Source organism: Streptomyces sp. NPDC006624 (assembly GCF_040611555.1).
In the GTDB taxonomy this organism is placed as follows: domain Bacteria; phylum Actinomycetota; class Actinomycetes; order Streptomycetales; family Streptomycetaceae; genus Streptomyces.
Map to the genome: position 1 here is coordinate 270,722 of NZ_JBEXOM010000006.1, position 55,195 is coordinate 325,916.

The window sequence follows — 55,195 nt, forward strand, 5'->3', positions numbered from 1 at the left end:
GCCACCGGCCTGGGCCTGCGCCGGCTCGCCCCGACCGTGCTGGCCGCGCAGGCCGATCCGGCCGGGCTGCTGGAGGGGCTGCGGGCGATGGGGTTCGCGCCGGCCGCCGAGTCCGCCGAGGGCGATGTGCTGATCACCCGCGCCCTGGCCCACCGCACGCCGCCCCGCAGCGCCCCCGAGCCGGTGCCGGAGGGTCCGCCGGTGCCCGACGACACCCTCCTGGCCGCCGCGCTGCGCGCCATCCGGGCCGGCGACCTCGCCTCCACGGCCCCGCGCAAGCCCGGGACGGTCCCGGCGGGCAACGGCGAGCTGCCCCGCACCGGTTCGGCCGAGACCCTCGCCACCGTGCAGGCCGCCGTGCTGACCGGCGAGGCCCTGTGGATCGGCTATGTCAACGCCGAGGGCGCCGCCAGCCAGCGGGTCATCGCCCCGATCCGGGTCGAGGGCGGCTTCGTCACGGCGTACGACCACACCGCGGACGAGGTCCGCACGTATCCGCTGCACCGGATCACCGGGGTGGCGGAACTGGCCGACGACGCGGGCTGACGAGCGACGGCGACGGCCAGGATCTCACCCGTTCGGGTGCACGCCAGGGTTCATGCACGCCACGCCGGGGATGTCCCACCCTCGGGCGACCTTGCCGGGCGTGCCGCATCACGCCGTGCGGCCGGGGGCAGCCACCGGGTGTCCTGTGAGCCTCTCGGAAAGGAAACCCCAGCATGCGCGCTGTCCGTCGAGCCGCCGCCGTCCTGGCCGCCGCCGCCCTGATGACGTTCGGGGGCCTGGCCACTCCGGCCGCCGCGGTGAGCATCGATGTCGCCGGCCTCGTCCTGGAGACACCGCAGATCTGACCGTCCGCCGCGCACCCGCCGGGCCGGTCCCGGCGTCCGCGGGCCGGCCCTCGGCGGGCGCGTCCGTCGTCTCCCGGAAAGGCTCTGTCGTCGTCATGCGTGAGAAGCTGCCCGCCGTCGCCCTCGCCGCCGTCGCCCTCGTGGGCGTGCTCGCGCCCTCCGCCGCAGCGGCCGGGGCGCTGCCCCTGCCGCTGCCGGCCGCGGGGGTCGAGCCGCTGGTCACCGATGGAGTCACCATCGAGGGCCCGTTGATCCAGAACGTCAGTCTGCCCGCGCTGCGGTAGCGCGCCGCGTGCGGTAGCTCTCGCCGTCCAGCCGCACGATCTCGGCGTGGTGGGCGAGGCGGTCCGTCAGCGCCGGGGCGCACGTGCCGAAGACCTCGTTCCAGCGGCCGAGGGGGCGGTCGCTGGTGACGATCAGCGAGGCGCGTTCGTAGCGGCGGGCGACCAGTTGGAAGAGGAGCCCGGCGGTGTCCGGGTCGAAGGGTGTGTAGCCGACCTCGTCGACGATCAAGAGGGGGTGTTCGTCGAGAGCGGCCAGCTCCGCGTCGAGCCGCCCGGCGGCCCGGGCGTCGGTCAGCCGGGCGGCCCACGCGGCGGCGGTCGCGAACAGCACCCGGTGCCCGGCCTGGCAGGCCCGCACGCCCAGGGCGACGGCCAGGTGGGTCTTGCCGGTGCCGGGCGGGCCGACGAACACCACGTTGCGCCGCCCGGTGACGAACTCGGCCTTGCCGAGCCGGGCCACGGTCTCCCGGTCGAACTCCCGGGGATACCGCTGGTCGAAGTCCTCCAGCAGCTTCCGGGCGGGGAAGCCCGCGGCGCGGATCCGTCCCTCCGCCTCGTCGTCCGGCCCGGGCCCCGGGGCCACGACCGGGGCAGCCGCCGCGGTGTCGGGGCGGGGCTGGGGGGTGTGCCCGGGGCGGGGATCGGGGAGATGTCCCTGCCGGACTTCGGAAGCGGGCCCATGCCAGGGCTCGGACGCGTGCCCGGGCCGGGACTCGGGGGTGTGCCGGGGCTCGGGGACATGTCCGTCCCGGGGCTCGGGGAGATGTCCGTGCCGGAACTCGGCGGCTTGCACCGTCCGGGGCTCGGAAGCGGGCCCGGGCCGAAACTCGGACGGATGCCCGGACCGAGACTCGGACGGATGCCCGGACCGGGACTCGAACCCGGGCCCGGGCCCGTGCTGGGCGTGTTCCGCGGAGGGACGGCCGACGCCGTGCCCCCGGTCGCCGTGTGCGGCCATCGGGCCCGACATGTACGCGAGGATCGCCGCCGAGACGATGAACGCCATGTGGATCACCGTCCCCCACAGCAGCGCGTGCCGCGAGGTGTGGTGGACATCCACGAACATCTGCAGCAGGTGCACCGAGGAGATGCCCACGATCGCCGTGGCGAGCTTGACCTTCAGCACGTTGGAGTTGACGTGCGAGAGCCATTCCGGCTGGTCACGGTGGCCCTGGAGGCCGATGCGGGAGACGAACGTCTCGTAGCCGCCGACGATCACCATGATCAGCAGGTTGGCGATCATGACGACGTCGACCAGCTTGAGCACGGCGAGCATGACGAAGGTCTCGGTGGCGTGCCCGCTCACGCACATGACGATTAACGTCCACAGCTCCTTGAAGAACTTGTAGACGTAGACGCCCTGGGCGGCCACGAGCCCGAAGTACAGCGGGGCCTGGAGCCAGCGCGTGGCGAACAGGGCGTATCCGAGCGTGGTGGTCGGGGGGTTCTGCACCCGCGCCATTCTTCGGGGCCGCCCTGGAAAAACTGAATTCACACCACACGTTGGGATGAAAAGGCATTCAGTACGACCGGAAGCGTTCCAGGGACGCGTGCATCACACCACCGCACACCGACGATCAGGCACACTGGACGTTTGGCCGAGCCGTCGAGCTGTCCGAGCCGTCCGAGCCCTCCGGCCGCAGAAAGGGTGCCGCGCGTGAATGGTCCGCTGATCGTCCAGTCCGACAAGACCCTGCTCCTGGAAGTCGACCACGAGCAGGCCGGCGACTGCCGTCGGGCCATCGCGCCGTTCGCCGAGCTGGAGCGGGCCCCGGAGCACATCCACACCTACCGCGTGACCCCGCTGGGCCTGTGGAACGCCCGCGCGGCCGGGCACGACGCCGAGCAGGTCGTCGACGCGCTGGTGCAGTACAGCCGCTACCCGGTGCCGCACGCGCTGCTCGTCGACATCGCCGAGACGATGGACCGCTACGGCCGCCTCACCCTCTCCAAGCACCCGGCGCACGGCCTGGTGCTGACCACCACCGACCGCCCGGTGCTGGAGGAGGTCCTGAAGTCGAAGCGGATCGCGCCCCTGGTCGGCGCCCGCATCGACCCGGACACGGTCGCCGTGCACCCCTCCGAGCGCGGGCAGATCAAGCAGACGCTGCTGAAGCTGGGCTGGCCGGCCGAGGACCTCGCCGGGTACGTCGACGGCGAGGCGCACCCGATCGAGCTGGCCGAGGACGGCTGGGCGCTCAGGCCGTACCAGAAGCAGGCGGTGGAGAACTTCTGGCACGGCGGGTCGGGCGTCGTCGTGCTGCCCTGCGGCGCGGGGAAGACGCTGGTGGGTGCCGGGTCGATGGCCCAGGCGCAGTCGACGACCCTGATCCTCGTCACGAACACGGTCTCGGCCCGGCAGTGGAAGCACGAGCTGGTGAAGCGGACCTCGCTGACCGAGGACGAGATCGGCGAGTACAGCGGGACGAAGAAGGAGATCCGGCCCGTCACGATCGCCACGTACCAGGTGCTGACGACCAAGCGGAAGGGCGTCTACCCGCACCTGGAGCTGTTCGACTCGCGGGACTGGGGGCTGATCGTCTACGACGAGGTGCACCTGCTGCCCGCGCCGGTCTTCAAGTTCACGGCGGATCTGCAGGCGCGCCGCCGACTCGGCCTCACCGCCACCCTGGTCCGTGAGGACGGCCGGGAGTCGGACGTGTTCTCCCTGATCGGGCCCAAGCGGTTCGACGCGCCGTGGAAGGAGATCGAGGCGCAGGGCTACATCGCGCCCGCCGACTGCGTCGAGGTCCGGGTGAATCTGACGGACTCCGAGCGGCTCGCGTACGCCACGGCCGAGACGGAGGAGAAGTACCGATTCTGCGCGACGACCGCGACCAAGCGGAAGGTCACCGAGGCGATCGTGCGCCGCTTCGCCGGTCAGCAGATCCTCGTCATCGGCCAGTACATCGACCAGCTCGACGAGCTGGGTGAGCACCTGGACGCGCCCGTGATCAAGGGCGAGACGTCGAACGCGCAGCGGGAGAAGCTCTTCGACGCCTTCCGCGAGGGCGAGATCAGCGTGCTGGTGGTGTCCAAGGTCGCGAACTTCTCGATCGACCTGCCGGAGGCCACGGTCGCGATCCAGGTCTCGGGCACCTTCGGCTCCCGCCAGGAGGAGGCCCAGCGGCTCGGCCGGGTGCTGCGGCCCAAGTCGGACGGTCACCAGGCGCACTTCTACTCCGTGGTCGCCCGGGACACCATCGACCAGGACTTCGCGGCCCACCGCCAGCGCTTCCTGGCCGAGCAGGGCTACGCGTACCGGATCATGGACGCGGACGAGCTGCTCGCGGAGAGCTGAGCGGGGCCGGCCGGGTCACTTGCGGCGGACCACGCCGACTTCCTCTCCGTACTGACCGAGGACGACCACGTCGAAGGCGGCGCCCAGGAAGACCTTGACGGCGCGCAGGGCATCGCCGAGGCGGTGGCGGTGGCTGCCGGACACGGCGGTGGCGCCGGGCGGACGGCCCGGTGCCGGGGCGGGGTGGAGGGTTGCTGCGCTCATGTCTCCATGGTGCGTTTCGCCCCGTAAGACCCGCGTCGGTCTCGGGGCCGAACCTCGCGAGGGCACGCGTACGTCCCCGGGCGGACGGGTGCCCCTCAGGGAGGAGGGCGCCGTCCCCTAGGGGACGGCGAAAACCGTTCGCGCCCACCGCCCCCGCTCACCTAAGATCTCCGCTCTTGCCCGCCTCCCTCGGGGAGCGCCGCCGGCCGGACGGAAACCGGCCGGCATCTCACCGCCGACTCTTCAGCAGGTCCCCCCGGAGGCACCCCCTTGTCCACGCCCGTCGACGACCCGCTCGCGCGCGAGCGCTCCCACCTCGCCGCGTCCCGCTCCGCCCTGCGCGCCATGCGCGAGGACGTCGAGGCCCTCGACATCACCGACGTCACCGCGAACTGGGTCAACGCCGCAGCCCTCGCCCACCAGATCGACGAACGCATCAAGGCCCTGGCCGACCTCAGCGACACCCCGCTGTTCTTCGGCAGGCTCGACTACCTGCACGCGCCGGGGAGCGAACGGGCCGAGGGGGCCGAGGGCGAGCGCCCGCAGCCGGAGGCTGCTTATCAGACACTGCACATCGGCCGGCGGCACGTGCACGACCACGACGGCGACCCCATGGTCATCGACTGGCGCGCCCCGGTCTCGCAGCCGTTCTACCGGGCCTCCAAGAAGGACCCGATGGACATCGCGCTGCGCCGCCGCTTCGGCTACACGGGCGGCGACCTCACCGCGTACGAGGACGAGCACCTCTCCGACCCGGCCGAGGCGGCCCGCACCAGCAAGCTGCTCCAGCAGGAGATCGAGCGGCCGCGCGTCGGCCCGATGCGGGACATCGTCGCGACGATCCAGCCGGAACAGGACGAGATCGTGCGCTCCGGCCTCGCGGGCACGGTGTGCGTGCAGGGCGGGCCGGGCACCGGCAAGACCGCCGTCGGCCTGCACCGGGTCGCCTACCTGCTCTACGCCCACCGCGAGCGGCTGGCCCGCACCGGCACGCTGGTCATCGGCCCGAACCGCTCCTTCCTCCACTACATCGAGCAAGTGCTGCCCGCCCTGGGCGAGTTGACCGTCCAGCAGGCCACCGTCGAGGACCTGGTCGCGCACGTGGAGATCAGGGGCACGGACGACGCCGCCGCCGCGGTCGTCAAGGGCGACGCCCGTATGGCACGGGTGCTGCGCCGGGCCCTCTACTCCCACGTCACGATGCCCGCCGAGCCGGTCGTGGTGGTGCGCGGGTCCCGCCGCTGGCGCGTCCCGGCGTACGAACTGCAGGACATCGTGCAGGAGTTGCTCGACCGCGACATCCGCTACGGCGCCGCCCGTGAGGCCCTGCCGCAGCGCATCGCGCACGCCGTGCTGGTGCAGATGGAACGCTCGGGTGAGGCGCCCGACGACCGGGTGCAGGACGCGGTGGCCCGCAACAGCGCGGTCAAGGCGGCGGTCAAGGCGATCTGGCCGCCCGTCGACCCGGCGAAACTCGTGCTGCGCCTGCTGTCGGACCCCGGCTTCCTCGCGGCGCACGCGGAGGGGATCCTCGACGCGGACGAGCGGAAGGCGATCCTCTGGGCGAAGCCGGCGCGCGGCGTGCGGTCGGCCGGGTGGTCGCCCGCCGACGCGGTGCTGATCGACGAGGCCACCGACCTGATCCAGCGCACGCACTCCCTCGGGCACGTCGTCCTCGACGAGGCGCAGGACCTCTCCCCCATGCAGTACCGCGCGGTCGGCCGCCGCTGCACGACCGGCAGCGCGACGGTCCTTGGCGACCTCGCGCAGGGCACCACCCCGTGGGCCACGCGCAGCTGGGAGGAGGCCCTGACCCACCTCGGCAAGCCGGAGGCGGTGATCGAGGAGCTGACGGCCGGTTTCCGCGTCCCGACGGACGTCATCACCTACGCCTCCCGGCTGCTCCCGCACATCGCCCCGGGCCTCACCCCGGTGGTGTCGATCCGCGACAACCCGGGCCGCTTCGAGGTGCGCCCGGTCACCGGCACCGCCGAGGTGGTCGAGGCCTGCCGCGCGTCCCTCCGGCACGAGGGGTCGACGGCCCTGATCGCGGCGGACGCCCGCGTCCCGCACCTGGCCGAGTCCCTGACGGAGGCGGGGATCGCCTACCTGTCCCCCGGCGAGGAGACCACCCACGACACCCGCCTCACCCTGGTCCCGGCATCCCTCGCGAAGGGCCTGGAGTACGACTACGTGGTCCTGGACGAGCCCCGGGCGGTGGTCGACGCCGAACCGGACGAACGAACAGGCCTGCGCCGCCTGTACGTGGCACTGACGCGAGCGGTGTCGGGCCTGACGGTGACACACGCGGCACCGCTGCCGCCGCAACTGGCCGCCTAGCCGCGGGCGATCGTGCCGCTGGGGCGGCACACGTGGGCGCGGCGGCACCTCGTCGCGCCGGGTTGCGCACCCGCCCGCCCCCAGCCCTCACGCCGAGCGCCCCTCAAGCCCCGTCCACCACACCCCGCCACTGCGCCACCGCCTCCGCCGACACCGGCTCGTTCCAACCCCCTGGACGCGCCGCGCCGCCGATGTGGAAGCCGTCGACTCCGGCCTTCAGCAACACCGGTACGTGGTCGAGGCGCAGCCCGCCGCCCACCAGCAACTGCTGCTCGTAGCCCGGTTCCCCGGCACGCCCGGCCTCGGCGAGGAGCACGGGCAGGCCCTCGTCGACACCGCCCGCCGCCCCGGCCGTCAGGTAGGTGTCAAGGCCCGGCAGGCCGTCCAGCTGCTTGCGCAGGGCGTCCCGGTCGGCGGCGCGGTCGATGGCGCGGTGGAAGGTCCAGGGGCAGCCGTCCAGCACACCGGCGATCCGCTCCACCGCCGCCAGATCCACGGACCCGCCCGCGTCGAGGAACCCGAGCACGAACTCCTCGGCCCCGGCCTCCCGCAGCTCGGCGGCCACCCGGACCAGCCGCTCGACGTCCCCGGCGGCGAAGCCGTCCGCGAGCCGCAGCATCACCCGCAGCGAGATGTCGACCGCGCCGCGGATCCCGGCGACGGTGGCGGCCGGCGGGGTGAGCCCGTCGGCCGCCATGTCGGTGACCAGCTCGAGGCGGTCCGCGCCTCCGGCCTGGGCGGCGACCGCGTCCTCGACGCCGAGGGCGATCACCTCCAGGACTGCACGCTTGCTCATGGGGCCCCTTCGTCGGCAGGTGTCGGCGTACGGCAACAGGTCTAGTCCAATCAAGACTACGCTGCCCACTCCGGCCGCCTCCCACGCCCCGGGGAGCACGCTCAGCCGAAGATGTTCAGCTCCTTCGCCTCCACCCCGGCCAGCTCGAACGCGGGCACCCCGTCGACCGGCCGTCCCGCGTACAGCCGTACGAGGGTGGGCCCGTCCCCGATGAAACGGCCCGGGGGCCGCTCGCCGCCGCTCTCCCCCAGCCGCAGCGGCTCGTCCAGGTCGTCGAGGTCGGCGTGCAGCGGCACGTGCCCGCGCTCGCGGGTGACGCGGGCGAGCAGCGCCAGCGCGTCCGGCAGCCCGGCCCCGCCGTACGCCCCCGGCTCCCCGAGGGCCTCACGCACGTCCCCGGCGTGCACCCACTCGCCCAGGGCGAGCATGTCCAGCCTGCCGTCCGCCGCGGCGATCACCGGGCCGGCCTCGGTCATGCCGCGCTCCAGCTCGTCGACGATCCGCGCGTCGTCCCAGCCGCCCCGTTCGGCGATGTCCCGGTCGTTGGACTCGGGCGAGAACACGCCCGTCTCGAACCGGCCCTCCACCACCCGCGTCAGCGCGGCGGAGGAGTGCGCCAGCACGTCCCGCACCGTCCAGCCCGGGCACGCGGCGACGGGCCGCGCGAAGTCCTCCCCGGCCCGGCCCCGCAGCAGCGGGATCAACACGTCTCGCTCGACGGCGAGCAGCCGCCCGGGCTGCTCGGGGTCCCGTACGTCGTGCACATCAGCAGGAGTCGTCATGCCCCCACGCTAGGTGCCACCACCGGGCCGGCGGGAGAATGACCCCATGGCCGATCCCCAAGCCCTGCGCGCCCGCTTCGTCCGCACCCTCCAGGCAGCCCGGGGCACCGCCGACGGTCCCGACCCGGGGCCGTACGCCGACCACCTGCTCACCCGCTGGCAGGAGCCCCACCGCCGCTACCACACGGTCGAGCACCTCGCGGCGGTCCTCCGCCACGTCGACGCCCTGCAGGACCACGCGCACGACCCGGACGTGGTCCGGCTGGCCGCCTGGTTCCACGACGCGGTGTACCTGCCCGAGCGCTCCGAGAACGAGGAGCGGTCCGCCCGGCTCGCCGAGCGCGCCCTGCCGGAAGCCGGTGTTCCGGACGCGAGGACGGCCGAGGTGGCCCGCCTGGTGCGCCTCACCGTCACGCACGACCCGGCCGGCGACGACCCCGACGGCCAGGTCCTGTGCGACGCCGACCTGGCGGTCCTCGCCTCGCCCCCGTCCGCGTACGCCGCCTACACCGCCGCCGTGCGCGAGGAGTACCACTTCGTCCCCAACGCGGCCTTCCGCGAGGGCCGTGCCGCGGTCCTGCGGCAACTGCTGGAGCTGCCCCGGCTGTTCAGGACGCCGTACGGGGCGGAGCACTGGGAGGCGACCGCCCGCTACAACCTGCGGTCGGAACTGGAGCTGCTCGAGGTTTCGGCCTCGGACCCGCCCTCCGCACCCTAAGGTTGGGCTCACCGCGTCACAGGGAGGGGAGCACGGATGGACGACGCCACCGAGCCCGGGGCCCTCGAACCGAGCCTGCCGTTCTGGGTCACCGTCACCGAGGAAGGGGACGACGACTCCATGGGCCTGTTCGGCCGCGGCAACGGCGAACCGGTTCTGCGGTCCGTCCCGCTCGGCCCTCTGCGCAAGAACCTCGCGCAGACCGTCGACGCCCTCCAGCAGCTGTTCGAGGACGCCGCGGCCCGGGGCGGCACGCTGCCGCTCGCCGAGGCCCAGCTGTCCTTCCAGGTCACCGCGAGCGGCGGCGTCCAGCTGGTCGGCAGCGGCCAGATGCAGGGCACACGCGGCCTGACCCTAATCTTCAGACGGCCCCCGGAGCAGCCCTGATGCATGTGTTCGTCCCGGGACGCAACGCCATTCGTGTGGACTAAAGTTGGCGCACGAACGGCCGAGACGCGGGGGGACGGCATGAGCGGCAGCGCGGCAATCCGGAGCAGGACGGCGGCTACGGCCGCGGGGGCCCGGCCGGCCCGCCCCGCCTGACCCGCCGCGCATGCCCCAGCACAGGGCCCTGCTCATCGGAGCGAGCGAGTACGACGACCCGCGCATCCAGGACCTGCCCTTCGTCCGCGACGACCTGCAGCGGGTCCGGGACGCGCTGGTGCGGCGCGGGTTCCTGTCCGCGGACATCGTCGAGAGCAAGCGCGGCATCACACCGAACACCGTCAACGGCCGGATCCGTGCCTTCCTCCGTGACGCCGGTCAGGGCGACACGCTGCTGGTCCTGCTCAGCGGGCACGGCCAGCATTTCGAGGGCAGGGACTTCCTGATCCCGGAGGACGCCACCTTCGACGTCGGGGTCTTCGCCGACAGCTGTATCGCGATCGGTTGGGAGCGGGAGCTGGAGGACTCCCCCGCGGCCCATGTCGTCTTCCTGGTGGACGCCTGCCGCGAGGGCATCGACCGGGACACCATGGCGGCCCCGCCCGGCGTGCAGCCCTGGCCCGGGCGCAAGGTAGCCGCCGCGCTGCGCCGCAAGGTGGCGTACGTGTACGCCTGCACGGCGCCCCAACTCGCCTTGTTCGTCAGCGAGAAGGAGGCGGTTCGGCCCGGTTGCGACGCCGGTACGCAGCCGGGTGAGTCGTTCAGCCTGTTCTCCCGCGCCGTCGCGGACACCATCGCGGCAGACCCGCACGCCCTGCGCCTGCGCGAGTTCGCGGTGCGTGTCCAGTCCCGGGTGGAGGAACTGCACCGCGCCTACGGCAAGGCGCGCCCGCCACAGCAGGTCACCGTCGTCACGGAGACCGCGGCCGCCCCGGACGGTGAGGACTTCCCGCTGCTGCCCGGCCCCGACCGCCGCGCCGAGACCCACCCGTGGATCCGCTCGACGGAACGGCACCCCATCTGGCAGCGCACCCCGGACGGACCCGCCCGCGGCCTCCTCCAAGAGACCTGTACCGCTCTGGCGGCCCGCCTGGCCGCGGCGTACGAGAGCACGGCGCACGCCCTGCGCGACGACCCCTGGCACGACGCCGAACTGGCCCAGCGCACTCACGTCAGACTGGGCTTTCTCACCCGGCTGCTCGCCGACGGCGTGCACCTGTCCCCGTCCGAGGCGGCACTGGCGGTCCTGCTGCCCATGGTCGAGCAGGCCTTCTGGGCTCAGGAGGCCGCACAGCGTGCCGGCGTCCTGAGCACGGACCTGTGCGCCGACGGCCCCGACCACCGCCGCTTCCGCAAATTCAGCCAGGGCTTTCCCCGTCTGAAGCGCCGACTGCTCACCCTGCGCGACAAGACGGCGGCGCGCGGTTCCGTGGAGCGGATCCACTGGTGGCTGTTCCACCGCTGGCTGATCCAGCAGCCGGAGCTCTACGCGGCGGAGGCGCTCAAGTCCCTGCTCGGCGAAGTGGCGAGCGGCTCCGAGCAGCCGCCGTGGGTGGCCGACGCGCTCTCCGCGGACCGTCTGATGCGGCTGCTGAAGGAACACCGCACGGCCCCCTTCTCGGTACGCCGCACCGCCGCCCACGCACCCGGCGCCGCGCCTCCCGAGGACCACGACGTCATCGCCGCGGCCACCGGCGACGAGCACGAGGTGCGCACGCCGCTGGTCTCGGCGCTGCTCAAGGCGGCCCACGCCATGGCCGTGGACCCGGTCGACCTCCCCGACATCGTCGTGGAGCACCTGGGCATCTACGACAGCGTGGACCTGGGAGAGCTCAGAGTCACCGTCCGGAACTCCGACTGGCGCCACTCCGGTGTGGGCCGCTCCCTGAACGCGGTGTGCACCCACCCAGCCGTGCAGATCGCCCTGCGGGACCATGCCGGCCGCGTCGACACGCTCCTCCGCGAGATCAACCGGCGCGGCGACCCGGCCCTGGCACCGCTCCGGACGCTGCCGCCGTACGCGGACGGCAGCCGGGTGCGCCTCGACGGCAACACCCCCGGCCAGCTCTCCGACGGCATCCGGTTCCAGCTCGCCGAGGACCGCGTCCAGGAACTCCTCATGGGCGAACAGCTCTACGGCGACCAGGAGCTGGCCGTCCGCGAGCTGTACCAGAACGCCCTGGACGCCCTGCGCTACCGGGACTGCCGCACGCAGTACCTGCGGCGCACGGGCCGGCCGACGGCCCCCTGGGAGGGACGGATCGAGTTCGTCCAGGGCGTCGGCCCGGACGGGCGCCCCTATCTGGACTGCCGCGACAACGGCATCGGCATGGGCATCACCGAACTCGGCAGCGTCTTCTCCCAGGGCGGCACGCGTTTCGTCGACCTGCCCGAGTACATCGAGGAACAGGTCACCTGGAGCGAACTTCCGGAGCCCAGGCTCAGGCTGTACCCGAACTCCCGTTTCGGCATCGGCGTGCTGAGCTACTTCATGCTCGCCGACGAGATCGTCGTCCGCACGTGCCGGATGGGGCGGGAGGGCCGCCCCGGGCGCTTGCTCCAGGTGACGATCGCGGGGCCGGGGAACCTGTTCCGGGTGGAGGACCTGGGCGAGGGAACCGAGCCGGGCACGACGATCCGGCTGCTGCTCTCCCGCCGGGGCAGACACGTCTCGTGCGTGGACGCGCTGCAGCGGTTGCTGTGGGTGGCGCCCTATCGGACGTCGGCGGTGCACGGGTCCCGGGAGCACGAGTGGGCGCCCGGGGAGCTGTCGCGGGTCGCTTTGGCCATCGACACATCGAAACGTCAGCCGGACACCGGGGACGCGCAGCACGTCTGCCTGGCGTCGGCCTCACCGGACCTGTGGTGGATCGACCGAACGGGCGTCGCCCTGTCGGACGGCCTCCTGACGGAATCCGACCCGGGCTTCCAGGCGGTGCACCAGTTCCCCTACGGCGTCGTCGTGAACCTGCACGGCGAGCACGCACCCGTCCTCACCGTGGACCGGAAGCAGGTGCGTTCCCTCGACCGTCAGCACGTGCGCGACGTCATCACCGCCGCCGTGCCCAGCCTGACGCGGCCGGGTCTTCCCCTGCCCACCGTCGGCTGGCTGGCCCAGGTCAGTGCGTCCGCGACGTGGTTCGGTGATCTGGTGACGGAGCATGCCGGGCGTGCCGGTCTGAAGTGGCAGGCCCCCGGGGTCTCGATGCCTTTCCGCACGGTCGGCTGGTTCCCCCCGGACACCGATCTCCTTCCACTGGTCACCGGCGCCTACCCGCCCACCCCGCGGCGGCACCACTTCGTCCGCTTCTTCGCCAACATGCCTCCGGGCGTGCTGCGCTGGCGGCTGCGGGCGCTTTACCGCGTCGCCACCGGAGAGCCGGTGCCGGACACCGGGCCGCCCTGCCCGTCCGACGACCTGTGCGCACGGCCGTCGGACCTGCTGCTGCTGAGCAGGAGGCGATACCGGAACTGGGACACCCCGCGCCGCCAATGGCGGAGGTCGCCGCCGGGGCACGCTCTGGCGGTCCTCGGCAGTCTCTTCGGCTGGCGCGATCCGGCGATTCCGCTCAGCGTCGCCGATGTCCTCACACTGACCGAAAGGTCGGGGCGGCGGCCCGCGGAGGTCGCCGAGCGGCTCACCGCCCTCGGCTACCAGGTCGAGCCCTTGGGGGGCTGCGCCGCCGCCGGACCCGAGGACCTTCCCCTGCTGAGGCTGACGGGAAGCCGGGGCTGGCTGGCTCCCGGCTCGGCCCTGTCGGGACCGCAGATCTGCGTCAGCGCGGTGCACGGCGACTGCTCCACGTCCCGAGCCGCGCAACGACTGAGGGAACTGGGCTTCCCGGTGCCGGACGAGTACCCGGTCAGGGAGCGCTGGACCGAGGAGGAGCGGGGCATCCTCCGGTCCCTGGGGGTGGGGCACGCCGCACCGCTGTCCCTGGAGGAGGCCCAGCACGTCACACACGCCCAGTTGGTGTCGGTGGCGAACAGCACGGACACGACCGTGGCCGGCGTCAGGAAGCTCCTGTCCGAGCTGGGGTTCCACCTGCCCGCCGGCGCCGCGGCCGGTCCAGGACCGACCGAGGACGACCGGCCGCTCCTGCTCCACAGGGGGCAGCGTCCGTGGGTGGACCAGGAAGTCCCGCTCCTCTACATGACCGCCGTGGCACGCCACCTGCACAGGCCCGTACGGGCCGTCGCGGCGCGGCTGGGCGAACTCGGGTTCGCGGTGGCCGCCGTCCCCGAAGAGGAGGACCGGCTGCCCTCACGGGAGCAGGTCGCTCTCGTCAACCCCCATGTCAGACTGGACGCGGCACGCCCTCTGCCTGTGCGTCAGGTGGCCCGGAGCGCAGAGCACGTCGGAATGCCGCTGCACCAGGCCATAGCGCACTACTCGGCGTGCGGCTTCCGCTGCTCGGTCACGGCGGAGGCGGTCTCCCGTCTCGGGGACTTCACCAGCGCGATGTTCACCAGCGGCCCGTTCCACGACCCGAGCCAGTTCGGCCCGGTCACTCCCGCCGTCGCTCACGCGATGGGGAGCCACACCCTCGCCACCCTCACCGCCTTCGGCTACGACGTCGTGCCCCCTTCCGAAGCCTGGTTGCGGGAGCGTCATCTGGAGCAGAACCTGCTGCTGTCCCTGACGACCGACGAAGGCTCGGCCGCCGTCCCTCAGCCGGACGACCCACCGCTTTCCCTGGTCACTCTGGCTGTGGTGGCCATGTCGGCCGCCACCACGCTGCGCAGCGCCGCCCTCAGAGCCACCCGGCTCGGCATGCGCCACGAGATCGAGGACTGGTTCCCCGCACGGGAAAACCCGTCGCCCCGGCCGGGCGGCCCCTCATAGCCTGCCCACCATGTGGACAACGGGTGCGGAGCAGGTGGAGCGGGCCGTCGCCGAGTGCGTCGGGGTGCTGGGGGCGGTGACCGGCCGGGACTGGGAAGGGGTGCGGGCCGGGCGGCTGGAGTGGAGCTGCCGGGAGACGGCGGTGCACATCGCCGACGATCTGATCGCCTATGCGGGGCAGTTGGCGGGGCGGGAGACCGAGGGGTACACCCCGTTCGAGATCTCGCTGGAGGAGGGGGCCGGCAACGCGGACGCGCTGCGGGTGATCAGCACGACGGGCGCGCTGCTCGCCGCCGCGGTGCGGACCACGCCGCGCGAGGTGCGGGCCTTCCACCCGTACCCGTTCCGCAGCGCGAACCGGGAGGGGTTCGCCGCGATGGGCGTGGCCGAGCTGCTGCTGCACACGCACGACATCGCCGAGGGCCTCGGCGTGCGGTACGAGGCGGACGCCGAGCTGTGCGGCTTCGTGCTCACCCGGATCTTCCCGCACGTCCAGCCGGGGCCGACGCCGTGGCGGACCCTGCTGTGGGCCACCGGGCGCGGTGAGCTGCCCGGGCGTGCCCCCGTCACCGCGTGGCGGTGGAGCAACAACCTGGTGATCGGGACCGAACGGCTCACTCTCCAGGGCGTCACCCCAGCGGCGGCCACCGACCTCTCCACGGTCGGCGACGGCGGCTTCGAGTGGATCGAGGGCGGGCCGATCGAGGGCACCCGGGTCGGCGCCGGACTCGTGTACAAGCAGTACGAGGACGGCGTCCACCGGCCGGAGTGGGGCATGTACGTGCTGGTCCGCCGGGAGGACGGCCGCGCGGTCGGGGCCATGGGCTTCCACGGCGTCCCGGACGAGTCGGGCCGGGTGGAGGTCGGCTACGACCTCGTCGAGGGCGCCCGCGGCCACGGGTACGCCACGGAGGCGCTGCGCGCGCTGTCCGGCTGGGCGCTGGACCGCGACGAGGTGCGGACCGTCGTCGCCCACGTCGAGCGGGGCAACCGGCCGTCGCACAACGTCCTCACCCGCGCCGGTTTCCGGGTCGCCGGCGAGGATCCCGAGCAGACGGCCTACGAACTGCGGCCGTCCCGCGCCTGATCCGCCCGGTGCCCGCCCTTGCGCCGGCGCAGCCCCGCCCCGTACAGCAGCCGCACCACCTCGCGGCTGCTGACCTCCACCGCCCCGGCCCGCACCACGTCCTCGTAGCGCTGGGCGGGGATGTCGTAGTGGTCGCGTTCGAAGGCGCGGCGGGGCACGCCGAGGCGCTCGGCGAACCGGTGCAGCTCGTCGTAGGAGACGTCGCTGATCAGGTGGGACCACATACGGCCGTGGCCGGGCCAGGCGGGCGGGTCGATGTAGATCACGAGGAGGCCGGACCGCCCAGGGCCTCGCTCAGCGACCCGACCGCAGCGACCTTCACGCCCGCCTCGCTGCACACCCAGTGCGGGTCGGGGCCCAACTCCGGTTCCACGTCCAGCGCGTGCGGTTCGCCGGTGCCGCACACCGGGCACAGCGGCCAGCGTCCGTACCGCTCCAGCAGCGCGTCCTGGACGTCCTGCGCGACGAGCCCGGCCACATAGGGCGCGCCCTCCGGCCACTGCTCGACCCACCACCGCCGCTGGGTCACGGACTCCTCGACGAGATCCACGACGTCCGCGTCCGCGACACGTCCGGCGACGAGGTCGGCCAGCACGAGGGCGCGCGCGGCGTGCAGCGTCTGCTCCAGAGGGCTGATGGGGTCCATGCCCCCATTGTGCGCACTCTTGACCGCGACGCCGAGCCGAAAATATCTTTCAGAGGTGACCCGCAGAGTGAAGGAAATTTTCGCCAGCGATCGCGGCGGCCCGGCCGGAACCGTCGGCACCCCGCCCGCCCCCGCCGCCCTCGCGGCCAAGGTCCGCACGCTCGCCCCGTCGATGACCCGCTCGATGCAGCGCGTCGCCGAGGCGGTGGCGGGCGACCCCGCCGGCTGCGCGGCCCTCACGGTCACCGGCCTCGCCGAGCTGACGGGCACCAGCGAGGCGACCGTCGTACGCACCGCGCGGCTGCTGGGCTATCCGGGTTACCGGGACCTGCGCCTGGCCCTCGCCGGCCTCGCCGCGCAGCAGCAGTCCGGCCGGGCCCCGGCCATCACGACGGACATCGCGGTGGACGACCCGATCGCCGACGTGGTCGCCAAGCTGGCCTACGACGAGCAGCAGACCCTCGCCGACACCGCCGCCGGCCTGGACACGGTCCAGCTGGGCGCGGCCGTCACCGCCCTGACCACCGCCCGCCGCACCGACGTGTACGGGGTCGGGGCGTCGGGGCTGGTCGCGCAGGACCTCACGCAGAAGCTGCTGCGCATAGGGATGGTGGCGCACGCGCACAGCGACCCGCACCTGGCCGTCACCAACGCCGTGCAACTGCGCGCGGGCGACGTCGCGATCGCCATCACGCACTCGGGGTCGACGGGGGACGTGATCGAGCCGCTGCGGGTCGCCTTCGAGCGCGGCGCGACGACGGTGGCGATCACCGGCCGCCCGGACGGGCCGGTCACGCAGTACGCCGACCACGTGCTGACCACCTCCACCGCACGCGAGAGCGAGCTGCGCCCCGCGGCCATGTCGTCCCGGACCGGTCAGCTCCTCGTGGTGGACTGCCTGTTCGTGGGCGTGGCCCAGCGGACGTACGAGTCGGCGGCGCCGGCGCTCTCGGCGTCGTACGAGGCGCTGGCCCACCGGCACCGCCCCTGAGCCGGCCGCCCGTCCAGCACCGGAAAGACACGGAAAGAGCCGTCCATGCCCTCCCCCTCCCAGCCCCGTGACCTGCGCACCGAGTTGGAGTCCCTGACGACCGAGGCCTTCCGGCCGGAGCTCGCCGACATCGACCGGCTGCCCACCCTCGACCTCGCGCGGCTGATGAACGGCGAGGACGCCACCGTCGCGGGGGCGGTCGCGGACCGCCTGCCGGAGATCGCCGCCGCCATCGACGCGGTCGCGGAGCGGATGACCCGGGGCGGCCGGCTGGTGTACGCGGGCGCGGGCACGGCCGGGCGGCTGGGCGTGCTGGACGCCTCGGAGTGCCCGCCCACCTTCAACACCGACCCCTCCCGGGTGGTCGGCCTGATCGCGGGCGGCCCGGCGGCCGTGGTCACCTCCGTCGAGGGCGCGGAGGACTCCCGCGAGCTGGCCCGGACCGACCTGGAGCCGCTCGCCCTGACTCCCGACGACACGGTGGCCGGGATCTCCGCGTCGGGCCGCACGCCGTACGCCATCGGCGCCGTCGAGTACGCCCGGACCCGCGGCTGCCTCACCCTCGGCCTCGCCTGCAACGCGGGCAGCCCGCTGGCGGCCGCCGCCGAGCACGGCATCGAGATCGTCGTCGGCCCCGAACTCCTCACCGGCTCCACGCGCCTGAAGGCCGGCACGGCCCAGAAGCTCGTCCTCAACATGATCTCGACGATCACGATGATCCGGCTCGGCAAGACCTACGGGAACCTGATGGTCGACGTCCGCGCCTCGAACGACAAGCTCCGCGCCCGCTCCCACCGCATCGTCGCCCTCGCCACCGGCGCGGGCGACGAGGAGATCGAGCGCGCCCTCACCGCCACCGACGGCGAGGTGAAGAACGCCATCCTCACGCTCCTGACCGGTGTGGACGGCCCGACGGCGGCGCGTCTGCTGGAGGAGTCGGGCGGGCACCTGCGGGCGGCCCTGGAGGCGCGCCGGTAGGCCGGCCCCGGTACTACGCCGGCTCCGGCACCCGCGCGACCACCACGGCCCCGGCCCGCTCCCCGTCCGCCCCCGCCCTCGCACCCGCGTCCGTGTTCCGCTCGGCCTGTTCCGCCGCCGCCTTCTCCGCGAGGGCGTTGACCGCCGCGTTGAACCGCTCCATGGACGTGGGGCGGTCCGGGCCGAGGACGTACTCCTTGAGGACGCGGCGCTCGGGTGCCATCCGGTCGCGCCCGGGCCGCCGGACGAACGCGGGAGCACGGGCGTGCAGCACCTCGTCCGCGGCGTACGTCACGGCCGAGGCCACGGCGAAACCCCACAGCGACGGCAGCAGCGCGAAGACGGGCAGCGCGGCGAACAGGAACACGAGAAAGAGGTGGGAGAGGACGTGTCGTCCACATGGCGTGCGGTGGGGCGTACGCCGCTGTACGCGCGATACGCCTGTTCGACGACAGAGGTGGGCGAATGGTTGTACACCCGGCGATCACCCTTGCTTCACCGTGGCATCGCCTCCCGGTTGACCTGCCGCACGCGGGCCCGCAACGTCTCCCCCACGGGCAACGCGCGCAGCACGTCGGTCAGATGCTCCGCCGTGCGTACGTTGCACCGCCCCAGGTCGACCAGGGCGAACGGCTCGCTGCCCGCGGCCGTGACCGGGTCGACGCACAGGGACGGCAGCACGACCCCGACCCGCCCGAGGGCTTCCCGCAGCGACTCCACGATCTCTTCGGTCGAGCGCACTCTTGCACACCTCCACGCTGGGTTGCCGATTCGCCACACAGCGTGGCCGATCGATGCCTAACCTGGCCATACACGGCGTTCCAACAACCCCACCTGTGCGACAGGGAGTTGCCCATGCCCGGACCCAGGGACCTCGACCCGTCCTCCTCCCCGCGAGCCCTCCTGGGCGCCGAACTCCGCCACGCCCGCGAGAAGGCCGGCCTCAGCCAGGAGGAACTGGGCCTGCGGCTGTTCGTGAGCGGCTCGTTCATCGGCCAACTGGAGGCCGGGACACGGCGGATGCAGCGGGAGTACGCGCGACTGCTGGACGAGGCACTGGGGACGGGGGACTTCTTCCAGCGGCACTGCGGGGCGGCGGCGAAGTCGAAGTATCCGGAGCACTTCGCGGAGGCGGCGGAGGCGGAGGCCCAGGCGACGGAGATCAGGCAGTACGCGCCGCTGCTGATCTCAGGGCTGCTGCAGACGCCCGCCTACGCACGGGCCGTGTTCCGTGCGTACCGGCCCACGGCACCGGCCGAGGTGATCGAGGAACTGGTGGCGGCTCGGATGGACAGGACGGCCCTCCTCGACGATCCAACAAGCCCTTTGTTGTGGACGGTGCTCGACGAGGCCGCGCTGCGCCGGCAGACCGGCGGCCGCGAGGTGATGGCGGAGGCGCTGCGCCACGTCGCCGGCCTGGCCCGCCGCAACCGGGTCCTCGTGCAGGTGCTGCCGTTCGGAGCAGGCGCACACGCTTCGATGGAGGGCTCCATGAAGCTGATGGACTTCGAGGACGCCCCTCCGCTGCTGTACTTCGAGGGAGTCGGCACAGGACGACTGGAGGACGACCCGGCCACCGTCCGGTACCAACGGCGCACCTTCCAACTCCTCACGGCATGCGCCCTCTCTCCCGCGGAGTCCCTGGTCCTCATCGAGGGCATCGCGCAGGATTACGCCCATGAGGAGCATCACTGAGGTCACCTGGCACAAATCCAGCTACAGCGGCGGCAGCGGCGGCGACTGCCTGGAGATAGCCGACAACCACGCCCCATTCGTCCCCGTCCGCGACTCCAAGAACCCCCACGGCCCGAAGCTCGTGTTCCGGGCCACCGCCTGGGCCGCGTTCGTCGCGAACCTCAAGGCCGAGACGGCCTGAGCTTCGGGACCCGGCTTTCGAGCCCTCTTTTCCAGGAACGCAAGGACTCCCCCGACTGACGACAATGGACCCATGAACCACGCCCAGCTGACCGCCCTCGGCCGTGCCCTCCGTCTGCTCGGTGAGCACGGGGAAGCCCTCTCCGCCGACACCCCGGACGCCAAGCTGCACGAGGTGAAGGCGGATCTGCGGCGAGCCCTGGACCTGCTGGAGGAGAGCGTCTCGAACGCCGCGCCCAGCACCCGGTGCCCCGAGCATCCGAACGGCCCGGTCGACGAGGGCGCCCCCGACCTGTGCCTGCTGTGCGAGACCCGGCGCCGGTCGGCCCGCCGGGACGAGTTCAACGGGCCCGCGCCGCACCAGCCGCAGACCGAGCCCGTCCAGTCACGCTACGGCGTGCGCGGCGACCGCCCCCAGCCCCAGCAGCGCTGGCTGCCGGAGCTGTGGAACGGCCAGACCTGGCAGCTGTGCGGCACCCCGCGCCGGGACCGCCGCGAGGCCGAGCTGTACATCGCCGCCCAGCGCCGGGCGCCCCGGGCCGCCATGGCGTACCGGCTGGTGCACGAGTTCACGGACTACGAGGTGCTGCGGGTGTGGGGCACGCCGGTGCGGGTCGACATCGAGCCCATGGGGAACCTGTAGGCGCCTACAGCAGCGGCAGCGGCGGGAAGTCGTGGCCCTCCCACAGGAGCCGCGAGGCCTCCTCCGGGTAGGCCGTGACCACGGGCTCCGCGTCCAGCACCTGCACCAGCCGCTCCTCGGGGTCGTAGGCCGGCCAGCCCGGGTCGCCCGTGCGTGCGAACGCCGTCCAGGAGGAGCGGAAGCGGGACGACAGCGCCAGCGCCTCGCCGGACGGCTCCGCGCCCGCGAACAGCAGGGCGCCCAGGTCCGCCCCGAACGTGCCGAAGAGCAGCGGGATGTCCAGGCCGTGGCAGGCGCCGAGCGCGCCGCCGCTGCCCGGGGCCGGCCAGGTCAGCTCGTAGAAGTGGACCCGTCCGCCACCCGCGTGCTGCGCCTCGGCCAGGCGCAGGGAGGGCATGGCGAACAGCCAGTCCGACTGGACACGCTCGTACAGCTCGGACGGGGAGGCGCCGGGGAAGGCCGTGCGGTAGGCCTGTGCGCCGTCGGGGCCGGGGGCGAAGACGCGCAGGGCCGAGGCCGCCCCCTCCTCGGTGATCCGGCCCAGCTCCCCGGCCATGGCGACGAAGAGGCGGTACTCGTCGCGGTTGTGGCCGACCAGCAGGTCGATGTCCCGGGCCGCACCGGCGCGCAGCGCCTGCCACGGCGTGCTGGTCAGGACCTCGCCGTCGACGACCGGGGCGAAGGGCGTGACCGTGGGCGCCGCCTGGCCCCAGCGGTCGAGGTACCGGGGCATCTTCGGGCCGAGTGCCTCGCCCGCCGCCGTCAGCCGGCGCGGGTCCACCGTCGACAGGTCGGCGACCGTGGGCCGCAGCCCCACCTCGGCGGCCAGGGCGCCGCCGATGTCCCTTGCCAGTGCGTCGGAGAAGTACGGGCCCGGAACGCTCTGGGCGATCGCCCGGCGGAACAGCCCGGCCGCGCGCTCCATGACGAGCAGCGAGGAGACCGATCCGGCGCCCGCCGACTCGCCGAAGACGGTGACCTGCCCGGGGTCGCCGCCGAACGCCTCGATGTTGTCCTGGACCCACTCCAGCGCGGCCACCTGGTCGAGCAGGCCGCGGTTGGCGGGCGCGCCCTCGACGTGGGCGAACCCCTCCATGCCGACGCGGTAGTTGAGGGTCACGACCACGAGGTCGCCGTCGGCGGCGATGCGCCGGGCGTCGTAGCCGGGGCTGCCGGCGTGGCCGATCCGGTAGGCGCCGCCGTAGATCCACACCATCACCGGGCGGCGGGCGGCCGGGTCGGGGTCGGGGGTCCAGACGTTGACGGTGAGCCAGTCGTCGCCCTCGGGCACGTCGATCAGGCCCGGGCCGGCCATCAGGCCGAGGTCCTGCGGGGGCGGCGGGCCGAAGGCGTACGCCTCCCGTATGCCGTCCCAGGCCCGGGCGGGGCGCGGTGCCCCGAAGCGGGCCTCGCCCACCGGGGGCGCGGCGAAGGGGATGCCGCGGAAGACGGCGAGCCCCTCCTCACGGCGCCCGCGCACCGCACCGGCGGTGGTGCGCACCACCGGCCCGGGCTGCTCGGAGGGGCCGCCCGCCGGAGGGCGGGACTCGGTCGTCGTCATCTGGGTCTCCTCACGAAGTGCCGTCCAACAAGCGCTTGTTCAGTCTCGTCGACCGACGCGAGCGGATCCAGGCACTTCGGGGCGGGCCCCGGTCAGCTGAGCGTCTTCAGCGACGCCGGGTCGTAGGGCGCCAGTTCGTCGAAGCGGCCGGCGAGGACCTTCTCGGCCCACTGCGGGTCCTGCAGCAGGGCGCGGCCGACGGCGACCATGTCGAACTCGTCGCGCTCGAAGCGGTCCAGCAGGTTGCCGAGGTCGCCCAGCTCGGCGCCCTGGCCCTGGAAGGCCTTGATGAAGTCGCCGTTCAGGCCGACGGAGCCGACGGTGATGGCGGGCTTGCCGGTGAGCTTCTTGGTCCAGCCGGCCAGGTTCAGGTCGGAGTCGTCGAACTCCGGCACCCAGTAGCGGCGGGTGGAGGCGTGGAAGGCGTCGACGCCGGCGGCCGCGAGCGGGGTGAGGATGGCCTCCAGCTCCTCGGGCGTCTCGGCGAGGCGGGCGTCGTAGGCCTCCTGCTTCCACTGCGAGTAGCGGAAGATGACGGGGAAGCCGGGGGAGACGGCGGCGCGGACGGCCGCGACGATCTCCGCCGAGAACCGGGCGCGGGCGACCCGGTCGCCGCCGTAGGCGTCGGTGCGGCGGTTGGTGCCCTCCCACAGGAACTGGTCGAGCAGGTAGCCGTGGGCGCCGTGGATCTCCACGCCGTCGAAGCCGATGCGCTCGGCGGCGGCAGCGGCCTCGGCGAACGCGCCGATCACGGCGTCGACGTCGGCCTGCGTCATGGCCTTGCCGGTGGGCTCGTCGGCGCCGATGCGCAGCCCGGAGGGGCCGACGGCCGGGGCGCCGGCGACGGGCGGCCGGCCCGGCTTGCGGACCATGCCGATGTGCCACAGCTGCGGCACGATGGTGCCGCCCGCGGCGTGCACCGCCTCGGCTACCTTCGCCCAGCCCGCGAGCTGCTCCTCGCCGTGGAACCGCGGCACGCGGTCGCTCTCGCCGGCCGACTCGTGGCCGACGTAGGTGCCCTCGGTGACGATCAGCCCGATTCCGGCGGCGGCGCGGCGCGCGTAGTAGGAGGCGACGTCCTCGCCGGGGATGCCGCCCGGGGAGAACATGCGCGTCATCGGCGCCATCGCGATCCGGTTGGGGACGGTCAGACCGCCCAGTGAGACGGGCCGGGACAGGATTTCGGCGGCGCGGGAGGCGGCGACGGTCACGGAGGGGCTCCTTCGGATACCGGACAGTATGTGCATACGCATGCGATGCACGAGTCAACCATCCGGCCCGGTGCCGCCATCCCGCCGCGCCCTGTGATCCCGGACACGCCCGAGGGCGGCACCCCCTGTCGGAACAGGGAGTGCCGCCCTCGGCAAGGACGTTGATCAACCGTCAGGTCGATCAGAAGTCCATGTCACCGCCCGGCATGCCGCCACCGGCGGGCGCGGCGGCCTTCTCCGGCTTGTCGGCGATGACGGCCTCGGTGGTGAGGAACAGCGCGGCGATGGAGGCGGCGTTCTGCAGCGCGGAACGGGTCACCTTCGCCGGGTCGATGATGCCCTCGGCGATCATGTCGACGTACTCACCGGTCGCGGCGTTCAGGCCGTGGCCGACCTGGAGGTTGCGGACCTTCTCCACGACGACGCCGCCCTCGAGACCACCGTTGACGGCGATCTGCTTCAGCGGGGCCTCCAGCGCGAGCTTCACGGCGTTGGCGCCGGTCGCCTCGTCACCCTCGAGCTCCAGCTTCTCGAAGACCTGGGAGGCCTGCAGCAGGGCCACGCCACCACCGGCGACGATGCCCTCCTCGACGGCCGCCTTGGCGTTGCGCACGGCGTCCTCGATGCGGTGCTTGCGCTCCTTGAGCTCCACCTCGGTGGCGGCACCGGCCTTGATGACCGCGACGCCGCCGGCGAGCTTCGCCAGGCGCTCCTGCAGCTTCTCGCGGTCGTAGTCCGAGTCGCTGTTCTCGATCTCGGCGCGGATCTGGTTGACCCGGCCCTGGACCTGGTCGGCGGAGCCGGCACCGTCGACGATCGTGGTCTCGTCCTTGGTGATGACGACCTTGCGGGCGCGGCCCAGCAGGTCCAGCGTGGCGTTCTCCAGCTTGAGGCCGACCTCCTCGGAGATCACCTCGCCGCCGGTGAGGATGCCGATGTCCTGCAGCATCGCCTTGCGGCGGTCACCGAAGCCCGGGGCCTTGACGGCGACCGACTTGAAGGTGCCGCGGATCTTGTTGACGACCAGGGTCGACAGGGCCTCGCCCTCGACGTCCTCGGCGATGATCAGCAGCGGCTTGCCCGACTGCATGACCTTCTCCAGGAGCGGGAGCAGGTCCTTGACGTTCGAGATCTTGGAGTTCGCGATCAGGATGTACGGGTCGTCGAGGACGGCCTCCATACGCTCCATGTCGGTGGCGAAGTACGCCGAGATGTAGCCCTTGTCGAAGCGCATACCCTCGGTGAGCTCCAGCTCCAGACCGAAGGTCTGGGACTCCTCGACGGTGATGACGCCTTCCTTGCCGACCTTGTCCATGGCCTCGGCGATGAGCTCGCCGATCTGGGTGTCGGCGGCGGAGATGGAGGCCGTGGAGGCGATCTGCTCCTTGGTCTCGACGTCCTTCGCCTGCTCCAGCAGGGCGGCGGAGACGGCCTCGACGGCGCGCTCGATACCGCGCTTGAGGGCCATCGGGTTGGCGCCGGCGGCGACGTTGCGCAGACCCTCGCGCACCAGGGCCTGGGCGAGGACGGTCGCGGTGGTCGTACCGTCACCGGCGACGTCGTCCGTCTTCTTGGCGACTTCCTTGACCAGCTCGGCGCCGATCTTCTCGTACGGGTCCTCGAGCTCGATCTCCTTGGCGATGGACACGCCGTCGTTGGTGATCGTGGGCGCGCCCCACTTCTTCTCGAGGACGACGTTGCGGCCCTTGGGGCCGAGCGTCACCTTGACGGCGTCCGCGAGCTGGTTCATGCCGCGCTCGAGGCCGCGCCGCGCCTCCTCGTCGAACGCGATGATCTTGGCCATGTGAAGTGGTCCCTCCAGGACTGGGGGTGATTACTTCGGACCGCGCCCGCGCCCGCGACGGACGGCCCCCGACCCGGTGGTTCCTTGCCCCACCCGGCCCGTGGCCTCACCGACCCGGTCCTTACGTTGTCACTCTCACCTTCAGAGTGCTAACGCAATGATTAGCACTCGGGCATGGCGAGTGCAAGCGCCTCCCGGGGATCGGGCGGGGCGTCAGCCACCCGCGAACACCCCCCGGAACCTCCTTCGAACAGGCCGAAGGGCCCGCACCCCGGGGGGTGCGGGCCCTTCAGAGAAGACCGGTCGCTGGTGCGTTGGTCGTGGTGCGCGTTCAGGCAGTGACGCGAACCATGTCGGCCTGCGGGCCCTTCTGGCCCTGCGAGATTTCGAACTCGACCCGCTGGCCCTCTTCCAGGGTGCGGTAGCCGTCCATCTGGATCGCGCTGTAGTGGACGAAAACATCCGCACCACCGTCGACCGCGATGAAGCCGTACCCCTTCTCCGCGTTGAACCACTTGACGGTGCCCTGAGCCATGCCTAACTCCCCTATTACTGGCCCTTGCACAGATCCACACTTCGCGGATCCGGGTCAGACCTCACCCCCCACGGTTGGGGGCGTGCGCCGGAACGCGTCGACCGCGGCTGAATGTATCTGTCCAACTGCCGTCTGCAACAGGTCAATCGGACGAGAATTCTGGACGTGAGGGGTCCGGAATGTGGGGAGAATTCGCCTGAATTCGGGTCAAGTCGGGCCACACAAAGGGAACAAAAGCCGCGAAAGACGCGCACACTTTGGCTACATCTTGTCGGGCAGGCGGCAGGAATTCAGGGTTCCGATCAATGGATCAGGACCGTGTTCCCCAACTCTACCGCGCTCAATCACGCAGAATTGCCCCCTCCGCTTCTCTCACGGAGGGGGCAATTCGATGCACTCTCGGTGACCGGAGTTACTGAAGGTAACAATCAGCCCGGCCGGCCGGTTCAGCCGCCGGCGACGGCCGGGATGATCGACACTCCGGCGCCGTCCGGCGTGGCCGTCTCCAGCCCCTGCTCGAAGCGCACGTCGTCGTCGTTCACGTAGACGTTGACGAACCGGCGCAGCTTCCCCTGGTCGTCCAGCACCCGGGCGGCGATCCCGGTGTGGTTCTTCTCCAGGTCGGCGATGACCTCGCCCAGGGTCGCCCCGTCGGCGGCGACCTCGGCCTGCCCGCCGGTGTAGGTGCGCAGGATGGTGGGGATGCGAACGGTGACGCTCATCGGACATGTCCTCCGGTTCTTCTTGAGCAACGGCTGGGGCGCGCCCTCAGGGGCGCGGGGGCTGTGTCGACATGCGGCTCCGGCGCGTGGGCGCGACCAGCCCCGACCGGCCCGCAGCGAACAACGAATCAGACGAGTCCGGCGTCCCGGAACGACTCCAGGCTGGGCCGAATGGTCGCGGTGAGACCGGTCCCGGCCACCGCGTCCAGCGTCTTCAGACCGTCCCCGGTGTTCAGCACCACGGTCGTCTTCGACGGATCCAGCACTCCGTCGTCGATGAGCTTCCTCGTCACGCCCACCGTCACGCCACCGGCGGTCTCCGCGAAGATCCCCTCGGTCCGGGCGAGGACCTTGATCGCGTCGACGACCTGCTCGTCCGTCACGTCCTCCACCGCACCGCCCGTGCGCCGCGCGATGTCGAGCACGTACGGCCCGTCCGCCGGGTTGCCGATCGCCAGGGACTTGGCGATGGTGTCCGGCTTCTGGGGGCGCACGACGTCGTGACCGGCCTTGAACGCCGTGGACACCGGCGAGCAGCCCTCGGCCTGCGCGCCGAAGATCTTGTACGGCTTGTCCTCGACCAGGCCGAGCTTGATCAGCTCCTGCAGGCCCTTGTCGATCTTCGTGAGCTGGGAGCCGGAGGCGATCGGCACCACGAGCTGGTCGGGCAGCCGCCAGCCGAGCTGCTCGCAGATCTCGTACGCCAGCGTCTTGGAGCCCTCCGCGTAGTACGGCCGCAGGTTGACGTTGACGAAGCCCCAGCCCTCGCCGGCCGGGTCGCCGATCAGCTCGGAGCAGAAGCGGTTCACGTCGTCGTAGTTGCCCTCGATGCCGACGAGCTCGCCGCCGTAGACCGCGGCCATGACGACCTTGCCCTGCTCCAGGTCGTGCGGGATGAACACGCACGAGCGGAAACCGGCCCGGGCCGCCGCGGCGCCCACCGCGCCGGCGAGGTTGCCGGTGGAGGAGCAGGAGAGGGTGGTGAAGCCGAAGGCGCGCGCCGCCTCCAGGGCCTGTGCGACGACGCGGTCCTTGAAGGAGTGCGTCGGGTTGCCGGAGTCGTCCTTGACGAAGAGCTTCCCGGCGTCGACGCCCAGCTCGCGCGCGAGGTTGTCGGCCTGGACGAGCTTGGTCCAGCCCGGGTTGATGTTCGGCTTGTCCGCCACGTCGGCCGGGACCGGCAGCAGCGGGGCGTAGCGCCAGATGTTCGCGGGGCCCGCCTCGATCTTCTTCCGCAGCTCCTCGGCGTCGTAGGCCGAGAAGTCGTAGGCGATCTCCAGCGGGCCGAAACACTCCTCGCAGGCGAAGACCGGGCCGAGGGGCACGCGGTGACCGCACTCGCGGCAGCTCAGGGCGGCGGCCGGGCCGAGGTCTACGGTGGAGTTCGTGGTGCTTGCAACAGTCTGCACAGCCATGTGAGGCGAGGCCCTTTCTCCTCATCTTCCTCACGACGCATCTCGCCGTGAGACGGATTTGGCACCTTCCCTAGCCGGGAGCCTCGCGGAGGTGGTCGCCAGTGACCTACGAGAACCGGCTGGAGGGTTGCCGGGGCTTCATCGGGCCGTATCCCTCTGCCCCTCTGGATGAGCTGTATGTGGTTGTTAACAACGGTTGACGCCTGACATGCGATGGTCATCCGCGTTGTTCAAGACTGTAACCGACGACCAGGACAGTTGAGATAGTCGTCCGAACCGCGAGATGGCTCACAGTCCGTCCCGCCGAGAGAACGCTAAGGAGCCGCCACGGTGCTGGAAGAAGTCGAGCGCTGGCTGGGCACCCGTTCCTGGTCCGCGACCGAGCGCCCGCTCCACCGGATCCTGGCCGCCAAGCAGCGCACCGGCCAGACGGTCAGCGTGGTGCTGCCCGCGCTCAACGAGGAGGAGACGGTCGGCGACATCGCCGCCGTGATCCGCCACGACCTGATGCTGCAGGTCCCGCTGGTCGACGAGCTGGTCGTCGTGGACTCGGGATCGACCGACCGCACCTCCGAGGTGGCCGCCGCGGCGGGCGCGACGGTGGTGCACCGGGACGCGATACTCCCGCGCCTGCCGGCCGTGCCCGGCAAGGGCGAGGTGCTGTGGCGCTCGCTGCTCGCCACACGCGGGGACATCGTCTGCTTCGTCGACGCCGACCTGCGGGACTTCTCGTCCGACTTCGTCTCCGGGATCGTGGGCCCGCTGCTCACCGAGCCGGACGTGGCCCTGGTGAAGGGCATGTACGACCGCCCGCTCGGGGGCGCCGCCGGGCAGGGCGGCCGGGTCACCGAGCTGATGGCGCGCCCGCTGCTCAACATGCACTGGCCGCGGCTGGCCGGCTTCGTGCAGCCGCTCGGCGGCGAGTACGCGGCCCGCCGCTCGCTGCTGGAGCAGCTCCCGTTCCCCGTCGGGTACGGCGTCGAGCTGGGGATGCTGGTGGACGCCCTGCACCTGGTGGGCCTTGACGCCCTCGCCCAGGTGGACATCGGGGTGCGCAAGCACCGGCACCAGGACGGGCAGGCGCTGGGCCGGATGGCCGCCGAGATCTACCGCACGGCGCAGCTGCGGCTGGCCCGCGGGCATCTGATCCGGCCGTCCCTGACGCAGTTCGAGCGGGGCGGCGACGGCTTCGAACCGCGGACGTACTCGGTCGACACCGAGGAGCGTCCGCCGATGGTGGAGATCGCCGAGTACCAGGAGCGGCGGGCGGCGTGACCCGGGTGGTTTTCGGCCGGATGCCGCAGGTCCGTACGTTTGAGCGTTTACAGGCCGGGCTAGGTTGAGGGCTATGGCTTCGACGTACGGTGCTGCACGGGTGCTGGTGGCCTCCAACCGGGGTCCGGTCTCCTACACGGTCGGTGAGGACGGTTCGCTGGACGCCAAGCGGGGCGGCGGCGGGCTGGTCTCGGGGCTGTCCGCGATCGGCTCGGACGCGGACGCGCTGTGGGTCTGCTCGGCGCTGTCCGAGGGCGACCGGGAGGCGGTGAGGCGGGGCGTCGGCGAGGACGGCGTGCGGATGCTGGACATCCCGGCCGACGTGCACGCCGACGCCTACAACGGCATCGCGAACTCGGTGCTGTGGTTCGTCCACCACATGCTGTACCAGACGCCCCTGGAGCCGGTCTTCGACGCGGAGTTCCGGCGCCAGTGGGCGTCCTACGAGCGGTACAACCGGGCGTTCGCCGAGGCGCTGGCCGAGGAGGCGGCGCAGGGCGCGGCGGTCGTGGTGCAGGACTACCACCTGACGCTGGTGCCGGGCATGCTCCGCGAGCTGCGCCCTGACCTGCACATCGGTCATTTCTCGCACACGCCCTGGGCGCCGCCCGAGTACTTCCGGATGCTGCCGGACGACGTGGCCGGGCAGGTGCTGCGCGGCATGCTCGGCGCGGACCGGCTGGGCTTCCTCACGCAGCGCTGGGCGGACGCGTTCACGGAGTGCGCCGAGCGGTTCGCGGGCGGGCTGGGCGGCACGCGGATCGGCGTGCACGGGCTGGGCGCCGACGCGGACTTCCTGCGCCGGCGGGCGCACGAGAGCGACGTCGAGGAGCGGATGGCCGCGCTCCGGGAGGAGATCGGCGAGGGCCGGCGCACCATCGTCCGGGTCGACCGCACGGAGCTGTCGAAGAACATCGTGCGCGGACTGCTGGCCTACCGGCGGCTGCTGGAGACCCACGCCGAGTGGCGCGAGCACGTGGTGCACGTCGCCTTCGCCTACCCCTCGCGGCAGGACCTCGCGGTGTACCGGGACTACACCGCGGAGGTGCAGCGGCTCGCGGACGAGATCAACGCCGAGTACGGCACGCCGGGCTGGACGCCGGTCGTGCTGCACGTCAAGGACGACTTCGCCCGCTCGCTGGCCGCCTACCGGCTGGCCGACGTGGCGCTCGTCAACCCCATCCGCGACGGCATGAACCTGGTCGCCAAGGAGGTCCCGGTGGTCTCCGACGCGGGCTGCGCGCTGGTGCTGTCGCGGGAGGCCGGGGCGCACGAGGAGCTCGGCGAGGACGCGATCACGGTCAACCCGTACGACATCACGGGCACGGCGGCGGCCCTGCACGAGGCCCTGTCGATGCGCCCGGAGGAGCGCGCCGACCGCGGCAAGCGCCTGGCGGCCGCGGCGACGGCCCTGCCGCCGGCCCGGTGGTTCCTGGACCAGCTCGACGCGCTGAGGGGCTGAGCGGCGGATGAGCGACGCAGTGCAGCCGCTGCCCGTACCCGTGACGCAGGCCGGGCGGGACGGTCTCGCCGCGCTTCTCGCCCGGCCCGGCGAGGCCCTCGTCGCGCTGGACTTCGACGGGACGCTCGCGCCGATCGTGGCCGATCCGGAGCAGGCCCGGGCCCATCCGGAGGCGCTGGGCGCGCTGTCCGCGCTCGCGCCGAAGGTCGCCGCCGTCGCGGTGGTCACCGGACGGCCCGCCGAGGTCGCCGTGCGCAACGGCGGGTTCGCGGACGTCCCGGGCCTGGAGCACCTGGTCGTCCTCGGGCACTACGGCGCCGAGCGCTGGGACGCCCGCAGCGGCAAGGTCAGCGCGCCCGACCCGCACCCGGGCGTCGGGGCCGTGCGCGCCGAGCTGCCCGCGCTGCTGGAGGGGACCGGCACCTGGGTGGAGGACAAGGGCCGGGCGGTGGCCGTGCACACCCGCCGGGCCCCCGACCCGCAGGCCGCCTTCGACGCCCTGCGCGAGCCGCTCACCGCCCTGGCGGCCCGGCACGGCCTGATCGTCGAGCCCGGCCGCATGGTCCTCGAACTGCGCCCGCCCGGCGTGGACAAGGGCGTCGCCCTGACCGGCTTCGCCCGCGAGATCGGCGCCGGCTCGGTCCTCTACGGCGGCGACGACCTGGGCGACCTGCCCGCCTTCTCCGCCGTCGACGAGCTGCGCGCGCACGGCACCCCGGGCCTGCTGCTGTGCAGCGGCAGCGACGAGGTGAGCGAGCTGAGGCGGCGGGCGGACGTGGTGGTGGACGGCCCGGAGGGCGTGGTGCGGTTCCTGCGGGACCTGGCGGACCGGCTGGGCTAGCGGTTCCGGGGCCGGGTCTCCGGGGGTTCCGGGAACGGCGGGCGCAGACACCCAGGGGCGCGGGACGAGGTCGGCATGCGGCTTCGCCGCGGGGCGCGGGCGACCACGACGCACCCGCGCCCACGCCCCCGGGCACCCCCGGCGGCGCTCAGCGTTCCGCCCGGCGCCGCTCCCGTATCCGCCGCAGGCGGTTCACCGTCACCGGGTCGTGGGCCAGGGCCCGGGCGTCGTCCAGCAGGGCGTTCAGCAGCTGGTAGTAGCGCACGGGGGCCAGGCCCAGCTCCTCGCGTATCGCCCGTTCCTTCGCGCCCGGCCCGGGGAAGCCGCGGCGCTCGAGCGCCAGGATGTCCCGCTCCCGCCGCCCGAGGCCTTCCCCGCCGCCCTGCTCGTCCATGTCCGGCACCGTAACGCCTGGCACCGACAGCGCGGCTACTCGGCGCTCTCCGCCCGGGCCGCCGCCGTCTGGAGGTGGCCCAGCACGCCCGAGGGGCTGCCGCCGGGGGCGACGGCCTTGCCGATCTGCTGCTTGATCCGGGCACTGACGTCGGCCCAGGAGGTCTTGCCGACCGGGTACAGCTCGGAGGACAGCAGCTCCTCCAGGAACGGCCGCAGGGCGCGGTCCTCCTCGGAGGCGGCCATGGTCTCGGACGCGGAGGTGGTGACCGGCAGCAGGTCGTACCGGCGGGAGAAGGCCAGCGCGTTCTTCTCGCTGTAGACGAAGTCGAGGAAGTCGCCGATCTGGTCGCGGTGGCCGTGCTCGCGGAAGGCCATCATCCAGTCGGCGACACCGAGCGTGGAGCGGCTGGCGCCGTCCTTGCCCGGCGTCGGCACCATCCCGAACTTCACGCCCTTCCTGGCGGCCGCCTTCATCAGCGAGGGGTGTCCGTTGAGCATGCCGACCTGCCCGGCGGCGAACGCGGCGAACGCGTCGGCCCGGTTGAGCTCGCCCGGCGCGACCGGCCCGGTCAGGTCCTTGCCGACCAGCTCGTCCTTCAGCCAGGCGAAGGTGCCGACGTTCTCGGGGGAGTCGATGCCGTAGCTGTCGACGCTGTCGGTGTAGCCGCCTCCGCCGCTGAGCATCCACTGCAGGGTCTCGGCCTGCGCCTCCTCCGGGCCGAGGGGCAGCGCGTAGGGGTACTTCACGCCCTCGGCCTTGAGCGCCGCGGCGTTCTCGGCGAGGTCGTCCCAGGTCTCGGGCGGGGTGATGCCGGCCTCGGCGAACAGGGCCTTGTTGTAGAAGAGCACGCGCGTGGAGGAGGCGAACGGCATCCCGTACTGCACGCCCTTGACCTGCCCCGCGGAGGCCAGCTGCCCGACGAAGTCGGCCTGCACGGGTATGGAGAGCAGCTCGTCCGCCTTGTAGAGCAGGCCGCGGTCCGCGTAGTCGGCGTACGCGCCGATCTGCGCCATGTCCGGCGGGTCACCGGCGGCGACCATCTCCTTGACCTTGCGGTCGACGTCGTTCCAGGAGTGGACGCTGACGTCGATCCTCACGTCCGGGTGCTCGGCCTCGTACTCCGCGACGAGCTCGTCCCAGTACTCCCGCGAGCTGTCGGCCGCGCTGTCGCCGTAGTCGGCGGCGACCAGTTTCAGGGTCACGTCGGCGGAGCCGCCCGTGACGCCGCAGCCGCCGAGGACCGCCGTCATGCCCAGTGCGGACACCGCCGCGATCGTTCCTGCCATCCGCCGCCGCTGCACCGCTGCTCTTCCCCACCCTGGCGTCGCCGCCGCCGAAACGTTTCCGATAGTCGGAATAAGGTCTACACCACGTGAGTGGACTAGACCTCTTGTGGGTCCCCGGGTCACACTGTCCCCCGTGAGACATGTCATCGCCCTCGACGTGGGCGGCACCGGGATGAAGGCCGCCCTGGCCGGGCCGCGGGGCGAGGTCCTGCACCGGGCCCGCCGGGCCACCGGCCGCGAGCGGGGCCCGGAGGCCGTGGTCGCGGGCATCCTCGACTTCGCCGCCGAGCTGCGCGCGTACGGCGCCGAGCACTTCGGCACGCCCGCGTCCGCCGCCGGCGTGGCCGTGCCGGGCATCGTCGACGAGGCGGAGGGCGTCGCCGCCTACGCGGCGAACCTCGGCTGGCGCGACGTCCCCCTGCGCGACCTGCTGGCCGGGAGGCTGGGTGTCCCGGTCTCCCTCGGCCACGACGTGCGCACCGGCGGACTCGCCGAGGGCCGTCTGGGCGCGGGCCGGGGCGCGGACCGGTTCCTGTTCGTGGCGCTGGGCACCGGCATCGCGGGCGCCATCGGGGTCGAGGGCCGCGTGGAGGCGGGCGCGCACGGCTTCGCGGGCGAGATCGGCCACGTCGTCGTACGCCCCGGCGGGACGTCGTGCCCGTGCGGGCAGCGCGGCTGCCTGGAGCGCTTCGCCTCGGCGGCGGCCGTGAGCGAGGCCTGGGCGGCGGCCTCCGGCACCCCGGGCGCCGACGCGGCGGACTGCGCGAAAGCGGTGGACGCCGGCGACCCCCGGGCGCTCGCGGTCTGGCAGCAGGCCGTGGACGCCCTGGCCGACGGCCTGGTGACGGCCCTGACCCTGCTGGACCCGCGCGTCCTGATCATCGGCGGCGGGCTGGCGGAGGCAGGCGAGACCCTGTTCACGCCCCTGCGGGAAGCCGTCAGCCGCCGCGTCACCTTCCAGAAACAGCCGCCGATCGTCCCCGCGGCGCTGGGGGACGCGGCCGGATGTCTGGGCGCCGGACTACTGGCCTGGGATCTTCTGTCATCGACCGACCGCATGGAGGTAACGCCCTGATGGGAGCCGACTCAGGGGCGCGGGGAACCGCGCGACCAGCCCCGACGCACCCGCACCCCGCAACGGCAGGACGCCCCACGGTCCTCACCGGCGGGACGGTGGTCTTCCCCACGGAAACCGTCGAAGGCGGCCGATTGACCATCGACGGCCCCCGCATCGGCCGCACAGCCGTGGAGAACGCCCGGTTCGTCGACGTCACCGGCCACTACGTGGTCCCCGGCTTCGTCGACCTGCACAACCACGGCGGCGGCGGCGCCTCCTTCACCTCCGGCTCGGTCGAGGACATCCTCAAGGGCATCCACACCCACCGCCTGCACGGCACGACCACCCTGGTCGCCTCCACCGTCACCGGCGACATGGACTTCCTCGCCCGGCGCGCGGGACTGCTGAGCGAACTCGCCGAGCAGGGCGAGATCGCCGGCATCCACTTCGAGGGCCCGTTCATCTCCCCCTGCCGCAAGGGCGCGCACTCCGAGGAACTGCTGCGCGACCCGGACCCGGCGGAGGTCCGCAAGCTGATCGACGCGGCGCGGGGCCGGGCGAAGATGCTGACGCTGGCCACCGAACGGCCCGGCGGCGTCGACTCCGTACGCCTCCTCGCCGACCACGGTGTGATCGCGGCGATCGGCCACACGGACGCGACGTACGAGCAGACCGTCGAGGCGATCGACGCGGGCGCGACCGTCGCCACCCACCTCTTCAACGCGATGCCGCCGCTCGGGCACCGCTCCCCCGGCCCGATCGCGGCGCTGCTGGAGGACGACCGGATCACCGTCGAGCTGATCAACGACGGCACGCACCTGCACCCGGCCGCGCTGCAGCTGGCGTTCCACCGCGCCGGGGCGGACCGGGTCGCGTTCATCACCGACGCGATGGACGCGGCCGGCTTCGGCGACGGCCGCTACTGGCTGGGCCCGCTGGAGGTGGAGGTCGCGGACGGCGTGGCCCGCCTGGTCGCGGACGGCACGATCGCCGGCTCGACCCTGACCCTGGACCGGGCGTTCAAGCGCGCGGTCACCGTCGACGGCCTCTCCGTCGAGGACGCGGTGACGGCCCTCTCGGCGACTCCGGCCCGCCTGCTCGGCATGGACGACACGATCGGCTCACTGGAGCCCGGGAAGTCCGCCGACCTGGTGCTCCTGGACTCCGCGTACGAACTCAAGGGCGTGATGCGCCGGGGTGAATGGGTGGTCGGTCCCCAACTGGGCTGATCCGTCCCGCAGTCGGGAGACGGTGGCCGGCTCCGGGACTGGGCCGACCGCCGTCTGTTTGGCATGATCGGGCTTCGGACGGTTCACGGCGGCAAGCACATCGGGGGAGGTCGGCACAGGTGATCCTCACGGTCACACTGAACACCGCTCTCGACATCACGTACCGCGTACGGTCCCTCAGGCCGCACGCCTCCCACCGCGTCTCCGAGGTGACGGAGCGTCCCGGCGGCAAGGGCGTCAACGTCGCCCGGGTCCTCGCCGCGCTCGGCCACGAGGTGACGGTGACCGGTTTCACGGGCGGGGCGACGGGCCGGGTCGTGCGAGAGCAGCTCGCGGCGGTCGCGGGGGTGGCGGACGCGCTGGTCCCCGTCTCGGGCACGACCCGCCGCACGATAGCCGTGGTCGACGACCGGACGGGCGACACGACCCAGCTGAACGAGCCGGGCCCGGTGATCACCCCGGCCGAGTGGTCGGCCTTCCAGGACGCCTACGCCGGCCTGCTGGCGTCCGCCTCGGCGGTGGCCCTGTGCGGCAGCCTGCCGCCGGGCGTGCCGGTGGGGGCGTACGCGGGCCTGGTCCGCACGGCCCGCTCCCGCGGGATACCGGTCCTCCTCGACACCAGCGGCGAGCCCCTGCGGCGCGGGGTCGCGGCCCGCCCGGACATCATCAAGCCCAACGCCGACGAACTGGCGGAACTGACCGGCTCCCACGAGCCGCTGCGCGCCACCCAGGACGCCCGCCGCCGGGGCGCGGGCGCGGTCGTGGCGTCCCTCGGCCCGGAGGGCCTCCTCGCGGTCACCCGCGACGGCCGCTGGCGGGCCACCCCGCCGCTCCCCGTCCGGGGCAACCCGACGGGCGCGGGCGACTCGGCGGTGGCGGGCCTGCTCTCCGGACTGGCCGACCACCTGCCGTGGCCGGACCGCCTGACCCGGGCGACGGCCCTGTCGGCGGCGACGGCCCAGTCTCCGGTGGCCGGGGAGTTCGACCGGGGGGTGTACGAGGAGTTGCTGCAGAGAGTGGCAGTGTCCGGGGAGGCCGACGCGGCCTGAGACCGGCCCTAGTCCTTGACCTGGCCCGCCTTCAGCCACAGCTGGTCCAGCAGGACGTTGCACTTGTCGCCGTCCTGGCAGGAGACCGTGATCGTGTTGGTGCCCTTGTTGAGGGTCGGGTAGGCGTAGGTCTTCGTCCAGCCCTTGGCGAAGTCGCCGTCCTTGGCGCCGGTGAAGTTCCCCATGTTCAGCTTGGTGCCGAACGGCTTGCCGTTGACGGTGAGGGTCATCTTCTGGTCCTCGTCCGCCGTGCTGTAACGGGCGAAGACGGTGTACGGGCCGTCCTTGGGGATGCCGTTGACGGTCCAGGTGACCGAGGCGCCGGGCTGGTTGAGGTTGCCGACGTAGATGCCGCCGTCGGACTGGGCGCCCTGCACGTCCTGGGCGAGGGTCGCACCGCCGCCGAGCCGCAGCGCCTTCGCGTCGATCGTCGGCAGCTCGACCTCGCTCTCGCCCGCCTTCGTCGTGGACGGCGTCGGCTCCGCGCTCTGGGACTGCGTCGGGGTCGTGCCCGCCTGGTCGCCGGATTCGCCCTTGTCGTCGTCACCGCCCACCATCGCCACGCCGATGCCGATGACGACCGCGGCGACCACCGCGATCGCGCCGATCAGCAGGCCCTTGGTGTTGGGGCCGCGGCCCCGCCCGCCACCGCCGCCCGCCGGCATCGCGTGCTGTGCGGTCTGCGCACCGCCCGGCAGCGTCTCCGGCGCCGCGTAGTGCGCGTTGGGCTGGCCGTACGCGCCCTGCTGCGGGACCTGCCCGTAGGGCGCCGTCTGCGCCTGCTGCGGCTGCTGCCCGTACTGGCGTGTGCCGACCGCCCGCACCCGGTTGACGGAGTTCGGGTAGCCGTAGCCACCACCGGACGGCGGCTGGGCTCCGTTGGCCTGCCCGTCGGCGTAGAGATAGCCGAACGGGTCGTCGTCCTCGGGCGTGCTCGCGCCGTTGTTGCCGGGCGTCATCCCTTGGTCTCCTCAGTCAGGTGCGGTGCGTGCGGTACGGGTCGTGAGAACGCGAGCCTACCCGCTCCCAGTGACCCGAACGGGTGACTCAGACCGCATCAACTCGCTGACCTGGGGTTCACCCCGCGCGTCTGTGTTGTTTGGGACGAGATCGTTTCTCGACGTACATCCGCTCGTCAGCGGACTTCAACACTTCGTCCGCCGTCATTCCACAATGTGCCCATCCGATGCCGAAGCTGGCGCCCACCCGGACGGCCCGCCCCTCGGCGCGGATGGGCTGGATGATCTCGCTGCGGAGGCGGACCGCGAGGTCCTGCGCGTCGGCCCGGCCGAGCCCGTCGGCGAGGATGACGAATTCGTCACCCCCGAGCCGGGCGACCGTGTCCCCGTCGCGCACGCCGTTGCTGAGCCGCCGGGCGACCTCGATGAGCACCGCGTCACCCGCGTTGTGCCCGAAGCGGTCGTTGATCGACTTGAAGCCGTCGAGGTCGCAGAAGAGCACGGCGAGGCCCTTGGTGCCGTCGTCGTGGTCGCCGTCCGGGGCGACGGTGTGCACGTGGTGGTCGTAGGCGTCGTACGGCTCGGCGCCCTGGCGGAAGTCGAAGCCGGGGCCGACCACGTCGAAGGCGGGGTGGCCGTAGGCCGCGTCGTGGGACTCGGCGACGACCGAGTGCGGCGTGGCCCGCTGGCACAGCCGCGCGGAGAGGCGGGAGCGCAGCTCGGCGGAGTTCGGCAGGCCGGTGAGCGAGTCGTGCGAGGCGCGGTGGGCGAGCTGCAGCTCGCGGCGCTTGCGCTCCTCGATGTCCTCGACGTGGGTGAGCAGGAAGCGCGGGCCGTCGGCGGCGTCCGCGACGACGCTGTTGCGCAGCGAGACCCAGACGTAGGTGCCGTCCCGGCGGCCCAGGCGCAGCTCGGCGCGGCCGCCCTCCGCCGAGGTCCGCAGCAGGGTGCCTATGTCCTCGGGGTGGACCAGGTCGGAGAAGGAGTAGCGGCGCATCGCGGAGGCGGGGCGGCCCAGCAGCCGGCACAGGGCGTCGTTGGTGCGCAGGATCCGGCCGTGCTGGTCGCCGCCCATCTCGGCGATGGCCATGCCGGACGGGGCGTACTCGAAGGCCTGCCGGAAGCTCTCCTCGCTGGCCCGCAGCGCCTGCTGCTCGCGCTCCAGGCGGACCAGGGCGCGCTGCATGTTGGCCCGCAGCCGGGCGTTGCTGATCGCGATGGCGGCCTGGAAGGCGTACATCTGGAGCGCCTCGCGGCCCCAGGCGCCGGGCCGGCGGCCGTTGCGCGGCCGGTCCACGGAGAGCACGCCGACCAGTTCGCCGCTCGTCCCGCTGCCCTGCGGTCCGGGCGCGTACATGGGCGCGAAGAGCCGGTCGGCCGGGTGCCACTCGTCCTCGAAGCGGGGGGCGGGGCCGTCGGTGTACCACTGCGGGACGTCGTCGTCGTCGAGGACCCAGCCCTCGGTGTGCGGTATGAACACCAGGTCGCCCCAGTGCTCGCCCATGCCGAGGCGGCGTTCCCAGGAGTCGCGGGAGCCGACGCGGCCCGTGATGAGCGCCTCGGCGGCGGGGTTCCCGGCGAAGGCGGCGACCACGAGGTCGCCGTCGGGGCGGACGAGGTTCACGCACGCCAGCTCGTACCCGAGAGCGGCGACGACGCCCTCCGCGACGGTCTGCAGGGTGTCCGCCAGGCTGCGGGCCGTGTTCATGTCGGCCATGACCTGGTGCAGTTGTCGCAGGGACGCAAGACGGACGTAAGGCTCCGACTCGGTCTCCATGCTCGCCCTCCCCCCGAGTACCTCGCAGCGAATCAAGGGTTCTCATCGGCGTATCGTCGTGTCAGCTTCCCCGCCACTGAATCACAGCGCGCTGCCCACTCGGTACACAGGGTCAACAATTCCTGCCCCTTGTGACTCAAGTCACAGGTAAACCTGAACAATTGAGTGGAGTTTTCTGCGTTCTCCACGTGCGCACGCCGAACGCAGACTTTGTCAGGTTGCGCACTCTCTTTCCCGGAGCGTCCGGGCGGAACCCGGGAAGAAGTCCGCCGGAAGACCTACGACCTTGATCGGGCGGGAGCCCGATGCGGGGCGTGCGGAAGGGAGATTAGCGTTCCGGGTGTGCCGAACACTCCCCCCGCCCCGTCCCCGGCCCTTTCGCCGCCCGCCTCCGGGCATGCTGAGGGGGTGAGCAACGACGAGTTCCGTGCCGCCATGTCCCGGCTGGCGTCGGGCGTGGTCCTGGTGACCGCGCAGGAGCCACCGCTCGACCCGGACGACCCCTCGGCGCCCGGCGGCGAGGACGTGGGCATGACGGCCACGGCCTTCATGTCGGTGTCCCTGGACCCGCCCCTGGCGCTGGTGAGCCTGCGGTCGGGCTCCCGCATGGACGAGCTGCTGGAGGAGCAGGAGCTGTGGGCGGTCTCGGTGCTCTCCGAGAGCCAGCGGCACATCGCCGGCCGGTTCGCCATGAAGGGCAGGGTCAGCGACCGCCTGCTCTTCGCCGACATCCCGTACACCCGCGGCGAGTACACCGACGCGCCCCTCGTGGGGGGCGCCCTGGCCGTCCTGGAGTGCCGCACCGAGCAGCGGGTGCCCGCCGGTGACCACACCCTGGTCATCGGCCGTGTCCTGACCGCCCGCGTGCCGAGCGCCGAGGGCGGGCCGCTGACGTACTTCCGGGGCCGCTACCGGCAGTTGGGCTGAGGAAAACCCGCTCGCTCGGCGGCCCGCGCGCCTCCTAGGGTGCCCGCATGACCCCGACCGGCCCCCGCCTCGAAGAGATCACCCCCGCCCATCTCGACGCCGCCCTCGCCGTCCGCGTCCGCCCCGACCAGGAGCACGCGGTCGCCCCGGTCGTGAAGTCGCTCGCCGAGGCCTACGTCCATCCCGGCATCGCCTGGCCCCGCCTGATCGTCGACGGCGACCGCCCGGTCGGCTTCCTCATGGCCTGCCTCGGCATCGACTGGTACGGGGACGGCAGCGACATCCGCTCGGGCCTGTGGCGGCTGAACATCGCCGCCGGCGAGCAGGGCAAGGGGTACGGCCGGTTCGCCGTCGAGTCCGTCGCCGCCCTGCTGCGCCGGCGCGGCACCGAGCGGTTCCACGTCACCTGGCACCCGGGCCCGAACGGCCCCGAGGGCTTCTACCTGGGGCTGGGCTTCCGCCCGGACGGGGAGAACAGCGGGGGCCAGACGGTGGGGGTGCTGGAGCTGGCCCGGGGCTTGCCGGACGGCCCCTAGCTCCAGTCCCGGGCGCTGCGTCCGCGCTTGGTCTCCGAGCGCTGCTTCTTCTCCCGCAGCCGCCGTTCGTTGATGCCGCGCGGGATGCGGGTCGGCTTGCGGGGCCTGGGCGGGGGCGCGGTGGCCTCGGCCAGGAGCGCGGCGAGGCGTACGGCGGCGGCCTCGCGGTTGCGCCACTGGGAGCGGTGCTCGGAGGACCGCACGGTGACGACGCCGTCCGCCAGGCGCCCGGCCAGCCGCTCCAGGGCCCGCCGCTTCCACACCTCCGGCAGCGCCTCGGTCCTCGCCAGGTCGAAACTCAGCTCGACCTTCGAGTCGCTGGTGTTCACGTGCTGCCCGCCGGGCCCGGAGGAACGCGAGAAACGCCACATGAGCTCGGCCTCGGGCAGAAAGACGGAGCCGCGGATGACGTGGGGACCGGACATGCCGTCCATGGTCCCGCTTCTGTCCGGTCCACGTCACCCGAATAATCGTGGGCAAAGAAAGTAAAGGACCTGGAACCTCGCGTACCCCTCTCCACGTTCATGGAGGTAGCTGTAGCTTCTTTGCCGTACGTAAACGAGGGAAGGGACTCCCAACAATGGCTGTAAGCCTGTCCAAGGGTGGCAACGTCTCGCTCACCAAGGAGGCTCCGGGCCTGACCGCCGTCACCGTGGGCCTCGGCTGGGACGTCCGCACCACCACCGGCACGGACTTCGACCTCGACGCCTCCGCGATCGCGGTGAACCCCCAGGGCAAGGTCTACTCGGACGCCCACTTCGTCTTCTTCAACAACAAGCAGACCCCGGACAACTCCATCGTCCACACGGGTGACAACCGCACGGGTGAGGGCGCCGGCGACGACGAGGCGATCAACGTCAACCTCGCCGCCCTCCCGGCCGACATCGACAAGATCGTCTTCCCGGTCTCGATCTACGACGCCGAGAACCGCTCGCAGAACTTCGGCCAGGTGCGCAACGCCTACATCCGCATCGTCAACCAGGCCGGCGGCGCCGAGATCGCCCGCTACGACCTCTCGGAGGACGCGGCGACCGAGACCGCCATGGTCTTCGGCGAGCTGTACCGCAACGGCGCCGAGTGGAAGTTCCGCGCGGTCGGCCAGGGCTACGCCTCGGGCCTCGTGGGCATCGCCCAGGACTTCGGTGTGAACGTCTGACGGACGCCCGTTCGTCCTCGTACGGAGCCCCCGGCCGCGGGTATCGGGCCGGGGGCTCCGACGTCCCCGCCGGCAGCGCGCCGCTCAGGCCCGCTCCGGCTTCCCCTTCCCGTACAGCCAGTCGTCCCAGATCCCCTGGAAGTCCTCGCCCGGCGCCTGCTTCTCGACGAACGCCGTGAAGTCGGCCGTGTCGGCGTTGCCGTACCGGTAGGTGTCCGCCCAGCCCCGCAGGATGCGCCGGAACCGCTCGTCCCCGGCGGTCTGCCGCACCTTCTGCAGCACCATCGCCCCCCGCCAGTACACCGGCGGGTCGGAGATGCGCGCGGCGCTCGGCGGTTCGGCCGGCGGGAAGTCCCAGAGGGCCTCACCGGCCTCCTCCGTGTCGAAGTAGTCACCGGAGTACAGCGCGTCGAACGTCTCCTGCGCGCTCCGCCCGCCGTGGTCCTCCTCCCACAGCCATTCCGCGTAGGTCGCGAACCCCTCGTTGAGCCACATGTCCCGCCAGCTCTCCGGGCTGACGGAGTCGCCGTACCACTGGTGGGCGAGTTCGTGGACGAGCAGTGTCAGGTCGGGCGCCCCCGGGAAGACCGGCCGGCTCTGCGTCTCCAGCGCGTAGCCCACCTCGGGCGCCCGGTCGACGATCGCGCCCGTGGAGGAGAAGGGATACGGCCCGAACCGCTGCTCCGCCCAGCGCAGCACCTCGGGGATCCGGTCGAGCACCGGCCGGCTCGCCTCCGCCTCGGCCGGGTCGACGGCCGTGTACACGGGCAGGTCGCCTGCGCGGGAGCGGCTGACGCCGAACCGGCCGATCGCCAGGGTCGCGAGATAGCTCGCCATCGGCTCGGCGCTGTGCCAGGTGGACGTCGTCCGGCCCCGCGCGGTCGTCTCGCCGCGCAGTTCCCCGTTGGAGACGGCCCGCAGCCCTTCGGGCACGGTCACCGTGAGGTCGTAGGCCGCCTTGTCGGAGGGGTGGTGGTTGCCGGGGAACCACGTCATCGACCCGGTCGGCTCGCCGAGCGCGAGCACCCCGTCCGTGGTGCGCAGCCAGCCCTCCTCGGAGCCGTCGGGGTCGGTGACGGTCTCCGGGGCGCCGGAGTAGCGGACCGTCACCCGGAACGTCTCCCCCCGGTCGAGATCGCCGGGCGGGCGGACGGTGAGTTCCTGTCCGGCGCGGTTGAAGCGGGCCGTGTCGCCGCCGACGGTGACGTCCTCGACCTCCAGGCCGCGCAGGTCGAGGTTGAACGCGGACAGGTCCTCGGTGGCCCGTGCCGTGAGGGTGGCCGTGCCGGTGAGGTGGTGGGCGTCCGGGTCGTAGGCCAGGCGCAGGCCGTAGTGGGTGACGTCGTAGCCGCCGTTGCCGGCCTTCGGGAAGTACGGGTCGCGTACGCCGGAGGCGCCCGGAGTGCCGTGGACTCCGCCGCCGCACGCGGTGAGGCCGAGGGAGCAGACGAGCAGGACGGGGACAAGGGGTACAGATCGGGCCACGCCCGCGATCCTACGGGCGCGTGACACCATCACCTGCGTGCTCGACATCGGCTACGCCCTCTCCAACCGCTTCCCCGACCCGCCGCAGACCGACTACCGCCACGCGGACGTCCGCGCGCTGCGGCACGATCTGTTCTGCGGTGACGTCTACCTGGCGGACACCAAGACCGACCACGAGGTGTCCACCGCCTGGGGATGGGTGCCGGTGCTCGACTTCGCGTGGGCGCTGTGCGACATCGTGGAGCGCATCGACCGGGACCCGGCGGGCTCGCGGGCGTCCCGGCCGCAGCGGGCGGAGCTGGACTTCACCGAGTCGACCGACCGGATGCTCTTCGAGCGCCGCTTCGGCTGGGTCGACATCGAGGCCGACTGGATGCGCGCGGAGGAGCCCCCGCTCACCGTCTCGCACGCCGAACTGCGCCGCGAGGCCCGGGACTTCCTGCACGACCTGATCGCCGACCTCACCGACCTGCACGACGACCTCGCCGAGAACCCGGCGATCTGGACCCTCCAGGCCCGCTTCCCCCGGCTCCCCTGACGGACGCCGGTGCCCGCGGCGAGGGGTCGCGGCGGGGGGCGCGGCGAGGGATCGCGGCGAGGGGTCGCGGCGGGGCGCACGTCCGCCGGGCTCTGCCGCGCCCTTCGACGGCCCTGCTCCGGACCGGCTGCGTTTTGGACCGGCTGCATTGCGGAACGGCTGCGTTCCGGACCGGCGCGCAGCGAACCGGCTGCATTCCGGACCGGCCCCGTGGCGGACCGGCTGCGGCGTTCCCCCGCGGCCTTCCGCCTGCGCGCCGAGGACGAGCCGCCCGTGACCTGCGGGTCACCGAGCAGCGCCGGGGCTCCCGGCTGAGCGGACGCCCGGCGGTCCACCACGTCCTGGAGTCCTGGAGCCCCACGGGGCGCGTCGCTCGGGCCACCACGGCAGTCGGGCTCCACCGCCTCCGCTCGTGCCCCCGGAGGACGGGTCCGGCGAACCGTTCCGCCTCCAGCGCCTGCGGCCGCGCCGGAAGGCGAGGCGGCGCGGCGGCGCCGCAGCGCGATCGGCTACCGCGCCAGGCCCCGGACCACCCCCGTCCGGTCGACGCCCTCATCAGCCTGCACCGGTCCGCCCGGCCGGGCCCACCGTCCCGACCGGGCGGACCGGGCCGACCGGGACGCCCCCCCGGCTGCTGGTACGGGCCGTGAGCCCGGGGTCATCCCTCCACCCTGATCCCCCACTGCGCCGCCAGCACCGGCGCCAGATCGAGCAGTTGCCCCGTGCTGATCACCGCCCCCGACAGCCGGTCCAGCCCGGTGCTGATCTCCAGCGGCGCGGCCCCGCGCAGATCGACGTCCGTGAGGGTCGCCGCGTGCAGGTCGACTCCCTTCAGGGCGCAGTCCACGAACTCCACCCGCTCCAGACGGGCCCCGCCGAAGTCCGGCTCGACCAGGACGCAGCCCTCGAAGACGACGTCCCTGAGACGGGCCGTGCGCAGATTCAGAAAGTCGATCTTGCCGCCGCGGATCAGCACCCGTTCCAGCACCGCCCCGTGCAGCTGCGGTCCGCCGAGGCGGGCGTCGACCAGCTCCACGTCCCGCAGGCTCGCCTCGGCGAGATCCGTGCCGACGCCGCGCACGCCGCTGAGGACCGAGTCCAGCACCCGGGCGTGCCGCAGCCGCGTCCCGTCCAGCGCGCAGCCGGTCAGCGCGCAGTCCATGAACCGGGCGCCCGAGCCGTCCTGCCCGCCGAGGTCCGCGTCCTTGAACTCCAGACCGTCGTAGTCCCCGTCCGGCTCCAGCTCGCCGCCCTCGTACGGCTCCAGTGCCGGCAGCCGCACCTCCGGCCGCCGCGCCCCCTTCACACCCGTACCGCCCGCCGCTCTCCTCGCCATGCCCCCATGCTGCACCCCACCACTGACACCCGGCCCCGGCCCGCTCGGACACCGGCGATGTCACATCGGCGGTACCCGGGCCGTCGTACCCGCAGAAGGCGAACACGACGACTCAGGGAGACCCCGGCCATGCACCGCATCACCGTCATCGGCGGCGGCTTCGCCGGACTGACCGCCGCCATCACCGCCGCCGAGGCCGGCGCCAAGGTCACCGTCCACGAAGCCCACCACACCCTCGGCGGCCGGGCCCGCACCGCCGACGGCCCCTACCGCACGAACGAGGGACCGCACGCCCTGTACAACGGCGGACCGCACTGGGCCTGGCTCAGGCAGCGCGACCTCATCGGCCCGCTCGCCCCGCTCCCGCCCCTGGAGGCGGCCCGGTTCCGACTGCGGCACCGGGGCGCGCTGCGCCGCACCCCGCCCTTCCCGATGCTGAGACTGCTGCGCCGCACCGGCCGGCGGGCGCCCGTCGACACCGACTTCCTGACCTGGGCGACGGACATCGCGGGCGAGGAGGGCGCCCGGGCCGCGGCGCACTACTCCGCCGTCGCCCTCTTCCACCACGACCCCGGCTCCCTGTCGGCCGCGTTCGTGCAGGAGCGGCTGCGCCGGGCCACCACACTGCCGCCCGAGGCGCACTACCCGCGCGGCGGCTGGGCGAGCCTCATCGACCGGATGGCCGCCCGCGCCTGGAACCTGGGCGTGCGGATGGAGACCCTGTCCCGCGTCGACACGCTCCCCACCGACACCCCGGTCGTCGTCGCCACCTCCCTCGACGCCGCCCGGCGCCTGCTCGGCGACGACTCCCTGACCTGGCCGAGCGGCCGTACGGCCCTCGTCGACCTGGCGCTGCGCACCCGGCGCGGCGACGCCTTCGCGGTCTCCGACCTCGACGCGCCCGGCTGGCTCGAACGGTTCACCGCCCAGGACCGCAGTCTCGCCCCGGACGGCGAGCAGCTGATCCAGGGCCAGTTCCCGCTCGCCCCGCACGAGTCGAAGGCCGACGGCACGACCCGCGCCGAGGAACTGCTCGACCTCGGCTTCCCGGGCTGGCGGGAGCGGGTCACCTGGCGGCGCGCGTCCGTGGCGAACGGCCGTACGGGCGCGGTCGATCCGCCCGGCTCCAGCTGGCGCGACCGGCCCGCCGTGGACCGGGGCGACGGCGTCTACCTCGCCGGCGACCAGGTCGCGGCCCCCGGTGTGCTGTCGGAGGTCTCCTTCAACAGCGCCCTGACGGCCGTGTCCCTGGCCCTCGGACGGCACGAGCTTGACCTCGAGCAAGCTTGAGGTTGAAGGCTTGGGGCGCAGACCACGACCCCACGAGGAGCCCGCCATGCACGCCGTCCGCCTGCACGCCTTCGGTCCGGCCGAGAACCTCACCTACGAGCGGGTCGAGGACCCCCGGCCGGGCCCCGGCCAGGTCCGCGTCGCCGTACGGGCGGCCGGTGTCCACCTCCTCGACGCGGCCCTGCGCGAGGGCATGCCGGGCGGCCCGGCGAAGGAGCCGACGCCCCTGCCCACCATCCCCGGCCGCGAAGTCGCCGGCGTCGTCGAGTCCCTGGGCGCGGACGTCGATCCGGACTGGCTCGGCAAGCGGGTCGTCGCCCACCTCGGTTTCGTGCCCGGCGGCTACGCCGAACTGGCCGTCACCGACGCCGGGCGCCTGCACGAGATCCCGGGCGCCCTCGACTTCGCCGGGGCCGTCGCGATGATCGGCACGGGCCGTACGGCCCTGGGCATCCTGCAGTTCGCCGACCTAGGGCCGGACTCGGTGGTCGTCGTCCCGGCCGCCGCCGGAGGCATCGGCACGCTTCTCGTGCAGTACGCGAAGCACGCAGGGGCCACGGTCGTCGGCCTCGCGGGCGGACCCCGCAAGACGGCCCGGGTACGGACGAACGGCGCCGACCTCGCCGTCGACTACACGGACCCCGCCTGGCCCGCGGAAGTCCGCACCCGGCTCGGCGGCCGGGGGGCGACCGTCGTCCTCGACGGCGTCGGCGGCGACGTGGCCCGCGAGGCCGTCGCCCTCCTCGGCCCCGGCGGCCGGCACCTCGTCTTCGGCTGGTCCGGCGAGGGCGTCAAGGACGGCGGGCCCTACCTGGTCGAGGGCGTGTCGGAGGAGGTGCTCGGCCCGGCGATGCTGCGCAGGGCGGGCGGCCCGGACCCCTTGCGCACCCTGGAACTGCGCGCTCTCGCCGAGGCCGCCGCGGGCCGGCTCACCCCGGCCGTGCAGCGCTTCCCGCTCGCCGAGGCCGCGGCCGCGCACCGCGCGCTGGAGACCCGCGGCACGACCGGAAAGGTGGTCCTGGAACCGTGAAGCCGGCACCCGGACGCCCAAAACCACATGCCCCGCCCGGACCACCCCCACTACCGTGCCGCACGTGATCGAGATCCCAGCGGAACTGGCGGCCTCACAGGCGGAGTACAACGGCGAAGCGGGCCGCGCGTTCATCGCCGGGCTGCCGGACCTGACGGCCCGCTTCCTCGACCACTGGGAGCTGACCCCCGACGGACGCCCCCTGCACGGCGTCGCCGCCCTGGTCCTCCCGGTCCTCCGCGCCGACGGCACCCCGGCGGCCCTCAAGCTGCAGCTCCTCGACGAGGAGAGCGCGGGCGAGCCGGTCGCGCTGCGCGCCTGGGACGGCGACGGAGCCGTCCGCCTCCTCGACCACGACGAGGCCACCGGCACCATGCTGCTGGAGCGCCTCGACGAGACCCGCATGCTCTCCCACGTGCCGGACGCCCACCAGGCGGTCGTCACCCTCGCCGAGCTCCTGGCCCACCTCACGTCCTTCCCGGCCCCGCCCGGCCTGCGCAGCCTCGGCGACATCGCCCAGGCCATGCTCGACCGGACCCCGTGGGCACTCGGCCGCATCCCGGACCCCGAGGCCCGCCGCCTGGTCGCCGACTGCGCGGCCGCCGTGCGCGAGGTCGCCGGCGAACCGGGCGACCGCCTGCTGCACTGGGACCTGCACGACGAGAACGTCCTCGCCTCCGGCCGCGCCCCCTGGCTCGCGATCGACCCCAAGCCCCTCGCCGGCGACCCCGGCTTCGACCTGTGGCCCGCCCTCGACAACCGCTACGACCCCGACGACATCCGCTGGCGCTTCGACGCCCTCACCGACGTCCTCGCCCTGGACCGCGACCGGGCCCGCGCCTGGACCCTCGGCCGCCTCCTCCAGAACACCCTGTGGGACATCGAGGACGGCCGCCCCGTCGACGACGCCCAACTGGAGATCGCCCGCCGGCTGAAACCGCCCAGGCCGGTGAGGACCGGGCCCGGGCGGTGAGAGAGCCCCCTGTCGGATTCGAACCGACGACCTACGCATTACAAGTTGTCCGATCTTGGTCCGGGGGCGTCCACCGGTGTCCGCCGTGACGTCGTGATGCCTGCTCAGACAGGCCAGCGGACTTCGGTGGACGCCAGTGAACTCTGGCGGAGCTGGATCTGATTGAGACCACATTTGGGACCGCCCCCTGCCCGAGGTCACTAGATCAGCACCCGAGCATGCCAGCGACCATCCGACCTCTGTCAGAGGCTGGACGGCCGCCGTCTCAGCACGCTTTCCTACGGTTCACTTGGGAGCCTGAGAAGCATGGGAACTAGCCGGCTGAGGTCCTGGGGGAGGCGCTGTCGCCTCGGTGCTGCTTGCCGAGACGACAGCAAGCGTGACGATGACCGCGCATACGAGCGTGAACCCCATGAACACGAGCCGCTGTCTCTGTACAGTCGCGACGCGTCCCTTGGTGTCGCGGGCAATGATCTCGTTGACTTCTGTTCGGTGCTTGAAGAAGTCCTTGATCGCATCCTTAGGGAGGTTCTTGACGACACGCGCCACGGCAAGGACGAGACCGATGGCGACGATGGGCGCAATCACCCACGTGGGCGCGCTGTCAGGAAGCTGGAACAACACGGTTTCGCTGACCCTTCACTGGGGGTCGGCAAGACGGAACAGCACGTCGTAGCGCGCATACCTCGGTACAGAACCGCCCGCCTTTCATGACTCAGTAGTCGAGGCATAGACAGCTTCTGCATGCGCAGGGGTACTAGGGCACTACCGTTACGAGACCGCACACAGCGGTCACACAGGAAACCACGAATGTCGCCCTCGGGCGCCGCCCTCTGGATGAGCAACAGGACAAGCCGGATCACCCGCCAAGACGGCGGGGCATTACGTTGCTGCTCTGATCCTTCCGATTTCCGTGCTGATGGTTGGCGCGAGATCGCTTCTGCCCCGTCAAGCCGTACAGATGTCCGCCCTCCGTGATTCAGAGAGGGCACCGGCTGACTTCGGGGAGCTACTCCGCGATCTGGTTCGCCGCCCTGCGGCCCTTGTTCCAGGCCCTGATGATGAGTCGATAAGCCGTGGTCACGCGCGACCCGGTTCCGCTGTTGTTGAATCCACCACGGGACGACTGGCTGAGGATTTCGGCACGCCACTTGGCCGGGGTCCCCATGGCCAGGATCTTGCGGGCCAGCTCCTTGTCGTTGACGACGTCGCCCCACCGCCCCAGGAACTGGCCAAGGCCACCGAGGAACATGCCGTCCCAGGTCTCCGCGGAGCGACCGAACGACTCCTCGGCCACCCAGAGGGTGCGGTCGAGGATCGAGGCGCCAAAGCGCTCCGTAATCCGCAGGACTCCGGACACGGCTCCCACACCATTGGTGGAGGTCGAACCGAGGGTAAGTCCGTGCTTCTTCAGTACTCGGTCGGTGTCGACGAAGAGGGGAACGCCACCGGTGAGACCCACGTGGTACTCATCGATGGGCCTCGGCTTGTGAGACTCACGGTTCTTGATCAGGAAGAGAATCGCTTCCTGATCAAGCGTCAGCCCGTGGTGGATTTCGGTCTTCACCTTGTCCATGCCCGCCAACTGGCATGCACGACACCGGTGCTGGCCGTCGACGATGTACATGTCGCCGTTGTCTCGCTGGGACACGATGATGAGGCCAACGGCCTCCGGGACAAGGTTGTCCGCGATGCGCTGCGCCCGCCCTTCGTTGAGGGTTCGCTGCGCTTGAGGATCGATCTTGAGGTCGCTGATAGCGACCTCCTTGCCGTAGTCCACCTTGTGGACCGGAAGCCCGTATGCGTACTGAGGCTTAGGCATAGGTGTGCCCTTCTGCGCTGCGTTCAAGGGATAGTCGGCATCGCCGGGGATTTGGGGATACAGCGCATCGAGGATTTAATCACGTGATCGCGACTGGCTTCAAGTGACCCAGGAACTAGGGCAATCGAGGTCCTCTCCGGCCCGCGGAGCCGGAAGCTACTGACGCCACCGTTCGCGGTGCCGACGCACGCACCCCACGTCGATCACGTGCCTCGGAGGGGTCCGCGGGGAACCGTGCCCCTCATCCTGACCACAGGATGTTGGCCAAGCCGAGGCACACCCTGCGTAGTTGGCTGGGCTAGATGTTGTGACGAACCCCTGCCAGAAGACCTCGGTGACACGTATGGTCACCTCATGCCGGGAGAGGATCTACACGACATCGGCGCTGACGGTGCCAGGCGGGCGAAGGAATGGCTAGAGGCCACTACGCGGGTCAAAGCGTCGTGGACGAACACGGACCGCAAGTGGAGCAGGCGCATGACGTTCCACTGGCCAACCGGTAAGCAGACTCAGTTCTCCCTCGATCTTGGAGGGCTGCTCTGCGGTGGCGATTTTGACAACGACATCTTCATGGCGGAGTGCAAGAAGTACTCCACGCCGGCAGATCAGGGAACCCATTATCTCAGCTACCTGGCGAAATGCTATGTGATCGCCAGTAACCCGCAATGCATGGTGGACCACTTCATGTGGATCACTTGGTGCCCGTTTAATGTGCAGGACTGGAACAAGCTCCTCTCCAAGGAATGGGTGGAGAAGGCCCTACATAAACACAGTGGCGACATCTTCGGCGATGTTCCACCTGAGGACGTAGAATCACACATCGACAACGAACTTGTCGGATGGGTAGCCGATCGACTGTGGATGATCGTCCTGTCCGATAAGCAAGAGCAGTTGGTAATCACCCGAGAGCACCGCGCTCTCATCCAAAAGCATGATGTACTGGAGGGAGTTCGGTGACGGTGACTGACTTTTCCAGTGCACTACATGCGGCATTCGACGTCCCAGATCCGCGCGAGGCAGTCAGTCGAATCAAGAACGTTGTCGCCCGCGAACTTTCACAGACAGACTCTCGAGCGAAAGTCACGAAGACGGACTTCTTTAACCACAGCTTCGCGCCAGATCTCGTCCTGTCATGGCCGAACGAGCGCGAGCGTTTCGTCTTCCTCAAGTCTGACACACGCCCTGCAGTGCTCCGTGATGACGTTGCCGCGATTCGTAAGCACGACCCGATTGTCTTTGCTCTAGACCCTGTAAATGAGGATCCGCTCAATTCGGACGAATATCAGAGTGCGTCACACAATGATGACACGCTTCTCGCTGACTCTCGCGGAATGGAGGTTCTGATCGAAAGCCGCTTCAGCGAGCCAGTCGTAGGCCTAGCTTCGAGTGCGGTCCTTCAAGGCGGCCGAGGCCTGCTGACCGAGAGGGAAGCTGAGGCGATGGCCTCCAGCGTTGCAGCCGGCTTCAATGGCGCGAAGCAGCTAGACACAGGTGCTACGGCTGCTGCGGTTGCCCAAATTGCCGGCCACTTCGATCAGCGCCGAACCTCCCGACTTTTGCGTTTCCTTGGCGCTGTGTGGGTGGGATCAGGTGGCACCGCGTCCAGCTTTCCCGGTGAGCAAGACATTGCAGGAGATCTCGATGGGACAGCCCTTGAGTTCCTCATGGAGTTGCCGCCGATTGACGACTATGAGTTCTGGCGCCGCATCGGTCGCCCCTTAACTCTTGAGTCAGTCTCCCAACTGCAAGTGGACGATGATTCCGAAAACCTGCAACATCTACTGGAAAGCAACCTAGACGTACTGCATGCGCGCGCATGCCGAGTCCTCGAACGTCAACAGGAATTAGGAGAGGAGGACGACGCGGGATTCCGCTGGCGACTTGACAGGCAGATGCTGTGCCTTCGCGGATCGCGATTTTCCACCTACTTCACCAGCAAAGTAGACGAATTGAAGGTAGAACCGCAGGACGGAGACGGGATCTCCCTTCACGAACTATTGCGGCGTGCAGAGCAGCGAAGGACACCTATCAGCGAATTGGAGCTGGCAACCCCAACCCGCACAGTCTCATATGCGACCGTCACCAAAGATGATATCTCGCATGACGAGGAACTGTTGAGGCTTTCCAGTACATTCAGTTCGACGGCCTACGTGCAGACCGCAGTAGCGTCGCTATTCGGCTCTCGCCCTCTCGTCTGTGACTTCCCCAGCCGAACCGGCAAGGGAAGGACAGCGGCGAAGTTTCCCCTAGGCACCCTCGCTCCAGTGGCATTGAGTCTGCTTACCTCTTTAACTGTGGAGGAAAGGCAGGCACTAGATCACGTCACTCGTTATTACAACGAAGTGCAACGGCAGCCAACCCTGTTCGAAGTAGGGGACATTGGGGTGGCGCAGTCGACAATAACGACTCAGTCCGCGGATGACTTCAGGGAACTCGAACCCTAAACCTGTTGCCACGCGATGAGCGGAGCCAGGACAACGCGAAGCAGCGGTCCGGCAGCCAGGCCCGTCTCGGACCTCTCTATGAAGGCGTGAGTCGTGCGAGTCTTGGGTGAGACGACTGGCGAGCGGAACGGGAGAGCGAGTGTCGCAGCAGGCCAACCCTCGGGGGACCTTCCTGAAGATCGCCGACACGCTGAAGACGTGGATCGCTACGGACCCGGACATGACGGAGCTCCCGTCTCTAGCTGAGGTCATGAGCGATCACAAGGTTTCGCGTGGAGTCGCGGTCCGCGCGTTCGCTGTGCTGAAGCACGAGGGTGTGGCCGAACCGGCACCGGGCGGACGCTGGCGCGTCGTGCGAGCGGGCGCACCAGTCGATCGGCGCCCCCTCGAGCAGCGGATCGCGGACGTCATCACCGCGGACGGACTCGTAGTGGGGCAACCTTTCCCCAGTGCTTCCGCGTTGGCCGAACGGTTCGGAGTCTCACGGCCCACAGTGACCAAGGCGCTGGAGAAGCTGGAGGCCGCCGGCGTGCTGGCGGGGGGAGGACAGGGCAGGGTGCGGACAGTCCGCGCCGTGCCGACGCGAGAGGAGCGTTCCTAGCTTGCCGAAGTTGACGGAGTGGGCTTATCCCCTGGCTGAGTCCCTGCTCGCCGAGCCGCTACCGCGGCGCTGGAAGCACTGCCTCGGAGTCGCCGAGAGGGCCCGCACAATCGCGCTCGTTCTCGACCAGGACGCCGATCTGCTGGAGGCCGCGGCAGTTCTGCACGACATCGGCTACGCGCCGGACTTGGCCAAGACGGGCTTTCACCCGCTGGACGGGGCGCGCTACCTCCGGGACGTGGCCGGCGCCGACGAACGGGTCACCAACCTGGTCGCCCACCATTCCTGCGCCTGGATGGAAGCGGAAGCGCGCGGCATGCGCGAGGAGCTGGAGGGTGAGTTCCCTCGCGAGAGCGCGCATCTGAACGACGCGCTCTGCTACTGCGACATGAACACCACGCCAGACGGCACGTCCACGAACCCGATCGACCGGATCAACGAGATTGCCGGACGGTACGGGCCGGACAGTCTGATCGGGCAGTTCATCCGCCGGGCCGAACCGGAGATCCTGGCCTGTACGTCCCGCGTGCTCGAACGGGTCGCCGCGGCCAAGCGTCAGCCGATGTAGGGGGTCGGGCGCGCTCGGTCCATAGCGTGCTCGATCCGGAGGCGCATCGTGGGGTGCACGTCCAACGTCATCAGGTCCGCTGGGTCGACCCAGCGGACCTGAGTCGTCTCATTGCTCGTACGGAGCTCACCACCAACCGGTCGCGCCCGAAAGCAGATGCTGAACTGCTGCCGCACCTCGCCGTCGTCGTACTGCATCACGTGCCCGGGGTCCGTGTAGATCCCGGACATGTTGACGACTTCCGCCTTGATCCCGGTCTCTTCCCAGACTTCGCGCACGACGGTGTCACTGATCGACTCCCCCACGTCGTGACCGCCGCCGGGCAGCGCCCAGCGCCCGTTGTCGGAACGCTGGATCATCAGCACCTGTCCGGCGTCGTTCTGCACGAACGCGACGACGGACGGCACGACCGAGTTGGCCGGCGGGGCGTCCGGGTCATGCAGGTAGTCGATACGTCCCATGCTCAAGCTCCCATGATGTCGCGTTCGGTTACTGCCCTGGCGCCTTCCCAGGTCTGCTGAACGCTATTGGCGAAGGTGTCGAACAAGCCGCCGCCCGGGAGCCTCCGCAGGTGGAACACGGGCGCCATGTAGGCGCCGATCCCATACACGTGCGTGTTGGCCAGCATCTCGTCATCAGCGCGGTAGATCGAGTTGTAGAGCACCGTGTCGTGCAGGCGGAAGGCAATCTGAGGGTGGCTGGTGAACAGCGGGCGGTAGTTGACCAGCGCATTGCGGATCTTGCCGTCCATGATGCGATGACCTTCGTCGATGCCGCGTCGGACGACGGCTTCGCACTCTGGGTCACCCATGAGTACTCGGATACGGACACCGCTCTCAGCCTTCTTCTTCAGCGTCGAGAAGAAGAGTGGATCCTCTGCCAAGTAGATGCCGGCGTACACGAGGATGTCGATGCGCTCCGTGGCGCGCTCGCACATCTCACGCCAGAGGCTTGACGGCGCGACGTGCCGATGAGGGTAGACGGCCTCGATCTCGGCCTTGGTCAGGTCCGCCGCAGTGTCGACGACGCGACTGTCATCCCACAGCGTCGTCACGTCGACGTTCAGCGCTGCCGCCGTTGCGTACTGGTGACGCCGGTACGGCACCTTGCCCTGCGTGATCCAGCGCTCGACCGTCTTCGGGATGACGCCGATCTCCTCGGCGAGTCTCTGCACGGTCATGCC

The 55,195-nt window shown here is 71.6% G+C and carries 55 protein-coding genes, 1 pseudogene and 1 riboswitch (2 of these 57 cut by a window edge); of the genes and pseudogenes, 31 read left to right on the top strand and 25 right to left on the bottom strand.

Going from position 1 to position 55,195, the window contains the following annotated elements; genetic code table 11:
• From ABZY20_RS14170 to ABZY20_RS14180, 3 genes are all read left to right on the top strand, one after another.
• On the top strand, positions 1-546 hold the 3' portion of the coding sequence (locus ABZY20_RS14170; RefSeq protein ID WP_356441344.1) for a helicase C-terminal domain-containing protein. 2,037 nt of this gene lie to the left of the window's left edge; 546 of the gene's 2,583 nt are visible here — the last part of the coding sequence; the start codon falls outside the window, past its left edge; the stop codon is at positions 544-546.
• 173 nt (positions 547-719) lie between these two features.
• A complete protein-coding gene (locus ABZY20_RS14175; RefSeq protein ID WP_356441347.1) occupies positions 720-851 on the top strand; it encodes a hypothetical protein in 132 nt (43 codons plus the stop codon).
• Positions 852-946: 95 nt separating this feature from the next.
• A complete protein-coding gene (locus ABZY20_RS14180) occupies positions 947-1,135 on the top strand; it encodes a hypothetical protein (protein WP_356441350.1) in 189 nt (62 codons plus the stop codon).
• Here ABZY20_RS14180 and istB read toward each other — a convergent pair.
• A complete protein-coding gene (gene istB, locus ABZY20_RS14185; RefSeq protein WP_356441353.1) occupies positions 1,113-2,588 on the bottom strand; it encodes an IS21-like element helper ATPase IstB in 1,476 nt (491 codons plus the stop codon). The two genes, ABZY20_RS14180 and istB, sit on opposite strands and share 23 nt — an antisense overlap.
• A gap of 204 nt (positions 2,589-2,792) precedes the next feature.
• Here istB and ABZY20_RS14190 point away from each other — a divergent pair, with 204 nt between their 5' ends.
• The gene (locus ABZY20_RS14190; protein WP_356441356.1) at positions 2,793-4,436 is read left to right on the top strand and encodes a DNA repair helicase XPB; all 1,644 of its coding nucleotides are present in this window, start codon (positions 2,793-2,795) and stop codon (positions 4,434-4,436) included.
• 15 nt (positions 4,437-4,451) lie between these two features.
• On the opposite strand, the gene ABZY20_RS14195 is transcribed toward ABZY20_RS14190, so the two are convergent.
• Complete coding sequence (locus ABZY20_RS14195) at positions 4,452-4,640, bottom strand: hypothetical protein (protein ID WP_356441359.1); 189 nt, start codon at positions 4,638-4,640, stop codon at positions 4,452-4,454.
• A 270-nt stretch (positions 4,641-4,910) separates the two neighbouring features.
• Between ABZY20_RS14195 and ABZY20_RS14200 the strand changes: the two genes are divergently transcribed.
• Complete coding sequence (locus ABZY20_RS14200; RefSeq protein ID WP_356441362.1) at positions 4,911-6,980, top strand: UvrD-helicase domain-containing protein; 2,070 nt, start codon at positions 4,911-4,913, stop codon at positions 6,978-6,980.
• 103 nt (positions 6,981-7,083) lie between these two features.
• Here the strand turns inward: ABZY20_RS14200 and ABZY20_RS14205 are convergent, their stop codons facing one another.
• Positions 7,084-7,776, bottom strand: a complete 693-nt coding sequence (locus ABZY20_RS14205) for a copper homeostasis protein CutC (RefSeq protein WP_356441365.1) — start codon at positions 7,774-7,776, stop codon at positions 7,084-7,086.
• Positions 7,777-7,877: 101 nt separating this feature from the next.
• Positions 7,878-8,558: a maleylpyruvate isomerase family mycothiol-dependent enzyme gene (locus tag ABZY20_RS14210; RefSeq protein WP_356441367.1), complete on the bottom strand. Its 681-nt coding sequence runs from the start codon at positions 8,556-8,558 to the stop codon at positions 7,878-7,880.
• A gap of 46 nt (positions 8,559-8,604) precedes the next feature.
• Here ABZY20_RS14210 and ABZY20_RS14215 point away from each other — a divergent pair, with 46 nt between their 5' ends.
• The 4 genes from ABZY20_RS14215 to ABZY20_RS14230 all read left to right on the top strand — a co-directional run bounded on the left by ABZY20_RS14215 (position 8,605) and on the right by ABZY20_RS14230 (position 15,593).
• On the top strand, positions 8,605-9,276 hold the full coding sequence (locus ABZY20_RS14215) for a hypothetical protein (RefSeq protein ID WP_356441370.1): 672 nt from the start codon (positions 8,605-8,607) through the stop codon (positions 9,274-9,276).
• A gap of 36 nt (positions 9,277-9,312) precedes the next feature.
• Positions 9,313-9,663 carry a hypothetical protein gene (locus tag ABZY20_RS14220; protein WP_356441372.1) on the top strand — a complete coding sequence of 117 codons (351 nt, stop codon included), beginning with the start codon at positions 9,313-9,315 and terminating at the stop codon, positions 9,661-9,663.
• Positions 9,664-9,829: 166 nt separating this feature from the next.
• On the top strand, positions 9,830-14,506 hold the full coding sequence (locus tag ABZY20_RS14225; RefSeq protein WP_356441373.1) for a caspase family protein: 4,677 nt from the start codon (positions 9,830-9,832) through the stop codon (positions 14,504-14,506).
• A gap of 34 nt (positions 14,507-14,540) precedes the next feature.
• Complete coding sequence (locus ABZY20_RS14230; RefSeq protein ID WP_356441722.1) at positions 14,541-15,593, top strand: GNAT family N-acetyltransferase; 1,053 nt, start codon at positions 14,541-14,543, stop codon at positions 15,591-15,593.
• Here the strand turns inward: ABZY20_RS14230 and ABZY20_RS14235 are convergent.
• On the bottom strand, positions 15,566-15,859 hold the full coding sequence (locus ABZY20_RS14235; protein ID WP_356441376.1) for a DUF4031 domain-containing protein: 294 nt from the start codon (positions 15,857-15,859) through the stop codon (positions 15,566-15,568). The two genes, ABZY20_RS14230 and ABZY20_RS14235, sit on opposite strands and share 28 nt — an antisense overlap.
• The gene (locus ABZY20_RS14240; RefSeq protein WP_356441377.1) at positions 15,856-16,239 is read right to left on the bottom strand and encodes a hypothetical protein; all 384 of its coding nucleotides are present in this window, start codon (positions 16,237-16,239) and stop codon (positions 15,856-15,858) included. Before ABZY20_RS14240 ends, ABZY20_RS14235 begins: the two co-directional genes overlap by 4 nt.
• A 55-nt stretch (positions 16,240-16,294) precedes the next feature.
• On the opposite strand from ABZY20_RS14240, the gene ABZY20_RS14245 reads away from it, so the two are divergent.
• Entirely contained in the window at positions 16,295-17,230 is a 936-nt protein-coding gene (locus ABZY20_RS14245; RefSeq protein ID WP_356441380.1) for a MurR/RpiR family transcriptional regulator, read from the top strand.
• Between the two features lie 45 nt (positions 17,231-17,275).
• Positions 17,276-18,208, top strand: coding sequence for an N-acetylmuramic acid 6-phosphate etherase (gene murQ, locus ABZY20_RS14250; protein ID WP_356441383.1), 933 nt, complete (start codon positions 17,276-17,278; stop codon positions 18,206-18,208).
• A 13-nt stretch (positions 18,209-18,221) separates the two neighbouring features.
• Here murQ and ABZY20_RS14255 read toward each other — a convergent pair.
• Positions 18,222-18,437 (bottom strand): annotated as a pseudogene (locus ABZY20_RS14255) (hypothetical protein); the annotation flags it as partial.
• 266 nt (positions 18,438-18,703) lie between these two features.
• Positions 18,704-18,949: a hypothetical protein gene (locus ABZY20_RS14260; protein ID WP_356441385.1), complete on the bottom strand. Its 246-nt coding sequence runs from the start codon at positions 18,947-18,949 to the stop codon at positions 18,704-18,706.
• 114 nt (positions 18,950-19,063) lie between these two features.
• Between ABZY20_RS14260 and ABZY20_RS14265 the strand changes: the two genes are divergently transcribed.
• The 3 genes from ABZY20_RS14265 to ABZY20_RS14275 all read left to right on the top strand — a co-directional run bounded on the left by ABZY20_RS14265 (position 19,064) and on the right by ABZY20_RS14275 (position 20,726).
• Positions 19,064-19,903 (top strand): helix-turn-helix transcriptional regulator, encoded by an 840-nt coding sequence (locus ABZY20_RS14265; RefSeq protein ID WP_356441388.1) that lies wholly within the window; start codon positions 19,064-19,066, stop codon positions 19,901-19,903.
• The gene (locus ABZY20_RS14270; protein ID WP_356441391.1) at positions 19,887-20,084 is read left to right on the top strand and encodes a DUF397 domain-containing protein; all 198 of its coding nucleotides are present in this window, start codon (positions 19,887-19,889) and stop codon (positions 20,082-20,084) included. The genes ABZY20_RS14265 and ABZY20_RS14270 overlap by 17 nt, the downstream gene beginning before the upstream one ends.
• Before the next feature lie 72 nt (positions 20,085-20,156).
• Entirely contained in the window at positions 20,157-20,726 is a 570-nt protein-coding gene (locus ABZY20_RS14275; protein ID WP_356441394.1) for a hypothetical protein, read from the top strand.
• A 4-nt stretch (positions 20,727-20,730) separates the two neighbouring features.
• Here the strand turns inward: ABZY20_RS14275 and ABZY20_RS14280 are convergent, their stop codons facing one another.
• From ABZY20_RS14280 to thrC, 6 genes are all read right to left on the bottom strand, one after another.
• Entirely contained in the window at positions 20,731-22,287 is a 1,557-nt protein-coding gene (locus tag ABZY20_RS14280) for a carboxylesterase family protein (RefSeq protein ID WP_356441397.1), read from the bottom strand.
• Positions 22,288-22,379: 92 nt separating this feature from the next.
• Entirely contained in the window at positions 22,380-23,534 is a 1,155-nt protein-coding gene (locus tag ABZY20_RS14285) for an NADH:flavin oxidoreductase (protein ID WP_356441724.1), read from the bottom strand.
• Between the two features lie 145 nt (positions 23,535-23,679).
• Entirely contained in the window at positions 23,680-25,302 is a 1,623-nt protein-coding gene (gene groL / locus ABZY20_RS14290) for a chaperonin GroEL (RefSeq protein WP_356441400.1), read from the bottom strand.
• A gap of 331 nt (positions 25,303-25,633) precedes the next feature.
• Positions 25,634-25,837 (bottom strand): cold-shock protein, encoded by a 204-nt coding sequence (locus ABZY20_RS14295; RefSeq protein WP_004986573.1) that lies wholly within the window; start codon positions 25,835-25,837, stop codon positions 25,634-25,636.
• A gap of 446 nt (positions 25,838-26,283) precedes the next feature.
• On the bottom strand, positions 26,284-26,559 hold the full coding sequence (locus tag ABZY20_RS14300; RefSeq protein WP_037670105.1) for a ubiquitin-like small modifier protein 1: 276 nt from the start codon (positions 26,557-26,559) through the stop codon (positions 26,284-26,286).
• A gap of 128 nt (positions 26,560-26,687) precedes the next feature.
• Positions 26,688-27,974 (bottom strand): threonine synthase, encoded by a 1,287-nt coding sequence (gene thrC / locus ABZY20_RS14305; protein ID WP_356441404.1) that lies wholly within the window; start codon positions 27,972-27,974, stop codon positions 26,688-26,690.
• An 18-nt stretch (positions 27,975-27,992) separates the two neighbouring features.
• A riboswitch (SAM riboswitch) is annotated at positions 27,993-28,149 on the bottom strand.
• 155 nt (positions 28,150-28,304) lie between these two features.
• Between thrC and ABZY20_RS14310 the strand changes: the two genes are divergently transcribed.
• The 3 genes from ABZY20_RS14310 to otsB all read left to right on the top strand — a co-directional run bounded on the left by ABZY20_RS14310 (position 28,305) and on the right by otsB (position 31,552).
• Positions 28,305-29,249: a glucosyl-3-phosphoglycerate synthase gene (locus tag ABZY20_RS14310; RefSeq protein WP_356441407.1), complete on the top strand. Its 945-nt coding sequence runs from the start codon at positions 28,305-28,307 to the stop codon at positions 29,247-29,249.
• A 73-nt stretch (positions 29,250-29,322) separates the two neighbouring features.
• Positions 29,323-30,711, top strand: a complete 1,389-nt coding sequence (locus ABZY20_RS14315; RefSeq protein WP_356441409.1) for a trehalose-6-phosphate synthase — start codon at positions 29,323-29,325, stop codon at positions 30,709-30,711.
• Between the two features lie 7 nt (positions 30,712-30,718).
• On the top strand, positions 30,719-31,552 hold the full coding sequence (gene otsB, locus ABZY20_RS14320) for a trehalose-phosphatase (RefSeq protein WP_356441412.1): 834 nt from the start codon (positions 30,719-30,721) through the stop codon (positions 31,550-31,552).
• Between the two features lie 148 nt (positions 31,553-31,700).
• On the opposite strand, the gene ABZY20_RS14325 is transcribed toward otsB, so the two are convergent.
• Together ABZY20_RS14325 and ABZY20_RS14330 are read right to left on the bottom strand one after the other, a co-directional pair.
• Positions 31,701-31,946 carry a DUF3263 domain-containing protein gene (locus tag ABZY20_RS14325; protein WP_356441414.1) on the bottom strand — a complete coding sequence of 82 codons (246 nt, stop codon included), beginning with the start codon at positions 31,944-31,946 and terminating at the stop codon, positions 31,701-31,703.
• 35 nt (positions 31,947-31,981) lie between these two features.
• Complete coding sequence (locus tag ABZY20_RS14330; RefSeq protein WP_356441416.1) at positions 31,982-33,235, bottom strand: extracellular solute-binding protein; 1,254 nt, start codon at positions 33,233-33,235, stop codon at positions 31,982-31,984.
• Positions 33,236-33,368: 133 nt separating this feature from the next.
• Between ABZY20_RS14330 and ABZY20_RS14335 the strand changes: the two genes are divergently transcribed.
• From ABZY20_RS14335 to ABZY20_RS14345, 3 genes are all read left to right on the top strand, one after another.
• Positions 33,369-34,310 carry an ROK family protein gene (locus ABZY20_RS14335; RefSeq protein ID WP_356441418.1) on the top strand — a complete coding sequence of 314 codons (942 nt, stop codon included), beginning with the start codon at positions 33,369-33,371 and terminating at the stop codon, positions 34,308-34,310.
• The gene (gene nagA / locus ABZY20_RS14340) at positions 34,310-35,521 is read left to right on the top strand and encodes an N-acetylglucosamine-6-phosphate deacetylase (protein ID WP_356441420.1); all 1,212 of its coding nucleotides are present in this window, start codon (positions 34,310-34,312) and stop codon (positions 35,519-35,521) included. The genes ABZY20_RS14335 and nagA overlap by 1 nt, the downstream gene beginning before the upstream one ends.
• 119 nt (positions 35,522-35,640) lie before the next feature.
• Complete coding sequence (locus tag ABZY20_RS14345) at positions 35,641-36,570, top strand: 1-phosphofructokinase family hexose kinase (RefSeq protein WP_356441422.1); 930 nt, start codon at positions 35,641-35,643, stop codon at positions 36,568-36,570.
• 8 nt (positions 36,571-36,578) lie between these two features.
• On the opposite strand, the gene ABZY20_RS14350 is transcribed toward ABZY20_RS14345, so the two are convergent.
• Both ABZY20_RS14350 and cdgB read right to left on the bottom strand, forming a co-directional pair.
• Positions 36,579-37,529: a carbohydrate-binding protein gene (locus tag ABZY20_RS14350; RefSeq protein WP_356441425.1), complete on the bottom strand. Its 951-nt coding sequence runs from the start codon at positions 37,527-37,529 to the stop codon at positions 36,579-36,581.
• 118 nt (positions 37,530-37,647) lie between these two features.
• Positions 37,648-39,306 (bottom strand): diguanylate cyclase CdgB, encoded by a 1,659-nt coding sequence (cdgB, locus tag ABZY20_RS14355; protein WP_356441428.1) that lies wholly within the window; start codon positions 39,304-39,306, stop codon positions 37,648-37,650.
• 342 nt (positions 39,307-39,648) lie between these two features.
• Here cdgB and ABZY20_RS14360 point away from each other — a divergent pair, with 342 nt between their 5' ends.
• Both ABZY20_RS14360 and ABZY20_RS14365 read left to right on the top strand, forming a co-directional pair.
• Entirely contained in the window at positions 39,649-40,233 is a 585-nt protein-coding gene (locus ABZY20_RS14360; protein WP_356441431.1) for a flavin reductase family protein, read from the top strand.
• Positions 40,234-40,280: 47 nt separating this feature from the next.
• Positions 40,281-40,769: a GNAT family N-acetyltransferase gene (locus ABZY20_RS14365; protein ID WP_356441434.1), complete on the top strand. Its 489-nt coding sequence runs from the start codon at positions 40,281-40,283 to the stop codon at positions 40,767-40,769.
• Here the strand turns inward: ABZY20_RS14365 and arfB are convergent.
• Positions 40,766-41,203 carry an alternative ribosome rescue aminoacyl-tRNA hydrolase ArfB gene (gene arfB / locus ABZY20_RS14370; RefSeq protein WP_356441437.1) on the bottom strand — a complete coding sequence of 146 codons (438 nt, stop codon included), beginning with the start codon at positions 41,201-41,203 and terminating at the stop codon, positions 40,766-40,768. The two genes, ABZY20_RS14365 and arfB, sit on opposite strands and share 4 nt — an antisense overlap.
• Before the next feature lie 146 nt (positions 41,204-41,349).
• On the opposite strand from arfB, the gene ABZY20_RS14375 reads away from it, so the two are divergent.
• Positions 41,350-41,925 (top strand): TerD family protein, encoded by a 576-nt coding sequence (locus ABZY20_RS14375; protein ID WP_067120719.1) that lies wholly within the window; start codon positions 41,350-41,352, stop codon positions 41,923-41,925.
• Between the two features lie 84 nt (positions 41,926-42,009).
• On the opposite strand, the gene ABZY20_RS14380 is transcribed toward ABZY20_RS14375, so the two are convergent.
• On the bottom strand, positions 42,010-43,458 hold the full coding sequence (locus tag ABZY20_RS14380; RefSeq protein ID WP_356441441.1) for a M1 family metallopeptidase: 1,449 nt from the start codon (positions 43,456-43,458) through the stop codon (positions 42,010-42,012).
• On the opposite strand from ABZY20_RS14380, the gene ABZY20_RS14385 reads away from it, so the two are divergent.
• Entirely contained in the window at positions 43,448-43,948 is a 501-nt protein-coding gene (locus ABZY20_RS14385; protein ID WP_356441443.1) for a hypothetical protein, read from the top strand. The genes ABZY20_RS14380 and ABZY20_RS14385 overlap by 11 nt on opposite strands.
• Positions 43,949-44,606: 658 nt before the next feature.
• Here the strand turns inward: ABZY20_RS14385 and ABZY20_RS14390 are convergent.
• Positions 44,607-45,284 (bottom strand): pentapeptide repeat-containing protein, encoded by a 678-nt coding sequence (locus ABZY20_RS14390; RefSeq protein ID WP_356441446.1) that lies wholly within the window; start codon positions 45,282-45,284, stop codon positions 44,607-44,609.
• A 129-nt stretch (positions 45,285-45,413) separates the two neighbouring features.
• Here ABZY20_RS14390 and ABZY20_RS14395 point away from each other — a divergent pair, with 129 nt between their 5' ends.
• The 3 genes from ABZY20_RS14395 to ABZY20_RS14405 all read left to right on the top strand — a co-directional run bounded on the left by ABZY20_RS14395 (position 45,414) and on the right by ABZY20_RS14405 (position 48,577).
• Positions 45,414-46,574, top strand: a complete 1,161-nt coding sequence (locus tag ABZY20_RS14395) for an FAD-dependent oxidoreductase (RefSeq protein ID WP_356441448.1) — start codon at positions 45,414-45,416, stop codon at positions 46,572-46,574.
• Positions 46,575-46,620: 46 nt separating this feature from the next.
• Positions 46,621-47,604: a zinc-binding dehydrogenase gene (locus tag ABZY20_RS14400; protein WP_356441449.1), complete on the top strand. Its 984-nt coding sequence runs from the start codon at positions 46,621-46,623 to the stop codon at positions 47,602-47,604.
• 64 nt (positions 47,605-47,668) lie between these two features.
• Positions 47,669-48,577 (top strand): aminoglycoside phosphotransferase family protein, encoded by a 909-nt coding sequence (locus tag ABZY20_RS14405; protein ID WP_356441451.1) that lies wholly within the window; start codon positions 47,669-47,671, stop codon positions 48,575-48,577.
• Between the two features lie 285 nt (positions 48,578-48,862).
• On the opposite strand, the gene ABZY20_RS14410 is transcribed toward ABZY20_RS14405, so the two are convergent.
• Both ABZY20_RS14410 and ABZY20_RS14415 read right to left on the bottom strand, forming a co-directional pair.
• Complete coding sequence (locus ABZY20_RS14410; protein ID WP_356441452.1) at positions 48,863-49,201, bottom strand: hypothetical protein; 339 nt, start codon at positions 49,199-49,201, stop codon at positions 48,863-48,865.
• Positions 49,202-49,586: 385 nt separating this feature from the next.
• Positions 49,587-50,357, bottom strand: coding sequence for a ParB/RepB/Spo0J family partition protein (locus tag ABZY20_RS14415; protein WP_356441453.1), 771 nt, complete (start codon positions 50,355-50,357; stop codon positions 49,587-49,589).
• Between the two features lie 519 nt (positions 50,358-50,876).
• On the opposite strand from ABZY20_RS14415, the gene ABZY20_RS14420 reads away from it, so the two are divergent.
• From ABZY20_RS14420 to ABZY20_RS14435, 4 genes are all read left to right on the top strand, one after another.
• Positions 50,877-51,356, top strand: coding sequence for a hypothetical protein (locus ABZY20_RS14420; protein WP_356441455.1), 480 nt, complete (start codon positions 50,877-50,879; stop codon positions 51,354-51,356).
• Entirely contained in the window at positions 51,353-52,843 is a 1,491-nt protein-coding gene (locus ABZY20_RS14425) for a hypothetical protein (protein WP_356441456.1), read from the top strand. Before ABZY20_RS14420 ends, ABZY20_RS14425 begins: the two co-directional genes overlap by 4 nt.
• 250 nt (positions 52,844-53,093) lie before the next feature.
• Complete coding sequence (locus ABZY20_RS14430) at positions 53,094-53,444, top strand: GntR family transcriptional regulator (RefSeq protein WP_356441726.1); 351 nt, start codon at positions 53,094-53,096, stop codon at positions 53,442-53,444.
• A gap of 1 nt (position 53,445) precedes the next feature.
• Positions 53,446-54,012 carry an HD domain-containing protein gene (locus tag ABZY20_RS14435; protein WP_356441458.1) on the top strand — a complete coding sequence of 189 codons (567 nt, stop codon included), beginning with the start codon at positions 53,446-53,448 and terminating at the stop codon, positions 54,010-54,012.
• Here ABZY20_RS14435 and ABZY20_RS14440 read toward each other — a convergent pair.
• Both ABZY20_RS14440 and ABZY20_RS14445 read right to left on the bottom strand, forming a co-directional pair.
• Positions 54,000-54,473 carry an NUDIX domain-containing protein gene (locus ABZY20_RS14440; protein ID WP_356441460.1) on the bottom strand — a complete coding sequence of 158 codons (474 nt, stop codon included), beginning with the start codon at positions 54,471-54,473 and terminating at the stop codon, positions 54,000-54,002. The two genes, ABZY20_RS14435 and ABZY20_RS14440, sit on opposite strands and share 13 nt — an antisense overlap.
• A 2-nt stretch (positions 54,474-54,475) precedes the next feature.
• On the bottom strand, positions 54,476-55,195 hold the 3' portion of the coding sequence (locus tag ABZY20_RS14445) for an XRE family transcriptional regulator (protein ID WP_356441462.1). It continues 39 nt past the right edge of the window; the window shows 720 of its 759 coding nt (coding positions 40-759); its start codon lies beyond the right edge, outside the window; its stop codon occupies positions 54,476-54,478.

Bases quoted from the DNA above. Each gene is read 5' to 3' on its own strand.
- ABZY20_RS14175 (WP_356441347.1), top strand. From the start codon at position 720: ATGCGCGCTGTCCGTCGAGCCGCCGCCGTCCTGGCCGCCGCCGCCCTG.
- ABZY20_RS14180 (WP_356441350.1), top strand. From the start codon at position 947: ATGCGTGAGAAGCTGCCCGCCGTCGCCCTCGCCGCCGTCGCCCTCGTG.
- ABZY20_RS14195 (WP_356441359.1), bottom strand. From the start codon at position 4,640: ATGAGCGCAGCAACCCTCCACCCCGCCCCGGCACCGGGCCGTCCGCCC.
- ABZY20_RS14205 (WP_356441365.1), bottom strand. From the start codon at position 7,776: ATGAGCAAGCGTGCAGTCCTGGAGGTGATCGCCCTCGGCGTCGAGGAC.
- ABZY20_RS14210 (WP_356441367.1), bottom strand. From the start codon at position 8,558: ATGACGACTCCTGCTGATGTGCACGACGTACGGGACCCCGAGCAGCCC.
- ABZY20_RS14215 (WP_356441370.1), top strand. From the start codon at position 8,605: ATGGCCGATCCCCAAGCCCTGCGCGCCCGCTTCGTCCGCACCCTCCAG.
- ABZY20_RS14220 (WP_356441372.1), top strand. From the start codon at position 9,313: ATGGACGACGCCACCGAGCCCGGGGCCCTCGAACCGAGCCTGCCGTTC.
- ABZY20_RS14225 (WP_356441373.1), top strand. From the start codon at position 9,830: ATGCCCCAGCACAGGGCCCTGCTCATCGGAGCGAGCGAGTACGACGAC.
- ABZY20_RS14240 (WP_356441377.1), bottom strand. From the start codon at position 16,239: ATGGACCCCATCAGCCCTCTGGAGCAGACGCTGCACGCCGCGCGCGCC.
- murQ (WP_356441383.1), top strand. From the start codon at position 17,276: ATGCCCTCCCCCTCCCAGCCCCGTGACCTGCGCACCGAGTTGGAGTCC.
- ABZY20_RS14265 (WP_356441388.1), top strand. From the start codon at position 19,064: ATGCCCGGACCCAGGGACCTCGACCCGTCCTCCTCCCCGCGAGCCCTC.
- ABZY20_RS14270 (WP_356441391.1), top strand. From the start codon at position 19,887: ATGAGGAGCATCACTGAGGTCACCTGGCACAAATCCAGCTACAGCGGC.
- ABZY20_RS14275 (WP_356441394.1), top strand. From the start codon at position 20,157: ATGAACCACGCCCAGCTGACCGCCCTCGGCCGTGCCCTCCGTCTGCTC.
- ABZY20_RS14280 (WP_356441397.1), bottom strand. From the start codon at position 22,287: ATGACGACGACCGAGTCCCGCCCTCCGGCGGGCGGCCCCTCCGAGCAG.
- ABZY20_RS14285 (WP_356441724.1), bottom strand. From the start codon at position 23,534: ATGCACATACTGTCCGGTATCCGAAGGAGCCCCTCCGTGACCGTCGCC.
- groL (WP_356441400.1), bottom strand. From the start codon at position 25,302: ATGGCCAAGATCATCGCGTTCGACGAGGAGGCGCGGCGCGGCCTCGAG.
- ABZY20_RS14295 (WP_004986573.1), bottom strand. From the start codon at position 25,837: ATGGCTCAGGGCACCGTCAAGTGGTTCAACGCGGAGAAGGGGTACGGC.
- ABZY20_RS14300 (WP_037670105.1), bottom strand. From the start codon at position 26,559: ATGAGCGTCACCGTTCGCATCCCCACCATCCTGCGCACCTACACCGGC.
- thrC (WP_356441404.1), bottom strand. From the start codon at position 27,974: ATGGCTGTGCAGACTGTTGCAAGCACCACGAACTCCACCGTAGACCTC.
- ABZY20_RS14315 (WP_356441409.1), top strand. From the start codon at position 29,323: ATGGCTTCGACGTACGGTGCTGCACGGGTGCTGGTGGCCTCCAACCGG.
- otsB (WP_356441412.1), top strand. From the start codon at position 30,719: ATGAGCGACGCAGTGCAGCCGCTGCCCGTACCCGTGACGCAGGCCGGG.
- ABZY20_RS14325 (WP_356441414.1), bottom strand. From the start codon at position 31,946: ATGGACGAGCAGGGCGGCGGGGAAGGCCTCGGGCGGCGGGAGCGGGAC.
- ABZY20_RS14330 (WP_356441416.1), bottom strand. From the start codon at position 33,235: ATGGCAGGAACGATCGCGGCGGTGTCCGCACTGGGCATGACGGCGGTC.
- nagA (WP_356441420.1), top strand. From the start codon at position 34,310: ATGGGAGCCGACTCAGGGGCGCGGGGAACCGCGCGACCAGCCCCGACG.
- ABZY20_RS14350 (WP_356441425.1), bottom strand. From the start codon at position 37,529: ATGACGCCCGGCAACAACGGCGCGAGCACGCCCGAGGACGACGACCCG.
- cdgB (WP_356441428.1), bottom strand. From the start codon at position 39,306: ATGGAGACCGAGTCGGAGCCTTACGTCCGTCTTGCGTCCCTGCGACAA.
- ABZY20_RS14365 (WP_356441434.1), top strand. From the start codon at position 40,281: ATGACCCCGACCGGCCCCCGCCTCGAAGAGATCACCCCCGCCCATCTC.
- arfB (WP_356441437.1), bottom strand. From the start codon at position 41,203: ATGGACGGCATGTCCGGTCCCCACGTCATCCGCGGCTCCGTCTTTCTG.
- ABZY20_RS14375 (WP_067120719.1), top strand. From the start codon at position 41,350: ATGGCTGTAAGCCTGTCCAAGGGTGGCAACGTCTCGCTCACCAAGGAG.
- ABZY20_RS14380 (WP_356441441.1), bottom strand. From the start codon at position 43,458: ATGTCGAGCACGCAGGTGATGGTGTCACGCGCCCGTAGGATCGCGGGC.
- ABZY20_RS14390 (WP_356441446.1), bottom strand. From the start codon at position 45,284: ATGGCGAGGAGAGCGGCGGGCGGTACGGGTGTGAAGGGGGCGCGGCGG.
- ABZY20_RS14395 (WP_356441448.1), top strand. From the start codon at position 45,414: ATGCACCGCATCACCGTCATCGGCGGCGGCTTCGCCGGACTGACCGCC.
- ABZY20_RS14400 (WP_356441449.1), top strand. From the start codon at position 46,621: ATGCACGCCGTCCGCCTGCACGCCTTCGGTCCGGCCGAGAACCTCACC.
- ABZY20_RS14420 (WP_356441455.1), top strand. From the start codon at position 50,877: ATGACGTTCCACTGGCCAACCGGTAAGCAGACTCAGTTCTCCCTCGAT.
- ABZY20_RS14430 (WP_356441726.1), top strand. From the start codon at position 53,094: ATGAGCGATCACAAGGTTTCGCGTGGAGTCGCGGTCCGCGCGTTCGCT.
- ABZY20_RS14440 (WP_356441460.1), bottom strand. From the start codon at position 54,473: ATGGGACGTATCGACTACCTGCATGACCCGGACGCCCCGCCGGCCAAC.